This window comes from Chryseobacterium jejuense, from assembly GCF_900100075.1.
Taxonomy (GTDB): domain Bacteria; phylum Bacteroidota; class Bacteroidia; order Flavobacteriales; family Weeksellaceae; genus Chryseobacterium; species Chryseobacterium jejuense.
The window spans coordinates 1-57671 of the sequence record NZ_FNEG01000007.1; the positions used below are offsets into that span (position 1 = coordinate 1).

The following is a 57671-nucleotide window of genomic DNA, read 5'->3' on the forward strand; positions in this document are numbered from 1 at the left end:
TTGTAAGCTCGTGTATAGAATGTTTGCTGTAGTAAAAAGAGAACAACCTTTTGTAAATTTAGTACGATATAATTTGCATATGTCTTAGAATACACAGATCTATCAGTGTGAGAATTAAATTTGCGATACTTGTGAAATTATTAGTGCTCTTTGTGTTTAAAAAAAACTTTCATAGATATGTAAAAGAAAAATCTGCAAGGCTAGCGAGAGCATCAAAAAATATAAAATCTATCTTTTGAAGCCAAAAAAAGCTGCCTCATGAGAGACAGCTTTCTTTTATAGATTCATAAACAACCTCGGATTTACCGGAGTGTTGTTTTTATGTACTTCATAATGAAGATGAGGTCCTGTAGATCGTCCGGAGTTTCCTGATTTAGCAATCACCTGACCTACTTTTACTTTATCATTCACTTTGGAAACAAGTTGTGATAAATGTCCGTAAAGAGTAGCCAGTCCGTTTCCGTGAGAAACAATGACACAATTTCCGTAACCTCCTTTTTGTCCGGAGAAAATAATTGTTCCCGCAGCAGCAGCTCTTACATCAGAACCGAATGCAACAGCAATGTCTAATCCTTTATGGAACTGCATCTGATCTGCTTCAGCTGGAGGGTTATTTTTTTCCATAGGCGAAGCTTTCGAAGTCGAGGTTCCGGCAACGGCTTTAGTAGCAGATGTTGAAGCTGCCGATGCAGAAGCTACAGGAGCAGCTTTTGGAGTTACCATCACTTTAACTTCTCTTTTATTTCCATAGCTGTCTGTAAGTTCAACTATTTTTTCCACAGGTTCAGCTTTAACTTCCGGTTTGGGAGCAGCTGCAGCAACAGGTTTAGATTCTGTAGCAGCGTTTGATTTTACCGAAGCAAAAACAGTTTTAAATGGAATAGGATTTTTTCTGATACCGAAATTAGATGAAATATATCCATCTGTAGGCATACCCAATGGAACCTGCATCAACTTTTTCTGTAGGTCCATCAGATACTGGCTGTATCGGTTGGCTTGCTTGGAAAGATAAATAGAATTGGCAATACTGTCCTGATCAAGCATCATTAGCTTTTCATTGGAGATGTCTTTAGACTTCAGGAAAGAGTTCAGTTGAGAAACTGTTTGATCTACAAGAGTAAGATCAGTTTTCATTTTCAGATAATCTACACTGTCTTTTTCAGTGTTTATTTTTACGAGGTTCACTTCATAGTTTTTGTCATCCTTCTCTGAGAAAAGTTTGGCAATGAAGATACTTTGTGCAAAAACTACTAATAAAAGTCCTCCCAGGAGAATGTTTACGTTCTTCTTGCTGTTTAGAAATTTTTTCATATTTCCTCTCTTAGAATATTTAAAACGGTTTTAAGACTGCAAATTTAATTAAAAATAAGTATTGTTGGTTATTCTTAATTAAAACTCAGTTTTTTCTGTATCAAACGCTGAATTGCATATTTAATTGTGCTGAAGCATTATTTTTTTCAGAAAGTGGTTTTTTATCATGCCTTAAAGTATTCTGTTAAATCTTTGTTTAATATATTTGCAGTTCACATTCCAATTATGGCTAAAAAGAAAATTATTTCAGAATCTTCGAATCCAAAAAAGACTAAAAAGGATGTTTCTGTAGGAGTAGTAGGAAGCGGAAGTTTCGCAACTGCTATTGTAAAAATGCTTGTTGAAAATTGTAAAGTTGTGCACTGGTGTGTAAGAAGTGAGTTTGTAAAAGGAGCAATTGAGCTTCGTGGGCATAACCCGACTTACCTTACAGCTGCCCACTTTAACCTAAAGAGTTTAAAGTTAACCACAGATATTAATGAACTGGTTTCTGCCTGCGATGTTATTGTTTTGGCAACACCTTCCATTTACCTGTCGGATACTTTGGATAAGATGACTTGTGATTATTCAGATAAAATCTTTGTTTCTGCAATTAAAGGAATTATTCCAAAAGTAAATGATGTAGTAGCACATTATCTGCGTGATGAGTTTAAAATTGGTTTCAGAAACCAGGCCGTCATTGCAGGACCTTGTCATGCTGAAGAAGTGGCGATGGAAAGACTTTCTTACCTTACCATTGCTACCGTAGAAGATGAAACTGCAGAAAAACTGAAAGGAGTTTTCAGTTCAGATTTCATTAAGGTACAAACCAGTAAAGATATTCTGGGAAATGAGTATAGTGCTATTCTTAAAAATATTTTTGCCATCGGAGCAGGTATTGCCAGTGGATTAGGATATGGTGATAACTTCACTGCTGTTTTTGTATCCAATGCGATCCGTGAAATGGAAATTTTCCTGGAAGCAATTTATGAAGCACCAAGAGATGTAAACGAAAGTGCTTATCTGGGAGATTTATTGGTAACAGCTTATTCACTCTTCTCAAGAAACAGAAATCTTGGAAACCTTATCGGAAAAGGATATACTGTAAAATCAGCAATCCAATCAATGAACATGGTGGCGGAAGGATATTATGCCGCACAATCCATTTACAAGACATCCAAACAGAAAAATTTGAAATTACCAATTATTGATACTGTATATGCTATTCTTTATGAAGGTAAAAATGCAGAAAAACAATTTAAAAAGTTAACTGCAAAGTTGAATTAATAAAAATAAAAAATAAGGTTCTCAAGTGAGAACCTTATTTTTTTGTAAATAGATCTGTAGAGTTAGAACTGAAGCTCACTATTGACTCATTTTTGTAATAACTAAAGCCAATGACGATCTTACATTCAGATTACTGGCTGTAAATCCGTTGCCTGTATCAAATTCAAATTTTTGTTTGATAGTAGTGGGAGCAGACAATGTTAAAAAGTAACTCCCTTGAAAGAAAGTAAATGAACTTGATAATTGGCACATTCTATTCGTTTCTGTAATGTTGGTACCAGTAACTGCATTAATCATATAGGATTGTGTACAGGTGAAATTTTGAGAAAGGTATTGCGTATTGGAAGTTCCGTTATTGTTATTAGCATTACTTGAATCTACAGAATAGCGCAGAATATATGTTCCGGCTGGTAAAGTAATAGTAGAGGTGTCGGCCCCCAGGGAAGCTCCAGTAATTTTATTAGCTGCTACTGTAAAATTGGTAAGAGTGTTATTGGTACTTCCGGTAGGAATTAAAACCCCTGAACTAATAATTAACGACATAGCCTGAGGTTCAGCACCGGAAATGATGAGACGTTGCCATTGATCTCGAATCCATACATAATATCCTTTAGGAAAAGTAGAAGAACCTCCTTTATTGTAAATCATAAGACCATCTGTAGGGTTTGCAACTGGAATTGATGTACTATTGAGCACTGTTAGATCGTATTGTGGAAAGAGTACCCCCTTATTAGAAGAATTAATGTCTAAAGCGCTGCTTGCATTGGGTGTGATTGTATTAATACCAACTTGCGCATTAACAAATGTCGCAAACAGTATTAAAGGTATACAAACAATATAAATATAGGTTTTCATTGTAATATTGATTATTGGTTAAGGGCTGATCTTTGAATATCTACTTTTGCATTGGTGACAATGACCTCTCCATTATTTGGAGCAGAACCTCCCGCACCCAATTGATAAGTACCTCCTGCATCATGAGCAATGGAAGGGATAAGTGTAATAGGTGTCGCCGAAGTTGTTACAAATGAAAAACTCATATTTAAGGTATGGGTTTTATTACTTGCTATAGACTGGGCGTTAATGCTTATCGTTTTTCCGTATTGAGCTCCGGAAACAGGGTCAACAAGTTTTACAAGATACTGATGGAGATGTACAGTAGTATTTCCAATTCCCGCAGTGGAAGTTTCCAGCGCTGTTCTTATATTAAGACATACATTTACCAGATATCCACTGTTTCCAGGAAGTGTAATAGCTCCTGTTGATGCATTATAAGAAGCTCCAATATCATTGGAGATTACAGTAAAAGCCACATCATTGAAGTTTTTAAACGTGCCATTTGTGAAATTCCCCAATATAGGATAATCGGTGGTGCGTTGAAGCATCATATAACTTACCAGATTATAGGTGTCCGCCATCTGTGTCCATCTGTTATTTTTCCATATATAAATACCAGGACTAATTGAATTCCCTTTGTTATATATGATAAGACCCGGAGTAGGATTAATAACAGGGCTGATATTATTTAGAATGTCTGTAATATCAACTCTAGGAAGAAGAACTCCTTTATTAGTAGACTCCGATACTTCCAACACGGCAGAGCCGTTAATTGTTGTTTTGCCAATTCCTACTTGTGCATATGAAATCTGTGCTATGATAAATAATAGCAGTATATAACTTCTTTTCATTTTTTGTGTTTTTAGAGTTGTGATATTTTAATATAAGATCCTGTAGGAATTACATTCACAAGATCATAAAAAGTACTGTTCTGCATTCTTCCCAGTCGTAATCTTAATCCTCCGATAATGTTGGCATTAGGATTAACAGGAACACTGTAATAATAGGACCATGTTGCTAAATGGTTGGTGTTCAGTTTTGAAACAATTGGGACTTCTTTTCTTGTATTCGTACCTGGTGTAAATGTATTGCTTGTATTAATGTATACGTCATTGGTGAAATCTATAAAATACCCCATCAGATAGTAAGTACTGCCGGTAAGAGGAGCTGTACCACCTTGCCCGGAAGGGCTTTCCGGAGGAGAATTTAAATTAAGGTTCACTTCTACCAGATAATTTCCCTGAGGAAGAACCAGAGAGTATCCTCCTGAGCTTGGATTCTGAACAATTTTAAACCCGTTAATATTGGACACACCGGATATAGTAGGAAGATTTACTAATAGTTGCGTGTTGACACCGGCAGCTGCATTATCCAGAGCGGATAAACTTCCGGTAAAATCAAGATAAGCAACTTTAGGTGTGTTTTCAGCGTCAATAGTACTTTGCCATTGATTTAAAGTGCCATTGAAAACGTGCAGAGCTTTATTGTTGCTATTAGTTCCACCATTAAAGCCTATAAGAGCATTCGCAGGAGAAGCTACCGGAGATGTTGTATTACTGAGACTGGTAATGTTCAGGTTTGGGAATAACATTCCTTTGTTTCCTCCGGAGATGACAACTGTGGGAGTGCTGGTATAGCCGCTTCCTCCATTATTGATGGTAATCCCTGTAAGAACACCATTCGTGATATTGGCAGTTGCACGAGCTTTTGTACCACCGTTTACAATAGATCCACCACCATAAAGGTTTACTGTAGGAGCTGTGAGATATCCACTTCCTCCATTATTAATGGTAATTCCAGTTACCACTCCTCCTGATATTGTAGCAGTGGCAGTTGCTGAAATTCCATTGAAACTTTCAATATGCAAAATTGCACTAGGGTCCGGTTTGGACGTGTTGATTCCTACACTTCCGCTTTGGGCTAATGCCACTGTTGCGAAAAATGTACTTACGAAGTTAACAATTTTCATCTTTACTATGTTTACGAAATAATTTTAATTAAATACACAGGAATATGGTATTAAATCAATTTAAATATACGTATAAAAAATGACTAATTTGTATTTTTAATATAGAATTAAATCTATTTGTTTGAATAATTATCAATAAAAGGTGATTTTTCGTTTTTAAAATTCAATATATAATCACTTATTATTGAAAAAGTAAATTGACGTAAACGGTTATGATTAAAATGTTTTTATACGACAAGTTTAAATGAATTTTTATTAATATAAAACAAATGAAGTGAGCTAACGGGATAATTACTTACATTTTGGTGAATTATGAGCAGATTAAAAATAGATTGTTTTTAATTAAAATTTACTTTTTGTCATTGTTATTATTAATCATTTCAATGTTCCTTTATTGATACTTTCCATTATATAGTGTTGTGTAATTAAGAAGTGTTTTTAGAACAAAAATTAACGTGTTAAAATCGTTAAACGCGTTTCTCTTTTTAAAACTTTTCCCGAAATTTGAACTAAAATTTAAAATTATGTCACAATCGCTTACAAGCAGAACACCGAAACCTAAATACGACGTTGTACTGATAGGGGGCGGAATCATGAGCGCTACTTTAGCCACGCTGCTTCATGAATTTGATCCAACACTTGAAATTGCCATCTTCGAAAGACTAGGAAGGTTTGCCAAAGAAAGTACAGCAGCTTGGAACAACGCCGGAACAGGGCACTCCGCATTTTGTGAGCTAAATTATACACCGGAAAACCCGGATGGTAGTATTGATATCAAGAAAGCTGAAAGTATTGCAGAACAATTTGAAATCTCAAAGCAATTCTGGGCTTACTTATTAACGAAAGGTTATATTCAGGATCCAAAGGACTTCATCAATGCTTGTCCACACATGAGCTTGGTATTTGGAGAAAAAGATGCTGAATATCTTAAAAAACGTCATGATAAAATGTCTGAGTCCGTTCTTTTCTCCGGAATGGAATTTTCAACAGATCATGATAAGCTGAGAGAATGGATTCCATTGGTAATGAGCAAAAGAAATAAGTCTGAAGTCATGGCGGCTACCAAAATGGATATGGGAACAGACGTGAATTTCGGAACCTTGACCAGAAAAATGGGAAGACATCTTTTGGAAGATTCAAAAGTTGAGGTATTCCTATATCACGAAGTGAAGGATATTAGCCCTAAAGAAGATGGTAAGTGGGAGATGAAAGTGAAGGATAGAATCCATAGTCACAAACAGGAGGTGAATGCTGATTTTGTATTTATTGGTGCCGGAGGATATGCGCTTCCATTATTGGATAGCTCTGATATTAAAGAGAGTGAAGGATATGGAGGATTCCCGGTTTCCGGACAATGGCTGGTAACACATAATCAGGAATTGGTAGAAAAACATCATGCTAAAGTATATACACAGGCTACAGTAGATGCTCCGCCAATGTCTGTTCCGCACCTTGACCTTAGAATTATTGATGGGCAGAAAGCACTTCTTTTCGGTCCTTTCGCAGGGTTTTCAACAAAATTCCTGAAAGAAGGAAGTTATCTGGATTTACCGGAAAGTGTAAATACTAAAAATTTAAAATCTTTATTTGGAGCTTGGTGGCACAATCTTCCTTTGACTAAATATCTTATTCAACAGGTAGCGATGACGAAGTCTCAAAGAATGCAGCATTTAAGAGAATTTATCAAGGATGCTAAAGAAGAGGATTGGGAATTGAAAGTAGCCGGACAAAGAGTTCAGATCATTAAGAAAGATGATAAACTGGGAGGTAAACTGGAGTTCGGAACTGAAGTAGTTGTAAATAAAAATGGGACTATTGCATCTTTATTGGGAGCTTCACCGGGAGCATCTACAGCAGTAGAGGCAATGCTTACTGTGATCGAAAAATGTTTCCCTGAAAAATTGAATGGAGAATGGAAAGCTAAGTTGCTGGAAATGGTTCCGTCATATGGACAAAGACTGTCAGAACATCCTGAGCTTACTGAAAAAGTAAGAAAATATACCAAGGAAAAGCTGGAATTAGAATACTAAATATTAATAATGAGCAATGAATAGGCTGTATCAACAACATTATTCATTGCTCATCCCTTATTACTCATAGAAAGGTGGAAGAAATAGTTATAAAGCCGGTTATTGCAAAAGAACTCCTGGAATCTCTTCAGACAAAAATAGAAGAAGAGAAACAGGTGATTGTGCATTGTTGCTTTCCCGCATCACCATTTTTAGGGAATTTAATCAGGATCTGGCATTCAACCTATCTTTTTGATAACCAGTCTGAGCATAGAAGCAAGCTGATTCATGCAGAGAATATTTCAATTTCTCCCTATTGGACGCCCGTTCCCTTTATGCAGGATTTTTGGTTTACTTTAATCTTTTCAGGATTACCGAAAGACTGTAAAAGTTTCGATCTTAAAGAAGTTATTCCTGAAGAAGGAGGTTTCTTTGTAGAATCTATTAAAAGAAATTCATTGGATGTTTATCGCGTAAAAATATCAGAATCTTATTAGCATGAAGATAAGGGAAGAAAAGCTGGAACACATTATTCACTGGGCAGAAAATAATCCGGATATCCGGGCTGTTCTTTTAACCAGCTCATTAGTAAATCCCTATGCTCCTGTGGATAACTTTAGTGATCTTGATGTAGAACTGGTTTTTCAGAGCAGAAAGGCTTATGAGGAGAATAATGAATGGATTAAGCTTTTCGGAGAACCTATTTCTATGATAGAAGAAGATGATACTGCTTTTGATGGAAAACATGCCATGAAAATGGTCTTGTACAGAGATCATATAAAAGTTGATTTTAAGCTTTATCAGGTGTCTGAATTCTGTGAAGAGGTGAAGGAAGAAATACTTCCGGAAGACTGGGATCTAGGATATAAAGTTTTAGTTGATAAAGATGGTCTTACAAAGAATTTGAAGGCTCCCACTTATCAAACTATTATGATTCATCAGCCAACAGAAAAAGAGTTCAAACAGTTACTGAATGATTTCTGGTGGGATACAACCTATGTGGCAAAATGCCTTAAACGTGGCGATATTTTCTATGCTAAATTCATATCTGAAAATATATTGAGATCAGATTATCTGGTTCCTTTAATTGAATGGTATATTGCAAGCTCTCATAACTGGAATAATATAACCACCAACAAACATGGAAGACTCTTTAAAAAATATCTTTCTGCAGAATTATGGAGTAGAGTAGAAGCTACCTTCTCAGGCAGTGATATTGAGGGAAATTGGGCTGCCTTGTTTGCTTTTGCTGATCTTGTTCATGACTTTGGAACTGCTTTGTCAGAAAAACTGAATTTTCAATATCCTCTTCAGCATGAAACTGACATCCGAAATTATCTTACAGAAGTAAAAGTACTGCCTTAAGCAAATTCATTCTGCCTGATCAGATTTTCAATACAATATTCTGCAATGGCTGTAATGGTTACAAACGGATTCACTCCAATGGTTCCGGGGATTAAAGATCCATCCAGTACATACAGGTTTTCATGATCCTTTAGCTTTCCAAACTCATTGGTGGCTTCCCCTAATACACATCCACCCAATGGATGATAACAGATATCTGCTCCAAAACCATTATTAAATAAGAGGTGACTTCTGGTTCCTCCATTTGCATTATTCATTTTTCGGATAAAATATTTGGCATTTTCCCTCATTTTAGCGGTATTGCTTTCATCCCAGTTCAAAGTAATTTTTTGATTGATGGTATCGTAACCTACTTCTCCTTTTTTATCTACCCTGTTGATGAGAAGATATAAAGCAGTGGCAACATCCATTCCCATTGGTAAAGGAGCTATTTCAGTAAAAAATGGATGTTCTTTATCATCCCAGTTATCAATCCCTCCCACCGGAATGGTTGATTGTTTAGAACCTGTTCCGCCTGACAAAGGTTTTACCCAGTTTCTTCCGGTCATAAAGTTTCCGTTATTCCCCCAATTCTTACCTACTTTTTCATGAACAGGAAGATTATTTACAGCATTGGAATGCAACAACAGTTGTAATGTTCCCATCGTTCCTGCGGAGAGAATTAGTTTTTTACAGTTAAAAATCTTTTCTGCAACTACTTTTCCAGAAGTGTTAATCTGTTGAACATTGAGGGTGTAACTTTTATCATCATTGAGCTTGATATGATTTACACAGTGAAGATCCAGTATTTCAAGATTTCCGGTTTCCATGGCCTTTTTCAGATAGGTTTTATCCAAACTGTTTTTTCCATGGTTATTTCCATAGATTACTTCTGTATTGAGGGCAGAACGGGGAACTTCATTTAAATATTCCTTTTCCATGTATTTAAAATCATATACATTGGGAACCCGCATGGTTTTAAAACCGGCTTTATGGGCTTCTGCTTCACCTACTCTTGTGAACTTATAATAAGGACATTCTTTTAGAAACTGCTCATCAATAACATTTACTTTGAGTTCTTCCCGAACCAGTGGAAAGTAATGATTAAAAAACTTTTCAGCATCAAGGTTGGGGAAAATTTCTTTAAAGTAGCTTTCTTTGGGAGTTACTGCCATCCCGCCATTAACCAAGGAACCTCCGCCAACACCTCTTCCTACCCAAATATTTAAATGTTCAAATTCCAGACGATCCAGTATTCCGGTAAAAGGAGTAAGAGAGAATAAATTCATGAAAGGAGCAATACTTTTCTTCTTCAGCCATGCAGAACTTTTTCCAGGTTTCAGAAGATTGGAGAATGGAATTCCTGCTTTTTCCCAATTAAGACCCATTTCAAGTAAAACAACTTTTTTTCCGGCTTCACACAGACGCAGGGCAGAAACAGCACCTCCATATCCGCTTCCAATGATAATAATAGGAGCGTCAATGGTTTCTATTACCGTATTGGCTCTTCTTTCAGCTGCCTGAAGAAGATCTGATTGTAGAAAATAAAAACCTGATATAGCAAGTATGCTCGTTTTGATGAATTTCTTTCTGTCCATGGGCTTTCCTGCTCAAAAAGTATGCTACATTAACGGGAACTTATTTTATTTAAAACAGATTATACTTTTTATTAAAATTTTAACTTTTCATTTGCAGGAAATTCATAGTTTTACTTATAATTTAAAACTCATGAAAAAATATATATTGATATTTTTACTTCTTCCTTTATTGGCTTTTTCTCAGAAAATGGTTTCAAAAGAAGTAATGGAAATCAAAAAATTTCAAAAAAATCTTGATGCAGAATATCTGAATCCTAAGGAAACTCCTTTACGTGGAGATAATTTAAAAAATTTTAAAGGGCATCCGTTTTTTCCTTTTGATCTGAAATATCGGGTGACAGCAAAATTTGTTAAAACTGAAAACGCACAACCTTTTGAATTACCAACCTCTTCTGGTAAAACAAAGTCTTATAAAGAATATGGAAAAGCTACCTTTGAATTGGATGGAAAGCCTTATACATTAACGTTGTACCAAAGTCTGGCCCTTATTAAACAGGAAAAATATAAAAATGATCTCTTTTTACCATTCCGAGATGCTACCAATGAGAAAGAAACTTATGGTGGCGGGAAATATATGGATCTGAAAATACCGAAAGGAAATACTATTGTTCTGGATTTTAACCAGTCTTATCATCCGTTTTGTGCTTATAATGCCTACGATTATAATTGCCCGATTGTTCCTGAAGAAAATAAACTTCCTGTGGAAATACGTGCAGGGGTAATGTATGAAGATATTTATCATCATTAATTATGGTAAGCTTAGAATTCTTTAACTCAAATGAGCACCTTTCAGGGGTTAGCTATAGTTTAGATGAAAATCAGTTGCGTTTCACTGCATCTGCCAATCAGGCCTTACAAAATATTGAGAAAAGAGATGATAATGATGCCTTTCCCATTACAATTCTGGAAAATAATGTTCCGGCAGGATTTTTTGTTCTTGATTTTGGAAAAGATAAATTCGAGCTTACGGATAATCAAAATTCTGTTCTGGTAAGATCTTTATCTGTAAACCCTGAGATGCAAGGTAAGGGAATTGGGAAAATAGCCATGATGATAGTAGATGATTTCGTAAAGGAGAACTTTAAACATTGTGATGAAATTGTTTTAGCAGTGAATCAGAAAAATGATTCCGCTTATCACATCTATCTGAAAGCAGGGTATATTTATGATGGTAAAACAAGACTCGGAAGGAGCGGTCCGCAATATCTGATGTATAAAAAACTTTAATAAAATTTTAAAATTATAATCCTTTTACTGCTGATTTCTTTCCATAACTTTGAGTAACATCAATTTACAACTATGGAAATATCACTTCACAATCAGGTAGCAGTAGTTACAGGAGCCTCCAGCGGTATTGGTTCCGGTATTGCAAAATCATTGGCTTCAGCAGGTGCAATTGTTATTGTCAACCATTCTTCACCAAGATCTCAGGATGAAGCAAAATCGGTATTGAAAGAAATTACGGATGCCGGAGGGAAAGGAATTATTTATCAATGTGATGTTTCACAGGAAGACCAAGTCGTAAAGATGTTTCAGGATGTAGTTTTTGAATTTGGTACTGTAGATATTCTGATTAATAATGCCGGAATTCAAAAAGATGCGAAATTCACTGAAATGACTTTAGATCAGTGGAATGCCGTAATAGGTGTTAATCTTACAGGACAGTTTCTTTGCGCAAGGGAAGCTGTCAAAGAATTCCTTCGCCGGGGAATAGATACATCCCGCTCCATAGCTTGTGGAAAGATTATTCATATCAGTTCTGTGCATGAAATTATTCCATGGGCTGGACATGCTAATTATGCCTCCAGTAAAGGGGCTATTAGAATGCTTATGCAAACGTTAGCTCAGGAATATGGTGCTGATAAGATCCGCGTTAATTCTATTTGTCCGGGAGCCATTCAAACACCCATCAATAAAAATGCATGGAGTACATCAGAAGCCCTCAATTCACTGCTCACCCTTATTCCTTATAACAGAATCGGACAACCACAGGATATAGGAAACCTTGCTGCATTTCTGGCAAGTGACCTTGCTGATTACATTACCGGAACCAGTATTTTCGTTGATGGTGGAATGACCACCTTTGAGAGTTTCTCTACAGGTGGGTAAATGCCTTTGATTTAAAGCTCAAGGTTTAAAGTTTGGATTTGTTGTCATAAAAAGCAGTTATATTTTACATTACTTATTGCTCATTATTCATTACTCATAATTAATGCTTATGTCAGAAAAACACAGAGTTTCAGATATTTCATGGAAAAAATGGGGTCCTTATGTAAGTAACCGTGAATGGGGACTTGTTCGTGAAGATTATAGTGAAAATGGAGATGCCTGGAATTATACCAGTCATGACACAGCAGAAGCCAAAACTTACCGTTGGGGTGAGGAAGGCATCTGTGGAATATGTGATGATCTCCAAAAGTTGATATTCTCCGTTGGTTTCTGGAATAAAAAGGATAAAATGGTAAAGGAACGATTCTTTGGACTTACCAATGGCCAGGGAAATCATGGGGAAGACGTAAAAGAGTATTTTTATTATCTGGATTCCACACCTACCCATTCCTATATGAAGATGTTGTATAAATATCCTCAAAATGCCTTCCCTTACGATGATCTGATAAAAAACAATGCAGAAAGAGGTAAGAACGAACCCGAGTATGAGTTAATTGATACCGGAATCTTTGATAGCAATGAATACTTCGATATTTTTATTGAATATGCCAAGGAGAGCCAAAATGATATTCTTGTCCGGCTAACAATAATTAATAAAGCAGAAAAAGATACAGCCCTTGTAATTTTACCAACTGTCTGGTTCAGGAATACCTGGAACTGGGGATATGATGATTACAAACCTCAATTGTCTGCTGAAGAAGCGAATCATATCAGAATAAACCATAAGGATCTTGAAACTAAGAATTTCTACGCAAAACAATCTTCAAAAATGCTATTTTGTAATAATGAGACTAACAATCAAAGACTGTATCAGTCTTCCAACGAGTCAAGATATTGCAAGAATGGGATTAATGATTTTGTACTGACAGGAAATTCTCAAGCAGTTAATCCTAAAAATACCGGTACAAAAGCATCATTTTTTATTGATGAATATTTTAAAGCTAAAGAATCCAAAGTATATGAGTTCAGAATTTCTGATAAGGAACTAAAAGATCCGTTCAGTGATTTTGACTCTATTTTTGAAACACGATATAAGGAGGCAGATGAATTTTATGCTGATATTCAGAAAGGAATTCAGTCAGAGGATGAAAAATTGGTTCAAAGGCAGGCATTTGCCGGTATGCTTTGGAACAAAATGTTTTACCATTACAATGTTGAGAAATGGCTGAAAGGTGATCCTGCAGAAATACCACCGCCCAAATCCCGGGAAAGGATAAGAAATTATGAATGGAAGCATCTTAATAATGAACATATTATTTCTATGCCTGATAAATGGGAATATCCTTGGTATGCCACCTGGGATCTGGCTTTTCATACGATCAGTTTTTCATTAATTGATCCGGATTTTGCCAAACACCAACTGAAACTCTTTTTATTTGAATGGTATATGCATCCTAACGGGCAGCTCCCTGCTTATGAATGGAATTTAAGTGATGTAAACCCTCCGGTACATGCCTGGGCAGTGTTCCGAGTTTTTAAGATTGATGAATATTTAAGAGAAAAACCTGATCTGGAATTTTTAGAAAGTGCTTTTCAGAAGTTACTGATGAACTTTACCTGGTGGGTAAATAAAAAAGATATCAATGGCAATAATATTTTTGAAGGCGGCTTTTTAGGCCTTGATAATATTGGGGTCTTTGATCGGAATTCGGTTCTTCCGAATGGAGAGCAGTTGGAACAATCCGATGGAACAAGTTGGATGGCCATGTTTGCACTGAATATGATGCGTATTGCCCTTGAACTTGCATTGTACAATCCTGTTTATGAAGAAATGGCTATGAAGTTTTTTGAACATTTTCTGGCTATTGCTCATTCATTAGATAATATGGGGGATGAAAATTTCAGCCTTTGGGATGAAGAGGATGAGTTTTTCTATGATGCTATTGCCTCCAGTGACGGAACTCATATGTATTTACGACTAAGAACTATCGTAGGGCTAATTCCTATGTTTGCCGTTGAGGTGATAGATGATGAAATGATTGAAAACCTACCTAACTTCAAGAAAAGAATGAAATGGGTATTAGAAAATAAACCAGAATTAGCAGCCTTGGTTTCAAGATGGGAAGTGAAAGGACAGGATTCGAAACATCTTTTGTCTTTGCTTCGGGGGCATAGATTAAAAAGATTGTTGGCAAGAATGCTGAATCCTGATGAATTCCTAAGCGAATATGGAGTGAGGGCCCTTTCTAAGGAATATGAAGAAAATCCTTATACCCTGAACCTCAATGAAACCGATTATTCTGTAAAATATGCTCCCGCAGAAAGTGACAGTGGATTATTTGGTGGGAATAGCAACTGGCGCGGGCCGATTTGGTTTCCTATCAATTTTTTGATTATTGATAGTCTCCAACGTTTTTTCTTCTATTACAGTCCTGACTTTTTAATTGAATTCCCCACTGGAAGCGGAAGTTATTCAAATCTGGATCAGATAGCAGACTCTTTAAATAAACGGCTTGCAAAGATATTTTTAAAGGATGATAACGGGAAGCGTCCTGTAAATGGGCAATATGAAAGATTTCAAACTGATCCTGATTTTAAAGATTATATTCTATTTTACGAATATTTTCACGGAGATAATGGGCGTGGAGTAGGAGCCTCTCATCAAACAGGCTGGACAGGGCTTATTGCAAAAATACTACAACCAAGGTTTACTAAAAAAGAAATGGCCGAATCTGAAACGGAAATGCCTGAAGATGTTGAAGAAGTAAAAGGGAAAGAAAATGAATAAGATGAGATAGAGAAAGACCACTCATATTCTGCTCTGACTATCAATACTTTTTGCTTTTAAAAACTATTCAAATATCTGTTGTATTACTTCCAGTGATGCAGGGGTTTTAAAATCGGTAATATGATAATGGTAATATACCAAAAGACTGTCTAGGAAATTTTTTCTTAGAGAGGAATGTATTTTTACACTATAGAGATTCTCAGCAGTGAGGATATTTTTCCAAATCATGGAAATCTCTTCACTGAATAACTGATGGGCGGAGATTGTAGAAAAAGTTCCTGTTTCCGGATCCAAAAAATTTCCTTCTCCTATTAGAGGAGCAACTCCCTGTACTTTTAGTATAACGAGTAGAAATAGCAAGTGACACTGATAGTTTTGTTGTTCCAGTTCAGCAATAAACCTTTCAATACTGAAGAATATAGTAAGGTTTTTATTTTCTAGTTTGAGGACCTGATTAAGAAAGTCTGAAATAAAGAATATGACAGTACCTGCCTTAATATCCGCATAAGCATCATTTCCTTTTATCAGCTCAAATTTTGAAATTGTGGGTATTCCATTACCTCTTACAGGACTAATGGAGAAGTTCAGTTTATTCAAGGGTTGCAGGAAGGCTTTCTTTTTATTTTTTCGGGAATAAATTCCTTTCAGAAAATAAGACTGAAAACCATCCTCCTCAGTAAAACAATGCAATACAGCATCATTTTCCCCGTATTTGATGAATGAAAGTAAAAAACCGTTTTGTGTATTCATTAATTGACTACGCCTATTTTGGCTGTCGCTTTATCAGAACCATCTTCATTGGTCATAAGTACAAAGTAAATTCCCGATGCCACTCTGGCTCCTCGTTGGTTGTTAAGATCCCATTCATAAGTTCCTCCTCGTGCTATTGCAGAATGTACAACATTTCCTGCAGCATCAACGATTCTTATGTTGGTTTTTTCTGCTAGTCCCTTAATGGTAACTTTTCCTTTGAAATTAGAATAAACCACAGGGTTAGGATAGACCATTACTTCTCCAAAATTGGATGTTACATCTGTGATATCGCCCTGATAAGTTACAATCCCGTTATAAGTTACAAAATATACTTTTCCTGTTTTTCTGTCTACTTTTATATCGGTAACAGTATTGGTAGGAAGAGGAGAATTTTCCATGGTAAAATGCTTGATGGTTCTTTGACCGTCTGCAGAAAGGTAATATACACCTCCTCCTTCTACAGAAACCCATTTATAATTTCCTCCGTCTGGTTCTATCTGAAGAATGCTTGAATCTCTGAATAGCTCTTCACCAATCCCGTTTTGTTCTATAATTATAGGACTAACCTTAGGTTCGGGAGCTTTTATTGCAGTAGCAGCATTAGATAAGACTCTTACTCCTTTATCTGTACTAATCCATACATCACCAGATTTGTCAGCGGCTACAGATAATGTTCCGGAAGCAGTAGATGGAAAGCCATTTTTTTCATCTAATATATAGTCGGTATCATCAGAAAAGTTGAGTGGATCTTTATAGTCATACACCCAAAAAGCATTTGTCCTTGATAAAGGTATCCATAACATATTTTCATAAATGATAGGTTTTTGTACGGATGCACTTTTAAAATTAGATACTTTTAGATTGAAATCATCTTTAGCCTTGTCATAAACTGCCACTGCGGGACCTCCATCATTATATGAAAATACAGCGAAAATATTGTTTTGAGTATCAGTTGTAAAGCCTACAGCTCGTCTTTCGTTAGAAGTAGCTTTTACTGGATAGTATTTTACAAAATCAAAGTCTTTATTTGTAGCATTATATTTTAGCTTATAGATTCCCTGGGAACTCATTGTATAGTTTGCAAAGAGAACTTCACTATTATCAAGAGGATTAAGGATAGCGTCTAATACATTGATAGCTCCGGTGAAAGTTTTAAAGTAAGAAGGATAAATCCATTCTGTCCCATTAAAATAATAAAATCCAGGTCTTTTAGGGTTATTTATTGGACCATTGTATCTTCCCACTCTTGCTCCAGTGGAAACCAATAACTGATTGTTATCGTGTATACCTATCTTATAAGCAAAATTAAATTCTGGGCCTGAAGGTCTATAGGTATGATTACTTTCATCCTTTATTCCTGATAATACAGTTCCTCCAAATAATCTTCCGCCAGCCATCGTAGCAGTATTACACTGCTCTCCAAAGTCTGTCGCATTCGAATTGGTTCCGTTTAGCCCAAATGTATATACTCTGCTGTCTGTAACTACAATATTATTCTCAGTTACAACAACATCCTGAATATTTCCAAGATTAATAGGCAACTGAATAGGGGCTCCATTATTATAAATGAATGCAGCGGTAGCAGAAGAAAATGCTAATTCAGATTCGGAATCAATGTGTTTGAAGGCTCCGGGAACCTCAGTAACCCATGTAGAGAATGCTGGGAATGTATTATTTATTTCATGACTCTTCAAACCTGAATTGGTAACAGAGTATACTTTATTTCCGAATATGGTAGCTTCATTACTGGCTTCAAATGTTCCTCCGTTAAGGAAAAATGCAGAATCAATGAATTCTTTCTTTTTTAGGTTAAATATTGAGACTCCATACCCTACAGAAATGGTGGCTCTATCTCCAGTGATAGAAATATGATTGATTTTTTTATTTCCGTTATACCCAGTGGCAATAGGAATATCAACAATGTATTTAACTTCATTGGGAGTAACCACATCTATGGCTCCGTTTTCATAACCAATAACTCCTGTTTTGCTTTTAGGATCATAATCGAAAGCCGTTATGCCTATATTATGAAGACCATTTGCTTTAGACAATTTCGTAATTTCTCCTGTTGATATGGTATAATAGAATATCCCGTTTTCTGTGGCAGCTACTATTCGTCCATTGTCTTCCTTCATAGTTAAGACATTATTATAGGAAAAGAGATCTGCCCATTTTTTTGATGAAATGACCTGAGCTTTTGTAAACTGCAGGGAGGCTAAAATACCAAGAGAAATTAGAGAGAGTTTTTTCATGTTATGCTATTATGCTGCTGTCTATTGCCTGGTTGTTCCAGGAAATATGCTGTACGTTTTTGTTTGAATCAAAATAAAAATCTATTCTACCTAAAAGAAGTCCTGCCCATCCCACCTGGTTAACAAGAACGTTTTTTCCTTGTCTGTTAGTGAATGTCTGAGGTTCCGGTAAAAATGTATGGGTGTGACCACCAAGGATGATATCTATATTTTCCGTATTGGCGGCTAAAAGTTTATCGCTAACCTTATTGGGTTCATCTTTATAATCGTATCCAATATGCGAAAGGCAAATGACAAGATCACATTTCTGGTCTTTTTTCAAGAGGTTTGAATAGTGTTGGGCTACATCAATCGGATTAGAATATACGGTTTCGGCATACTGCTTTTTACCTACAAGGCCATCCAACTGAATTCCTACTCCAAAGATTCCCACTTTGATTCCGTTCTTATTGAAGATTTTATAAGGAGATGTTTTCCCATCAAGAATTGTATTCTTAAAATCATAATTGGAACAGATGAAAGGGAACTTCGCATTCGGAAGAACCTTTAGAAATCCTTCAAGCCCGTTATCAAAATCATGATTTCCCATAGTAGAAGCATCATACTTCATCATGGACATTAATTTGAATTCCAGCTCACCACCAAAAAAGTTAAAATAAGGGGTTCCCTGAAAAATATCTCCGGAATCAAGAAGAAGTACATTGCTTTCCTGATTTCTGATGTGCTGAATTAAGCTGGCCCTTCTTGCAAAGCCTCCCTGGTTAGGATTCTTTGTATAGCTTGCATCAAAAGGTTCTATTCTGCTATGCTGATCGTTAGTATGAAGAATGGTTAGTTTATTCGCGGATTTTAAGTTGAGAATTTTTAATTCTTCCGCCATCATCATATTGGGAGCTAAAGCCATTGCTAAAGATCCGCCACCTATTGCTTTTAAAAAACTTTTTCTATCCATTACTTTTTACCGATAAAATTTAAACGAACATCTGTAGGAGTAACAATTTCAGGATTCCTCTTGAAATAATCTATGTATAAATCTCTAAGTTTTACTCCTGTAGGAATAGATTCTCCTTTTGAAAAGAATTTCATATTATCACCACCTAAAGCCAGATAGTCTGAAGTTGCAATATAGTAATCCTTATTAGGATCTACTTCTTTTCCGTTAATTAAAGATTTGGTTAATTGTCCGTTTTTTGTTTCAATATATAAATGAGAAACCGGATTGTTTACCTGTGTTTTAGCATAGTATTCAAAAAGTCCGGGTAAATCTGTCCCTTTCATTTTTACAATGATGAGTTCATTTTCGAAAGGCATTACTTCAAAGAGATTTTTAAGCATGATATCACCTTGTCCAATCGTAGTACGAATTCCTCCAATATTGATTAATGCGGCATCTACATTTTGTTTAAGGTGGGTTTTCGTCCATTCATCACCGCCTTCAAGGGTATAATCTGCTAAAAGATTTCCAAGATTACTGTTATCTCCCTGCTTGGTAAGGTCTGTATTGGTATGCGAGATTTTTTGATTCATCTCTTTATCCAATTTCTGTTTATAAGGTTCAATAAATTTTACAAACTCCTCATCATTTTTTAGCTCATTATTAATAGAAATGTTTTTCTGGGTCTTTACATTCGCAAGCTGCAGTGTAGAAGCCGTTTTGCATGCGGTAAGAGATGCCAGAGCAATTCCTAATAACAAGAATTTATTTTTCATATGCTGTAAATTATTTTTATAAAGGTCATATGCAATCGCCGTTATTTCGGTGTTTTTATAAACAATTTCGATTATAGCGATTTCATAATATCTTTTAGTATATGCAAATATAACTATATGTATAATAAAACATTATTATTTATTACAAATTCTTATTGTAAATGATTAAATTTGGCAAAAATAATTCGAACAGATGAGCATTTTAAAAGGAGTAGGTGTTGCATTGGTAACACCCTTTAATGAAGATTTATCCGTTGACTTCGACAGTTTAACAAAACTGATTGATTATAACATTGATAACGGAACCAATTATTTGGTAGTATTAGGAACTACAGCTGAGGCTGCAACGCTTTCTGATGATGAGAAGAAACAGGTAATTGAGCATATCATTAAGGTAAATAATAAACGTCTTCCTTTGGTTTTAGGAATTGGCGGGAACAATACTCTTGAAGTCAAGAAACAGATTGAAGAAGCAGATCTTTCTGCATTTGAAGCAGTACTTTCTGTATCTCCGTATTATAATAAACCTAACCAGGAAGGTCTTTACCAACATTATAAGGCTTTAGCTTCTACAGGGAAAAATATCATTATTTATAATGTTCCGTCCAGAACTGGGCAGAATGTTGATGCAGATACTACACTTCGTCTGGCAACAGAATTCCCAAATCTATTTATGATTAAAGAGGCGTCTCCAAATATCTTACAGTATTTTGATATCCTTAGAAAGAAACCGGAAGGTTTTTCTGTAGTTTCCGGAGATGATGAATATACCCTTCCTGTAACGTTAGCTGGAGGTGATGGAGTAATTTCTGTAATCGGACAGGGGTATCCAAAAGAGTTCTCTACAATGGTACAATTGGCTTTTGAAGGAAAGGTAAAAGAGGCTTATGAGATTCACAATAAATTGGTTGATATTACACGCCTTATTTTTGCAGAAGGTAACCCTTGCGGTATTAAAGTAGTATTAGCTGAAAAAGGAATCATTAAGAATTATCTGAGACTTCCTTTAGTTCAGGCATCAGAAGGACTTTATGGTAAAATTAAAGCTGAAATGGCTAAGATTTAATAATTTGTCTATTAAACATCATACTATACAACAAAGTGAAAAGTTCAGGCTTTTCACTTTTTTTAATCATAATCCATAAAATATGAAATTAATTAAAGCAACAGGGAAAGATATTCCCCTGATTCAGGATCTGGCAAGAAGATCGTGGGAAAACGCTTATGCAGAGATCCTTTCGGAAGAACAAATGGAGTATATGCTCTCTGAAATGTATTCAGAAGTGGAAATTCAAAATCACCTTCAGAATCCCAATTATCATTATTATCTGATTGAAGATGAAAGTAATCATTCTTATGAAGGGTTTATTGGATACGAACACAATTATGAAGACCAAACTACAAAGCTTCATCGCATTTATCTTGTTCCGGAAAGTAAAGGAAAAGGATTTGGAAAAGGTGCACTTCAGTTTTTAAATGAGAAAGTTTCTGAGAACGGAAATAAAAGAATTATCCTTAATGTGAATAAAAATAATGCAGCCCGAAACTTTTATGAATCCCAAGGCTACAGGGTTTATGGAGAGGGAGTCTTTGATATCGGAAACGGATTTGTGATGGATGATTTTTTAATGGAGTTTCTAATTCACTGATATTTGACTTAAAATTTTGTAACTTTATCCCGTAATTCTATAACAAGTGATTTCTTTTTTTGAATCATCTTTGTTTCAGAACCAAATCACTTATAATAATACATTCATATGCTTGGTTTTGAGCTGACATAGCTTTTTATCAGTATATTTTTTTCATCCTTAGTGTTTAAATTCCTGTATTTTCGGATACAGGAGTTTTTGCGTATATATATTATGTTAAAAAAATATTTTCTATTTCACATTTAATTGAAATAAATTATTATATTTACTAAAAAAATAGGCTTACTTATACCAGGATGAAAATGTACGTTAAATTTGATTTCAATGCTCTTTGTAAAAAGGTATTGGACGAAAAACTGAAGGAGCACGGGCTGAAATACCGGTTGCTGAACTTCGGTGAGGTGGAGTTCTATGAACCCTTTACGCAAGAGCAACATAATCTTTTCAAGAAGAATCTTGAGGATTATGGTATTGAGATCATAGAAAGCCAGAAAACGGCTTTGGTACAGAAAATAAAAGATGCAATTGTAGAACTTGTTTTTTCTGAAGAGATTATTCCTGTAAAAGCATCCATTTATATTTCTGAAAAACTGAATCACAGCTATGGATATCTTTCCAATCTGTTTTCAGAGGTTGCTTATACTTCCATTGAGAATTTTATTATTCTCCAGAAAATAGAGCACGCAAAAGCTTTGATTATAAGGAATAAGCAAAGTCTTACCGAAATTGCCCATAAGCTGAATTATTCCAGCGTGGCGCATTTAAGTACTCAGTTTAAAAATACGACAGGAATTACACCCTCACAGTTTCAAAAGATCATAGGAAAAAGAAGAAGAGCCCAAAGCATGGTAATAAACCCTAAAATGCAGTATGAATAAAGAATTTCTGAACGTAATTGTAGCAGATAATGATGAAAACACCTTAATTTTTTTTAAAAATATATTTAAAGAGCTTAAGATCTCTATAAAAGTTCAATGTTTCAACAATGGAAAAAATTTGATGGAGTATCTTAACAACAATGATGCTGTAGTTCCCGAAATCGTTTTTATTAATTACACTATTCCCGGAAAAGACAGTATGGAATGTATTGATGAACTAAAAGCCAATCCAAAGTTCAGTAATATGGTGACAGCCATTTATAGTGAAGAGATCTCTGAGAATGAAATTGAAGAAACTTTTGTAAAAGGAAACAATATTTGTATGAGAAAACCTTCTGATTTTGGAACTTTAAAAAAGGTCCTTACAGAGATTATTACAATAAACTGGCAATATTATACCTCAGGATTAAATAAAGATAATTTTATTCTAAAAGTATGATGTATAGGTAGTTTCTGATTTCCATTTTAGAAGAATGGAATGTTATTTGTTGTATAATATTCACATTGAAGTGAAAATTTTATAACTAATAACTGAAATAATATAAAAAAGAATACAGTTAATATTCAGACATTTGTAAATGTAAACTTAGTGACACAAATTAGATTATATACATGAAGATATAGATGAATGAAAAGTAATTGTTTCTACAGTAAAAATATATAAATCACGATGTAAACAAAATGAGTTATATTCATTTCCAATTTTAAAGCATAGAAGATCTTTAAACAAAACGGTACAATCATGAAAACTCGAAATAGTTGGAGATATTTTTTATTCGTTTCATTCCCTCATCTCCACTAGACACAGTTAGTTTTTATAATAAGCAAGTTGGAAAAATAATTCATTTTGTTTTTTTTATAATTTATTTTAATAGTGATGACTTATCTTCAAATAATATATAGATATTTTCACACCACATCACAAAATATTAAGTTTAAGCTATTAAAATAAATTTTTAAGCAGACCAAAAAAGTAATTTCTTCTAAATAACAGTTTTATAAGGGGACCGCAGGAAAGTTTTTCTGCGGTTTTTTTTATGAAATTTTACTCCATTTATTTTTTCCTTTATAGTACTTTATATAATAATTTTTAATAATCAGATTGTCTTGTCTTGCCAGCATAGGATCAGCTTCAAGGATTTTGTCAACAGTATTTTTGGTAGTCTTAATAATGGCAGAATCGTTGACCAGATCCAGTCTTTTAAAATCAACCACGCCACTTTGCTGGGTTCCTAAAATATCACCGGGACCACGAAGCTGCATATCAACCTCAGAAATTTTAAAACCATCATTGGTTTCAGTCATTGTCTTGATACGGGTTCTGCTTTCCTTTGATAATTTATCGGAAGTCATCAAAATACAATAACTCTGTTCAGCACCTCTTCCTACACGTCCTCTAAGCTGATGAAGCTGTGAAAGACCAAACCTCTCAGAACTTTCAATAACCATTACGGAAGCATTCGGAACATTTACTCCTACTTCAATAACAGTAGTAGCTACCATAATTTCAGCTTTTCCTGAAGCAAAATAAGTCATAGCAGCATCCTTTTCATCCGGTTTCATTTTCCCGTGAAGCATGGTAACATTGTAATCCGAGAAGAAATCCATGACATGTTCCAGACCTTCCATTAGGTTTTTATAATCTAACGTTTCAGACTCCTCAATCAACGGATAAACAAAATAGACCTGTCTTCCTTTTTTAATTTCATCCCTACAGAAATTATACACATATAATCTGTCTTTCTCCCTTCTGTGAGCAGTGATAATTGGTTTTCTTCCCACAGGCATTTCATCAATCACAGAAACATCCAGATCAGAATAAAAACTCATCGCCAATGTCCTTGGAATAGGGGTGGCAGTCATCACCAAAATATGAGGTGGGATTTTATTTTTAGCCCAAAGTTTAGCCCGTTGTGCCACTCCGAATCTATGCTGTTCATCAATAATGGATAATCCAAGATTTTTGAATTTAACTTTATCTTCCAAAACAGCATGAGTTCCCACAAGAATAGAAAGAGTACCATTTTCCAGCTCTTCATGAATAATTCTCCTTTCTTTTACTTTGGTGGAACCTGTCAACAATCGGACATTGATTCCCGTTTTTTCTAGTAAATCTTTTATTCCATTATAATGCTGCTGGGCAAGAATTTCAGTAGGAGCCATCATACAGCTTTGAAAACCATTATCCATGGCAATAAGCATGGTTAATAAAGCAACCATTGTTTTTCCGGAACCTACATCTCCCTGTAAAAGCCTGTTCATCTGAATCGGCCTTTTCATATCCATCCGGATTTCTTTTAAAACCCTTTTTTGAGCACCGGTAAGTTCAAAAGGAAGGTGGTTCTCATAGAAATCGTTAAAGTGGTCCCCAATAATAGGAAACGGATTGCCATAAGACTGTGTTTTATGATGAAGCTTTTTTAAACCATATCCTAATTGAAAAAAGAAAGACTCTTCAAATTTTAGTCTGAAATCTGCTTTATCAAAATGTTCTTGATCTTTAGGAAAATGTACATTCAGGAAAGCGTGTTGGCGTGACATAAACTTGAAGGTTTTCATCAGATATTCCGGAAAGTTTTCCTCAATAAGGTTCGGGATTTCCCTGCAGATATTTCTTAAAGCATTTTGAAAAAACCTCTGGTTAAGCCCTCTTTTTGTCAGTTTTTCAGAACTTGGATAAATGGGTTTTAAACGAGTTTCGCCTTCTTTCTTTTCCTCGGCCTCAATTTCAGGATGCGGCATCGAAAATTGGCGGTTAAAAACATTGATCTTCCCAAAAATATAAACCTCACGGTTAATAGGAAGTTGCTCTTTCAGCCATTTTGAGTACTGAAACCATACAAGATCCATACTTCCCGTATCATCATTAAATTTAGCTGTTAATCTCTTGGTTTTTCCGGTCTGAATTTCCTGAACCTGGGTAATTCTTCCTTTAAACTGAACTTCCTGACTGGTTTCTTCATGAAGCTGAGAGATTTTATAGAGTTTACTTTTATCCAGGTAACGGATAGGGTAGAAGTTCAGCATATCTTCTACGGTGGATAGGCCCAACACACTTTTGATGAGTTTGGCTCTTTCCGGACCTATTCCTTTTACATATTCTATGGAAGTTTCTAAAGTCATTTCTTATTTGAGATTCGGGAACCGAATATGGTATGAAAATAAAGTTTCGAATTTCGGTAAAATAAAAAAGACTTCCAAAAAAAATTGAAAGTCTTAGTTTATATAAAGTAATTTAAGCCTGAAAATTTAATTACTCTTTGATTTTAGATTTGAATTTCTTCTGATAATCTTCCCATTGTTCTCTGGTACGGATCTTTTTAAAGAGATCCTTTGAAATCAGTTCCAGGTAAGGTTCCAGTTCTTTTGCAGATAATTCTCCCTGAAGGATAGTGATTGGATCACCATGTTCATCCAGAAATACAGTACTTGGAACAGCTCCTACATTCATGTATTGAGTAAATTCATGTAAAGAATTTCGTCCTTTTTTCTGTTCTGTATTAGGATTGGAAAATGTTCTTCCAAAAATTTCAATACTTTTTTTCTCTTCAGCATTAAATTTTACAGGATAGAAATTCTCATTTAAAATCTGCGACAGGACCGGATGTCCGTAAGTTTTTTTATCCATAATCTTACAGGGGCCACACCAGTCTGCATAAAAATCAATAAGAATTTTTTTAGGATTTTCTTTCTGAGCTTTTAAAGCCTCTTCAATAGTCATCCATTTAGTCTGTGCAAAACTAAAATTTAATAATAATAAGAGAACTATGCTTAAAATTTTCTTCATAATTTGATATTTACGTAAAAATAAGCATAATTACTTATTTTTTTATTTTACATCCTGCATTAATTTTTTCACGAGTGAAGATAGCAATATTAATACCACTCCTGCAATTAAAGCATAAATACCCAGTGTTTTATATCCATCTGTATAAGCTAATAGTTTACTCATATTGGTATTCCCAGTGTTGGCCTCAGATAAGCTAGCTCCAATTTTTCCGGCAGCAAACTGTCCGAATGCACTTGCTAAGAACCATAGCCCCATCATCATTCCAAACATTTTTTTAGGAGATAGTTTGGTGATAATAGACATACCGATTGGACCTAAACATAGTTCACCGAAAGTAATGACAAGCCATGTGAACGTAAATAGATTAAGTGAAGATTTTCCATCTGCACCTGCAAAATATCTTAAACTATAGAATAAGAAGAATCCTGCTGCCAGGAATAAAAATCCAATTCCGAATTTATTAATAGTATTAGGTTCAAGTTTCTTTTTGTTTAAACCAACCCATGCTAAACCAATCAGCGGGCTAAAAATTATGATAAAGAAGGAATTAGCACTGTTGTTAATTACGTTAGGATCCATACCAAATCCTAGTAAACTGTGTACAAGGTTATCTTTTGCAAATAAAGACAGAGACCCACCACTTTGTTCATAAATGGAATTGAACAAAAAGTACATAAATATAAATACGAATGCTGCAATCAGTTTCTTTTGATAAGAAGAAGTCTGTTTTAAAGTTTCCATGATGAAATAGCCTACAGCAGCAATACCAATCAGATACATGAAATAATCTGTAAAGCTTGTGTTTTTAACCATGATGAAAATAAGTGGCATACTTAATAATGCCCCAATATATACCAATACTTCACGTAAAGTTCTCTTTGATTTAGGAATAAACTGTAGTGGAGAATCACCAATAGGTCCTAATGTTTTTCTGGTAGCAAAAAAAGTAATCAGACCTAAAATCATTACAATAGCCGCTGCCAGGAAACACCATGACCAAGAGTGATATTTTCCAAGATAAACACACAAAGCTCCACCTAGAAGACCTCCAATATTGATTCCGGCATAGAAAAGACCATACCCGGCATCTCTTCTTGGATCATCCTCTTTATAAAGCTCACCAACCATCGATGAGATATTAGGTTTAAAAAATCCGGTACCTATAATAGAACAGGTAATCCCGAAATAAAAGAAGTCATGGGGAGAAAGGGCTATAATAAGATTTCCAATGGACATAATGATTCCACCGAAAACCAAAGATTTTTTAAAGCCTAAGATTTTATCAGCAAAAATACCTCCTATAAAAGTAAAAGCATAAATAAAAGCCTGTATTGCTCCATATTGTAAATTCGCTTTGTCTTCTAACAAACCTAATTGATCTACCATGAAAATGGTAAGGACGCCTCGCATTCCATAAAAACAGAAACGTTCCCACATTTCTACGGTGAATAAGGTCCAAAGCTGCTTTGGATACTTTCCTTTAAAGTCTTGTATTTCTTCTAGAGTTAAGCTCATAACGATATATGATTGTTTTAATTAAGGGTTTTTATTATCCTGATCCAGTTCAAAACGAATTCTGTCCTGATCGATGATTTGTTTTAATTCTTCTTCTTTTGGGAGGTACAGCAGGTATTTGCTGGCAAATAAATTGTTTTTATCATTGAGTACCGAATACTTTACAATGGTTTCATCTTTTTCGGAACACAATAAAATACCAATAGTTGGGTTGTCTCCTTCGCCTCGTTTCAGGTCATCATACATTCTTACATACATATCGATTTGCCCAATATCCTGATGAGAAAGTTCTCCCGTTTTCAGGTCAATGATGACAAAGCATTTTAGGATGTAATTGTAGAAAACCAGATCAATATAAAAATCTGAGGTATCTGTGGAGATATGTTGTTGTCTGGCCACAAAAGCGAATCCTTTTCCAAATTCCAGTAAAAACTTTTGGATATGGTCAATAATGGCGGTCTCCATTTCTTTTTCAGAAAATTGTTCGTCTGCCTTTATGCCAAGAAACTCAAAAATGTAAGGATCTTTTAAAACACTGTGGATGCTTTCGGGTGAAGATTTTTTATGTTTTAAAACTCTTTCGTAGGCTAGTGAGCTAATTTGTCTTTTTAGATCTCTTACATTCCAATTGTTTTGTACGGCTTCATTCAGATAATATTGTCTTTTATTCTTATCATCCTGACTGGAAAGCAATCGGTAATGAGACCAACTCAATTGTTGAGACAATGTGTCAACAATTGGAAAAGCCATGTAAAACTTACGCATATTGGAAAGATTTGTATAGTCAAAACCTTTTCCAAACTCTAAAGTAAGCTTCTGAGAAAGATTCTTTAAAGTGTATTTTCCGTATTCAGCGCGTTCTTTTCCTTTTTGTTCATCTTCAACAATAAGTTTTCCAATCTGCCAGTAAGTAAGCAGTAACGTAGAATTCGCTATTCGAAAAACCTTTTCGCGCGACAGTCTAATGATCTCCTTTACGGATTGGAATAAAGAATCTTCGGAAATTTCCATCATACGAAAATAAAAAAAACCTCTGACTTAGCAGAGGTTTTATTCATATTTTGTTAATGCAATTAGTTTACACCGTGCATCATTTTCTTTAAGATAGGTGAAAGTAGACCTAATATTACAGAAGCAATACCACAAAGTACAACGAATACCATGAAGAATTCAAATAAATTATGAATCTCAAATCCTACGAAAGTAGGGTTGTGTAATGGTAATTGAGCCTTTTCAAATGCAGCAGCCTGCTCTGCAGTTAAGGTTACTTTTTTATCTAAGACATCCTGTAAGTTAACTCCAATTTCCTGAGCTTTCTTAAACTTATCACCTGTTGCAGGGATAAGAGCTCCTAATGAACCTGCTAAAGCATATCCGGCAGCATTAGAGATAAAGAAAACACCATATAATAATGAAGCAAATCTTTTTGGCGCTAATTTACCTACCAAAGAAAGTCCGATTGGAGATAAACAAAGCTCACCACAAGTTTGGATGAAGTATAGAAGCATTAACCATTTGATAGCTAATAAACCTGAACTTCCAAGATCTTTTACGTTGTGTGCAATGATGAAATAAGAAAGAGCAATTAATGCTAGTCCCATTGCCTGTTTGAATGGAGATACCGGCTCTTTTCCTTTTGCTCTTAATTTATCCCAACATAAACTGAAAGGAACAGCTAATAGAACTACGAAAATTCCGTTGAAGATCTGAACCATTGAAGGTGGCATATTCCATCCGAAAATGTTTCTGTCTGTCTGGTTATCTGCAATAAATGTTAATGAAGAACCTGCCTGTTCAAAAGCAGCCCAGAAGAAGATAATGAAGAATGAAACAATATAAATTACCCAGATTCTCTGTCTTTCTACTTTATTTTCAGCAGAAGTCATAATCAGGAATGCAAGGGAAATACCTGCTGCATAGATGAATGGATAAATAATTCCCTTAATCATCTGCCCCATTTCCACTGAGTTAAACCCAAGTTCTCCTACCAGTAAATATCTGAATACAAAGAAAAGAACAGCAAAGATTCCTACAGTGATCCCTAAAGACATCCCTGAGAATTTAGCGGTCTGAGATTCTCCTTCTTCAAAATCTGCTGTACTGTTATTTTTTGGTAATCCTCCGATAGGTCTTCCTTCTGGAGTTACAACGTATTTGTTTTTAAGGATAAAGAATGTTACAGTTCCTATTAACATTGCTATTGAAGCGGCTAAGAATCCCCATTTGAAAGCGAAAATATCTCTTACTCCGGTTGTAGCATCTTTTACGTCTCCTACGTAAGGGCAGATAAACTGTCCTAAAAATGCTCCAATGTTAATCCCCATATAGAAGATGGTGAATGCAGAATCCAGTTTAGATTTCTCTTGTTTTGGATAAAGACTTCCTACCATTGAGGAAATGTTCGGTTTGAAGAATCCATTACCAAAAATGATAACAAATAATGCCAACCACATAATCATTTTAGCACTTCCAATATCCGCAGAGAACGTTGAAGCACTAATGAATAATAAAAACTGACCAATGGCCATAAGAGATCCACCTACAATAATGGCAAATCTGTTTCCGATATATTTATCAGCAATAAACCCTCCCAAAAGTGGAGTTAAATAACATAAAGCTAAAAATCCACCATAGATAATTGCTGCATCAGCTTCTTTTATCAATAAGGAATTTACCATAAAGAGCGTCAAAAGTGCTCTCATTCCGTAAAAGTTGAAACGCTCCCACATTTCCGTTCCGAATAGAACCCATAATCCTTTCGGATGTCTGGAGCCCTTATTCTCTACCAATTCATCCGGTTTCGGACTTATTGCTTCAATATTATCCATTTTCTATTGTTAATTTTTGTTAAGACTGACAAATATAGTTTATTTTGGGTTTTTGGCAAGGTTTTAATTTTATTTTTAAATAAAAAAGCTGCGGACCTAGTCCGCAGCTTGCTATTCTTTATAAGATCAAGGTTTAATGCCCTTTTTCCTTCATAATTTTATTTAATCTTTTTAACATGGAAAGGCCTAAAAGTGTAGCAAATATTAACAAAGCGAAATTCACAAGGAAATAATTCGTCTTGTTTTCATAGCTGTACCACGTACTGGCCAGAATTCCTGAAAGTTTGTTTCCTACAGAGTTGGCAAGGAAGAATCCACCCATCATTAAAGCCGTAATCCTTGCAGGAGAAAGCTTGGAAACGAATGAAAGTCCCATTGGTGAAAGGCATAATTCCCCAATAGTAATCACTCCGTAACTCGCTACCAGCCATAAAGGGGAAACTTTTACAGAACCATTATCTCCCGCCATTACCGCTAAAACCATTACCAGACACGATAATCCGGAAATGAATAATCCTAAAACAATTTTAGTAGGTGTTAAAGGTTCTTTTCCTTTTCTTCTTAACAAAGCCCAGAATCCTACCACAACCGGAGTTAATGCAATTACCCAGAATGGATTGATGGATTGGAATAGCTCTGTATTGTATAAGTAAACTTTATTTTCAGGATTTTTCTCTAGAGCAGCACGCTGTTCCGGAGAGATATTTTTAAAGTAAACATCCTTTCCAGTTTCTTTTTTAGTCTCTCCATTATCATCTTTCTGAGAACGGAACTGGTTGTCATAAACAGGAACCTCTTTGTTTTCGTAGCTTTTTCCGTCCACCATATAGATTCCTTCCAAAGGTTTTTCTAAAGAGACAGGAACGCTTCTATCTGTATAGTAGTTAGCCCATCTCGTTAAAGCAGTACCATTTTGCTTGAAAACCGCCCAGAAGAACATACTGATAAGGAATACAGAAAGTAATGCTCCAATGGATGCTTTTTCATCAGGCTTAGCTTTAAAGTAAAGAGAAGCATAGAAGTAAATAACAGGGACACATGCAAAAATAAAGGCATCTGTACTATCACTTCCAAAAATATTGTTAGGAATAAACCAACCGATCGCTCCAGCAGCAATAGCAGGAACAAATACTTTAAGCATGATTTCAGAAAGCTTGGTATCACCTTCCTGTACAGGTTTCATTTGTGCAGCATGGATATAATGTTTTCTTCCGATGGTAAAAATAACCATACCAATCAACATCCCAACTCCAGCAGTGATGAAGGCTTCCCCCCAACCGAATTTATTACGCATAAATGCCGCAATAATGTTACAGATAAATGCTCCGATATTGATTCCCATGTAGAAAATATTGTATCCGGAATCTTTATTGGCTTTATAAGGCTCTTCAGAATAAAGATTTCCTAGAAGAGTAGAGATCGTAGGTTTAAAGAAACCGTTTCCGATGATAATTAATGCCAGAGAGGCATAAAATAAAGGTAAATCCTTGAAAACACCCATTCCAATATATCCTGCAGCCATCAAAATACCTCCAAGATAAATAGATTTAATATATCCTAAAACTCTATCAGCTAAGAACCCCCCAATAAAAGGAGTAAGATAAGTTAATGCGATATAAGTTCCGAAAATGTCATCAGCAGTTTTGTCCGGCAGTCCCAGACCTCCTTTCATACCAGTAGGTTCAATGACATACAGAACAAAGATTCCAAGAATCAGGTAGTACCCGAAACGCTCCCACATTTCTGTAAAGAAAAGGTAAGGCAGCCCTTTAGGATGTTTTGTCTTCATATATTCAAATTTCAATTGCCCCAAAAATAGGTTTTTAATTCCAATTGATAAAATAAATAATATAGCCCCAAATGATTAATGAAATAAATATAAAAATCCCTTTCAAAATATTGAAAGGGATGTATAATTCGGAATATTATAAGTTATTTAAAATAAAATCTGTCATTTTCTGATACAGCTGTGGTCTTGTTTGGCCACCATAAATTCCGTGATTTTTGTCCGGATATGCCATAAAGTCGAACTGCTTTTTATTTTGAATCAAAGCTTCAGATAATTCCATAGAGTTTTGGAAATGTACATTATCATCAGCTGTTCCGTGGATTAAAAGGAATTTACCTTTCAATAGTTTTGCATATTCAGTAGGAGAGTTCTTATCATATCCATCAGGATTTTCTTGAGGAGTTCTCATGAATCTTTCTGTGTATACAGAATCATAATATCTCCAGTTGGTTACTGGTGCTACGGCAATACCCATTTTGAAAACATCCGCTCCTTTTGTCATTGCTAAGCTTGTCATATAACCTCCAAAGCTCCATCCGAACATTCCGATTCTACTCTTATCAACATAAGATTGGTTTCCAAACCATTTTGCTGCCGTAATCTGGTCTTCAATTTCATATTTTCCAAGGTTCATATAAGTTACTTTCTTATATTTTGTTCCTTTATAACCCGTTCCACGTCCGTCTACGCAAGCAACAATATATCCTTTTTGTACAAGGTGATTGAACCACATGGCATTTCCATTGTCCCAAGAGTTTGCAACCTGCTGAGATCCAGGCCCGGAATACTGGAACATGAACAATGGGTATTTTTTATTAGGATCAAAGTTTTTAGGCTTCATTACCCAGGCATTCATTTGATCACCTACTGCATTAGGAATAGTAATGAATTCTTTTTCAACAAAATTATCTGCTTTTAATTTCTGAAGCTGATCATTATTGTTTTGAAGCTCTTTCACTGTTTTACCATTTCCATCTTTCAAAACATACGTTTGAGGTTTTGCTGCTGTAGAAGAAGTTTCAATAAAATAGCTGTAGTTTTTGCTGAAATTTGCAGCGTTATTTCCTTCTGCATTAGAGATCAGCTGAGACTTTCCGTTTTCGATATTTACTTTAGAAACTACCTTATTGATACTTCCTTTTTCTGTAGTCTGGATGTAGATTTCCTTAGATTTTGGGTTGAAACCATAATAATCTGTTACCTCCCAGTTTCCTTTAGTAATCTGTTTCTTAAGTTTTCCATCTTTATCGTACCAGTATAAATGACGGTTTCCATCTCTTTCAGAAGCCCAAAGGAAAGAATCATCATCAAGGAATTCAATAGTTGGGCTGTCTGTTTCAATCCACTTATCATCAGTTTCCGTGAATAATTTCTGTACAGCTCCTGTTTTTGTATTTACTTTTAAAACATCTGAAGCATTTTGAATTCTCTCAGAAGTAATCAGAACCATTTCATCTGCTTTTGCAGTCTGAAAAACATTCTGGATATAATAATTTTTGAAAGAACCTAAGTTCAACGGCATTACTTTTTCAGTATCAAGACGGTATAGCTGTGCAGAAACTACAGAATTTTTTTCTCCTGCTTTAGGATATTTGTAACGCATCTCTGCCGGATAAAGATTCTTTCCATAAATAGGAATGTAAATTTCCGGTACCTGGCTTTCATCAGATTTTACAAATACAAGAGCATCAGAATTCTTCGTCCACTCATATTGTTTTGCATGTCCGAATTCTTCCTCATAAACCCAGTCTGCCAAACCATTAAGAATGGCATTTTTCTTACCGTCAGTTGTGATCTGAGTAATTTTTCCCGATGATAAATCCTGGTAATATAAATTGTTATCAGCAATGAAAGCTACTTTTGTGGCATCAGGAGAGAAAGAAGGTTCCTGAATTGGCTTTCCTTCATTTAAACTGATTACTTTTCCTGATTTTAAATCTTTTACTTCAAACTTTCCAAGGAAAGAATGTCTATAGATAGGTTGGCTTTCTTTCAGTAAAAGAATTTTAGACTCGTCATCAGAAAATACATAGCTTTCAAAATTTCCATCTACGATATTTCCTTCTTTTTGAGAAGTTTTATAAGAATATTTTGCAATTCCTGACGGTTCAATAACAAGATAGTTTTCCCCGTTTTTCATAGAAGTGATCCCGGCAATGCCTTTACCGCGGTAGTATCCTGAATATATTTTGTCTAAAGTGATTTCCTGTGCAGACACATTGTGAAATGCCGCTGCTATAGTAAGAGTTAAGAGTAGTTTTTTCATTTCTAATTTTAATGCTTCCAAATTTAATAAATCTTACTTACATAACCATATAAAACAAAAATCAGGACGCAGTGTCCTGATTTCTTATACTAATTGGCAACATGAATAGTACCCGGATCTCCATTGTCCGGCGGATAATATCCTTCGGGAGCGCAGACAGGATAGGGAGAATTACATGGAACCTCTTCCAGTCCTCCAATCCACCAGATTCTGAGTTTACATGTTTGCCCGTCTACACATCTTCTCATTCCCGGTAAAACTCCTCCTTGTACTTCTCTGAGTTGCACTCTTGTAATTTTTTTTAAATTTTTCATGGTATATATTTTTGTTTGAGGAACTAAGGTAGTTAAAAAAATCATCTGTTGGTGAAATTTTAAAAAAAAGACAATTTGGCAAAAGAATTGAATGTATATAACTACCAATCAAATCAAAAAGAATAATTATGGAAACGAATGCATACAACCAGAAACTGAACCGTTATGTATTAAACGACCGAATTGTTTATACAGGTTTTTCCAGTTTTGAAGACGCTCAGCAATGCGCCAGCAAAAAAGGCGGAATATTAGTGGAAGTGGGATTTAAAGACGGAAACGATAATCCCGAAATTACAGATGAAGCCGGTTTGATAGAGAAAAAACTTCATTACTATGTGTATGCAGGCGATGAGTATAAATTTATCCATTCATCTGATCCCGGATTTAGAAAATATGCGGACGAGCTGCAGAAAATTAAAGCAAAAGAACAGCAATTTCCGCCAGATGAAAGATATTTTGCCAATTTTGAAATCGAAAATGCTGAAGACCCGATTATTGTGATCAAAAATGATCATTTTCAGTCGGTAACATCAAGAGAACGTTCAAAGTATTTGAAACATGCCAGAGTTTATGAACTAGGGGTATCCCTGCCAAAATCTTAAAAATTCTTATCATGAGCAAAACCAAATATTCAGATAAAGCTCAAGACAAAGTAGGAAAAGTAATGCACGAATTCAAGGAAGGTAAACTGAAGTCTTCTTCCGGAAAAAAAGTAACAAACAGAAAACAAGCTATAGCTATTGGTATTTCTGAAGCAAGAGAAGAAGGGTTAAAAGTACCACCTAAAAAGAAAAGTAAATAATTTCAATACAAAATGCCCGGAAATTTCCGGGCATTTTTTTATAAGCTACAGCAAATAATGACTAGCTATTTGTTTGATTGTAAAGTATTCTGTAATATTCATCTGCCATTCTATCACTGTTGAACTGATCTTTTACATCATTCATGGCGTTTTGCTGGATTTTTCTCCATTGATCCGGATGATCGTAATACATTGGAAGAATTTCGTTTTCAAGGATTTCATATAATGTATTTAAATCATAATTATCCTGTTCGTAGATGCTCATATTCAGATAATCTGCTTTTGGAACGACGAAAGAATTTTCTCCATGCTTGGCAAATTCGGGAATCCAGCCGTCATCTGTGGATAAGTTGACAGATCCGTTCATGGCAGCTGTCATTCCTGAAGTTCCGGATGCTTCTCTTGGAACTCTAGGGTTGTTTAGCCAAAGATCAGAACCTTGTTTTAATGATTTGCTTAAAGAAAGTTCATAGCCTGTAAGAACAGCCATATTTTTATGATTCTTGCTTTCTTCCACCAAAGTATTGAAGGTAGAAATTGCAGAATAATCCATTGGATAAGGCTTTCCAGCCCAAATGATCTGTACCGGGTATTTCGGGTTGTTCAGAAGTCTGTAGAATCTGTCTTTATCATGTAAAAGAAGATCAGCACGCTTATATCCTGCAAATCTTCTGGCCCATACAATAGTGAAAACATTAGGATTGAAAAGATTTCCGGTTTGGTCTGCTACAATACTGAACAGTTTTTTCTTTAAATGCTTTTTACGGTAATCGAAAACGGTCTCATCATTTTCATCTTTCGCATTGTAAAGCGGTTTGTCTGCCCAATATTTGAATTCCTGTGCGTTGGTAATAGACGTAATTTCACAGATTCCCGGATATTTATTCCACATGGTGCGGGAAACTACTCCGTGAAGCTGAGAGACACCATTGGCAATTCTTGCCATTTTCAGAGCGTAAAGAGAATGATTGAAACGCTCATCATCTGTCCCTTCAATAGCTTTTACTTCTTCCATGCTATAGCCGGAGAAATAGGTCATATCATAGCATAATTTGAAATTATGTTTTTCATTTCCTGCCTCTTCGGGAGTATGAGTAGTAAAGACCAGTTTTTCTTTAACTTTATTCAGGTCTCCATTGTATTTTCTTAATAAATAGAATGCTGCCGGAAGTCCGTGAGCTTCATTTAAATGGTAAACATCTCTTTCGATGTTCAGTTCATCCAGTAACTTAGCACCACCTTTTCCCAGTAAGATATACTGTGCCAGTTTAGTAGATTCATTAGCATCATAAAGCTTGTGACAGATGGTTTTTGAAACATGATCGTTTTCAGGAACATCTGTGGACAGGAAAAACATAGGTGCCGTATTGAAAACTTCAGGATCAAGATACCATACCTTTACCCAAACAGGAGCACTGTGAATTTCAATTTGGAATTTTATTCCTGTATCCTCAAGAAAGCTGTACATCTTTCTGGTCCATACGGGCTGAAGAGTCTGATCGTGGTTTCTTGCCTGATCATAATATCCGAATTTCCAAAGAATACCGATTCCGATAAGGTCCTGCTTCAGGTTATAAGCACTTCTCATATGAGATCCTGCCAAGAATCCAAGTCCTCCGGAATATATTTTCAATACCTGCTCAAGGGCAAATTCCATCGAGAAATAGGCGGTTTTTTTTGAATATTGGGGATTGATGCTATAAGGTACTTTGAAATTCCTAAAATCCATAGAATGCGGGTTTGTGTTTGAAAAGGCAAAGGTATTAATAATGAAAATAAACTCTATGTTAAATAATGGATAAATTAATTTTAAAAGTAAGCGTTGAATAGTTTTTTTACCTATCTTTAAGAGTGTAAATTTTTGATTATCAAAAACTTTTAACGGTGAAAGCCAATAACTGCATGTGTTTAATTCAATAAAAAAAATCACACATGAAAAAGACGTTTTCTGATGAAGATCTGATAAAGAATCTGAGTTTATATTACCTGAATCGGCATTTGAAAAAAAAGCCCATAGAAAAGTATCACCGTACCATAGATGAGTCTCCGCTTCATGATCGTGAAAAATACCGAAAAAAATCTGAGATTCTTCTTCTCAACTCTTTTATGCACCATTTTCCTGATGTTAAATTTGAAAACTTCACCTGCGAAAGTCCAGACTTTATCGCAAAACTAAACGACAAAAAAATTGGAATAGAACTTACCGAAGTTATCAATCATCTGGAAATGAAAAAAGTGGAAAGCACTTTGAATAAAATGTTCCGCCAGGCAGAAATATTATTAGAACAGGAAGACACTACGAAATATCGTGGTGTTTATTTTTTAGAATTCCACCCTAATATAAAGTTTGATAACCTTGAAGAGCAGGAGGAAAATATTATTAATATCTATAAAAGCATTAAAAAAAATAAAGGAATTGGCTGTGTAAAAAGTGTGAGAAAATCTTTTCACCGCAGAAATGTTTTCATTACCCATGAATATAGTATGAACCTTTTTGATGAGCTCTGCTCCGATAAAATCCTTGATCTTATTGAAAAGAAGAATGAAAAATTTCCTTATTATGATACATCAGTGGATGAATGCTGGCTGGTTATTGTTTCTGATATGAATTCTATTGCCTCAAGATATACATTTATTCAGGATAAAGATCATCTGAAAGAAGTGAAAAGTCCTTTCCATAAAATTTTTCATCTGGAAAACCTCTGTGGAAACATTACAAGTATAAAATAACAGTTTTAAATATGTATTTTATAATTAAATAGGATATTTATTTTAAATGTCATAAAAAATATTGCTTTTTATTATTTGTAATTAAATAATAGGTATATTTGGTGTGAGTTGGATATTGATCTGACTCAAAACGACTTAACCACAAAAACAAATATATCTATGAGAAAAATTCTACTATTTACTTTCTTATACATTTCCCATTTCTTATACTCTCAGCAAGATTGTGCTACGGCACTGGCTGTTTGCGGAAATTCAAATCTTACTTACAGCCCATCAGGGTATGGTAATATCAAAGAAATGGTAAATTCCGGAACATGTATAGATCTATCAGGAGAACATAATTCGATCTGGTATAAAATTACGATTGCTACAGGAGGGACTTTAACATTTAATTTGGTGCCTAATAATCAGGATGCGGATTATGACTGGGCTATTTTCGGACCTAATGTGAATTGCGGAAGTCTGGGATCTGCCATACGCTGCAATGCTGCAACAGTTGTTGGAGTGGGGGCAGCAACTGGATTAAATATGACGAGCACAATTACAAATGCGATAGGTGGATCAACAACTCCTTATTGCAGATATTTGGATGTGTTACCGGGGCAGACCTATTATCTGTTTATTGACAACTGGGTGAGCAGTACGAGCAGTACAACAGCACCTTTCTCTTTAACATGGGGCGGAACAGCTACCTTGGCATCTCCGTTTACAGATCCGGCTATCCAGCCTAATCCTTTTATGCCACCGGGAATTCCTGCTGCTAATCCGGCAGATCCAAGAGAAGTTATAATCTGTGGAAATCCTGTACTATTTGATTTTGCAACATTATCAGCAGGTATTGTTAATGGAAATCCTGGCTTTAGCGTAAGTTATCATACCAGCGCTAACGATGCATTAACAGTGAATAACCCTATTACAACTCCTTTATCAGTAAATACTACAACTGTTTATTATTATAGTATAAGTTACACTGACCCAACTAATCCGAACAGCCCACTTAATAAATGTAAACAGACAGGTACATTTAAATTTAAGAATGGGACTATTGCTGTAAAAGACGCCACATTGATAGGATGTAACAATAACAATGCAGGGACAGCTCTTTTTGATCTTACGACAGCTGACGTTACAGCAGCAGCAAATGTTTCTAAAAGATACTATAACAGTATGTTTGATCTTAATGCTGGAATTAATGAGATTACAAATCCTACAGCATTTATTTCTGCAGAAGGAACTATTTATGTAAAAGTGACTTCCGAATATGGATGTAGTGGAATAGCAAAGATTACTTTAGCATTTCATCCCATCGTTGTTGCTTATGAAGCCAGACTTACAGAATGCTTTATAGAATCCAATCCGAGTACCGGATCTTTTAATCTTGCAAACGCACCGGTAACCACTCCAGACAATACTAAAAAATACTATCCATCTGAAGCAGATGCCATTAATCAGACCAATGAAATTCTGAATCCAATGACTTATATTGCTCCTAACGGAGTTGTATATGTTAGAGTTACCAATGGTAGAGGGTGTTATGCTGTTGTTAAAGTTACTTTAGTAGTAACCCCGCCAAAATATTCTGCTATACTTAAAGATAAAACGATATGTATGGAAAGTAAAATCACTTTGGATGCCGGGCCTGGATTCAAAAGCTATCAGTGGAGTACTGGGGCAACTACTCAAACTGTTACGGTAGGGGTTGGTGTGTATTGGGTGAAACTTAAAACCGGAGATTGTTATACAACGCAGACGGTAAAGGTAATACCATCTGAACTGCCGGTTATTTCTGATATTGAGGTGGGCAGTAATACCATAACAGTATCTGTAATAGGTGGTACACCGCCATATAAATACTCATTGGACAATATTACCTGGCAGGATTCCAATGTTTTCACCAATCTTCCAAGAGGAGAGTATAAGATCTATGTGAAAGATGATTATAATTGTACTCCTATAACAGTTGAAATTGTTGTTCCCAATTTGGTTAATGTTATCACTCCGAATGCTGATGGCATAAATGATGTGATTGATTATTCGGCATTGTCTGGTAAACAAAATCTTGTGATTAATATTTTTGACAGATATGGAACCAAGATTCATCAGGCTGATAAACTTAATGGCTATAAGTGGGACGGAACGGTGAGCGGAAGAAGAGTGCCGACAGGAACCTATTGGTATTCTGTTTTGTGGAATGAGAATAATAACAAAAATACACCCGTTAAGTTTACCGGTTGGGTGTTAGTTAAAAACCGGGAATAAAGATATTCCGTAAATAAAATACATAGATAAAACCACTTCGGAAGAGGTGGTTTTTCTATTTGAATTTTTTACATTAGTTATCAAAATAGAAAGAATGGTAGACCTGTTTGTAAAACGTTTTGAATATTATAAATCCTTAGGAGATAAATCATTTAGTCAGTTGTCGGATGAACAGATTTTCTGGCAGTATAATGAAGAAAGTAATTCTATTGCTGTTATAGTACACCATATTGCAGGAAATATGCTTTCGAGATGGACTAATTTTCTTACTGAAGATGGAGAAAAATCCTGGCGCCATCGGGATGAAGAATTTGTGAATACTTTTAAGTCCAAAGATGAGGTTCTTGAATTTTGGGAAAAAGGATGGAAATGTTTTTTTGAAGCTTTAGAACAAATCAATGAAGAAAATCTTTACTCTACCATTTATATAAGGGGAGAAGCACATCTTGTTATTGATGCTGTTTTAAGACAACTTGCTCATTATCCATATCATATCGGACAGATTGTTTACATCGCTAAAATGATTAAAAATGAAGATTGGAAAACACTTTCTATTGCCAGAAACAAATCTCAGGAGTTCAATATTGAAATGAAAAACAAATTTTCCAGAGAAGAACCGGATGGGAATTCATCACCTGTTTGCTTTCAAAACAGCCCGGAAGTAAGGGCCGAATATAAACAATAGACTGAATCAATCTTGGATTATTATTAAAATTACTATCTTTGCACCCATAAAATTCAGAAGTAACACATGTCTACTTTTCAAAGAACTGCCGCGTATCACACACTTGGCTGCAAATTAAATTTTGCAGAAACATCTACTATTGCCCGTCAATTAACAGATGCAGGTTATGATAAGGTGAGCTTTGATGAGAAGGCCAACGTTTATGTAATCAATACATGTTCTGTTACTGAAAATGCTGATCGTGAATGCAAACTTCACGTGAAAAGAGCAATGAAAGCTAATCCTGACGGGTTGGTTGTTATTGTTGGATGCTATGCACAGTTGAAGCCTGAAGAAATTTCACAAATTGAAGGAGTAGACCTTGTCTTAGGAGCGAAAGAAAAATTTAATATTCTAAGCTACCTTGATGATTTGGAAAAATCAGACAATGAGGGAATCGTTCATTCATGTGAGATTGAAGAGACTGATTTCTTTATCGGAAGTTATTCTATTGGCGACAGAACAAGAGCATTTCTAAAAGTTCAGGACGGATGTGATTACAAATGTACTTACTGTACTATTCCATTGGCAAGAGGAATCTCTCGTTCAGATACCATCGAAAATGTTCTTAAAAATGCTTCAGAAATTGCGGCAAAAGACATTAAAGAAATTGTTCTTACCGGAGTAAACATCGGTGATTACGGGAAAGGTGAGTTTGGAAACAAGAGACATGAACATACTTTCCTGGATCTTATTTCAGAGTTAGATAAAGTAGAAGGAATCGAAAGAATTCGTATTTCTTCCATTGAACCTAACCTTTTAAAGGATGAAAGTATTGAACTGGTTTCTAAAAGCAAAAGCTTTGTTCCTCATTTTCATATTCCGTTACAATCCGGAAGCGATGATTTATTGAAAAAAATGAAACGTCGTTATCTGACAAAACTGTACAATGACAGAGTAAACAAAATCCGTGAGGTAATGCCTGACGCTGCTATTGGTGTAGACGTTATTGTCGGATTCCCTGGAGAAACAGAAGATACATTCATGGAAACTTATAATTTCCTTAATGAACTTCCTATCACTTACCTTCATGTATTTACTTATTCTGAAAGAGAAAATACAGAGGCTGTTGCAATGGAAGGAGTAGTTCCGGTAGCGGAAAGAAAAAAACGTAATAAAATGCTGAGAATTCTTTCTGAAAAGAAAAAAATGGCATTTTATCAGACTCAACTTGGAAAAACGCTTCCTGTACTTTGGGAGCATGAAAATAAAGACGGGAAAATGTTTGGCTTCACAGAAAACTATGTGAGAGTCCAGAAAGACTTTGATCCTGCATTCGTAAATCAAATCGAATTTCTAAATTTAGAAAAAATCCTGTCAGATGGCACGGTTTCTGTGCAATCTTCCTACCAAAATTTTTTAGCAAAAGCATAGGCTCTTTGCAAAATTTCCACTAAATTTATTTTTAAACTTTAAATACTACATTCATGAGAGATAAGTTTTTATCTTGGGGAATTGTATTAGTAGCTGCTACCTGGATTGTAGCACTGCTGATAAAAGCGCATTACTGGATACCGACGCTGCTATCCGCTATTTATGCATTGGGAGTTTATAATGCTTACCAATCGAAACATGCTATTCTGAGGAACTTCCCGGTGCTGGGATACTTCAGGTACTTTTTCGAAAGTATTTCACCCGAAATGCAACAGTATTTCATTGAAAGGGAGACAGACGGGAAGCCGTTCCCAAGAAATCAGCGTTCTGCAGTATATAGAAGAGCTAAAAATATTAGTGATACGGTAGCTTTTGGAACTCAGTTGGAAGTAAATCATAGAAAATATGAGGGTATCAAACATTCTATTTACGCAAAGTCTCCATCAGAAGAACTTCCGAGAGTTTGGGTAGGAGGAGAACAGTGTACACAGCCTTATCATGCTTCTCTATTTAATATTTCAGCAATGAGTTTTGGAGCATTAAGTGACAGAGCTCAGATTTCATTGAACAGAGGTGCTAAAAAAGGAAATTTCTTCCATAATACAGGAGAAGGTGGAATTTCACCTTATCACCTTGAAGGGGGAGATTTATGCTGGCAGATTGGTACAGGATATTTTGGTTGCCGTGATGATGAAGGAAAGTTCAATGCAGAATTATTTACAAAATATGCAACACTTCCTAACGTGAAAATGATTGAGATCAAATTGTCACAAGGAGCAAAACCAGGGCACGGTGGAGTGCTTCCAGGAGTTAAGAATACACCGGAAATTGCAGCCATTCGTCACGTAACACCTGGAATGACTGTTATTTCACCACCATCCCACACTTCATTCTCTGATGCTGCCGGATTGTTGAGGTTTGTACAGGAATTAAGAGAGCTTTCAGGAGGAAAACCTGTTGGATTTAAGCTTTGTATAGGAGATACTAAGGAATTTGAGGATGTTTGCGTACAAATGAATGTATTGAAAATCTATCCTGACTTTATAACGATTGACGGAGCAGAAGGAGGAACAGGAGCTGCACCACCTGAATTCTCAGATGGAGTAGGGATGCCTTTGGAACCAGCCTTAATATTTGTCAACAGAACCCTTAATAATTATAATCTGAGAAATAAACTGAGAGTCATTGCCAGTGGTAAAGTCCTTACAAGTTTAGATATCTTAAGGGCCGTAGCAATGGGAGCCGATATGTGTAACAATGCAAGAGGATTTATGTTTTCTCTAGGATGTATTCAGGCTTTAAGATGTAACTCAAATAACTGTCCTACGGGAGTTGCTACTCAGGATAAAATGTTAATCAAAGGATTGGATGTTACCGATAAAAGTGAAAGAGTATATCATTTCCATAAAAATACTCTTCATACCTGTAATGAACTGATTGCAGCAGCAGGAAGAAGTTCTTATGAAGAAGTGGATGCTACCATGTTTATGAGAGGAGATGAATTTGACCACCTTGCAGATCTTTATTTCCCTGATATTTTAGGAAATGTAAAGCAGAAGGCAAGATCTTAATAATAGAGGAAAATAAGCACTTTAAAAAGCTGCTTAATAAATAAAAAATCAGATTAGAATAGATCTCTAATCTGATTTTTTTATATCTAAGATTTGGTAGACTTTGAAAGCGATACTATTTGCTTTGATGAGTTTCTCTGATCTTCCAAATGAGGAGATCTTTACCTTCAAAAGGCTTTTGCAGATGATCGTCAGCTTTCAAGATTATTTAGCAAATAAAAAGCCGTCTGTTATAGACGGCTTGTTTTTATTTATCTTTATCAGGTCTTACTTCAGTTCCATATATCTGGAAATTGAAAACAAATGACTTGTTTCTATAAGAATATCCAAAGTAAGGATAGTGAGGGTTTCTTGCAAATGCAGCTCTTGACGGAACAATAATTACACCCTGTAGATTATAAGGGGTTGAATTTGGTAAATCTTTAAAAGCTGTAAACTTTTGTAATGCCTCTCTGAAACCAGCTATTTCAAAATAAGGTCTTTCTTGTTTGTTGTCTGTTCTTACGGATGATTTTGCATAATAATATGCTGGGTCAACAAATGGAATGGTAACACCATCTATAGTGTTTAAGAATGGTGATTTGGCTGAAAATACAGGAGTTCCATTGTTATCAATAGCCTGGTAAGCATCAGCTTTACCCATTATTTTAATAATATCATCACTACCAATTACCTTACCTTCACCCACAGCTGGTTGTGCACCCTCTCTCATAATATAGATTGTTCCGGAAGGAAGCTTTGTATACTTTAAATCTGATAATTTTGTTTCTTTATCATCAGAAGTGTCCGTAGCACTGAAAGGTTTTATATTTCCCTGAGCATCCAGATAGTTCTCATTCATGAACTTCGTAATAGCCTGATCGTCATAGGTGTTTTGAACATTGATGTCTTCCGGCTCCTGATACGTAGGTACTTCATCATCTTTTTTACATGCAGTAAAACACAAAGATCCGGCAAGGATATATAAAAATATTTTTTTCATTTCAAAAAACTTTAATTACTTTACAAATAATATAACGGCAAAAGTATAAAAAAATATGAGAATAGATAAATTTTTATGGAGCATTCGCTTTTATAAGACAAGAAGTATTGCAACTGAGGAGATTAAAAAGAATAGGGTTTCTATGGGAACGTCTGCCGTAAAATCATCTAAGGAGGTAAAAGAAGGGGATATTATTAAAATCCGAAAGAATCAGATTGATTATAAAATAAAGGTTTTACAGATTCCTAAAAGTAGAATGGGAGCCAAATTAGTTCCTCTCCACATACAGGATGTAACAGATAAGGAACAATATGAACTTCTGAAACTTCGTAAAATGACCCAGGATTATTACAGAAACAAAGGAGAGGGAAGACCTACGAAGAAAGACAGAAGGGATATGGATGATTATGTAGGCAACGATATTGATGCTGATTTTACAGATTGGGATGACTTCTTCGGGGAAACAGGTAATGAAACCGAAGACGAAGGTTAAAATAAAAAAGCTCTAGAGATAGAGCTTTTCTATTATTTCTTTAACAATATCTTCAGGTTCTCTGCCATCAGTTCCTACATTAAACTGAGCTTTACTGTAAAACTGATTTCTTTCAAATAAATGCTTGGCAATAAATTCTGGAAGGTCTTCATCCGAAATATTGGCAATTAATGGTCTTTTTTCCTTTTGTTTAGAAAGCCTCTCAACCAATGTTCCTACAGAAGTTCTTAAAAAGACACTTCTGGAATTATGATTGATGATCTCCATATTGTTATAATAAACAGGAGTTCCACCCCCAAGGCTTAATATTACATTCTCTTCTGATGCTAATATTTCTTCAAGTACTTCTCTTTCCAGTTTTCTAAAATAAATTTCTCCTTTTTTTTCAAAAATCTCAGGAATGGTTAATTTATTTCTTCTGGAAATCTCTTTATCGAGATCAATGAGTTTGAAATCTATTTTATCGCTTAATATTTTGGAAATGTGAGATTTGCCACTTCCCATGTAACCAATTAGTGAAATTATCATGAATTTTTTTTAAACAAATTTGCGAAAAAGTTTTGAGATAAAGAAAAAAGTCATATCTTTGCACCACTTAAAACAAGGGACATTGCTTAAATGAAAACTTGTTGAACAAGTGGCCGACTCGGTAGCTCAGCTGGTAGAGCAATACACTTTTAATGTATGGGTCCTGGGTTCGAATCCCAGCCGGGTCACTAGCAATAAATATTACAAATCTTGTAATTTTATTGCCTGCGTGGTGAAATTGGTAGACACGCCATCTTGAGGGGGTGGTTTCCTAAGGATGTGCTGGTTCGAGTCCAGTCGCAGGCACTGCAAAGAAAATTTTTATAATTAAGAATATTTACTTATTTTTAATTGTGGCCGACTCGGTAGCTCAGCTGGTAGAGCAATACACTTTTAATGTATGGGTCCTGGGTTCGAATCCCAGCCGGGTCACAAGTTTACTGAAAAGTAAATTTTTTTCATATTAATATTTTGTGATTTGGTGTTTCAAAGGCTTCCTTCCGGAGGCCTTTGATTTTTTTGTGTCAATAAATAATAAATCAAAAAAAACTCTGACGTTACTATCAGAGTTCTTGTTTTGTAAAGAATATATATTAATCCAAATGCATATTGTCAATTAATCTGACTCCATCCACAACTACTACAATAAATGCTCTGAACTTTCTATCTTTATAGAAGAAGTCCGTTTCCTGCAGGGTATTTTCATCAGCAATTAAGAAATATTCCAATTGCATCCCTTGCTGATTGTCAAAAATATCAGTTACTCTTTCTTTGATTTCAGGAATACTAACTGTTCTGAACCAATCATTTACTTTCTGTAAGGTTTCATAAATGATTTTAGAAGCTTCTTTTCTATCCTCATGAAGCCTTTGGTTTCTTGAACTTAGTGCCAGTCCGTTGTCTGCTCTGTAGATAGAAACTCCTTTTATTTTAACTGGAAGATGTTTTTTATCAACCATTTTCCTGATGATGGCTAGCTGTTGGAAATCTTTTTCTCCAAAATAGGCATTGTCAGGTTTTATCTGTCGGAATAATTCCTCTACAACAGTTCCTACACCGTCAAAGTGTCCTGGTCTGGATTTTCCCTCCATTTCATTTTCCAATCCATCAAAATCGTAGGATTGGCTTTCTGCTTTTTCAGGATAAATATCAGCAACTTCAGGTATATAAACAGCATCTACCAATCCGGACTTTTCCAGAATCAGGATATCCCTGTTAACATCTCTCGGATATTTTTCCAGATCCTCAGGATTGTTAAATTGAGTTGGATTTACAAAAATTGAAGAAATAACAAGGTCATTCTCCTTTTTTGCTTCTTCATACAGAGAAAGATGTCCCTTGTGCAGAGCTCCCATCGTAGGGGCAAAGCCAATTCTTTTTCCCATTTCCTTCTGTCTTTCAATGAAATCCTGAAGGGTTTTCCTGTTTTTTATAACTTCCATAGTTTATTTTAATACTTATTCAAAAATACTAAAAATATCATATAATAAAATGTGTTTTTACCAATTTGGTAAAGGGAATTTTCGTAAAATAATGTTAATTAAAATAATGTTGGATGTTTTTTTGTAATTTTGCACATTAAAGCATTTTTACAAAAATTAGATAGAAAGTTTATGCCGAATCAAAAAATACTGTACATTACTACAGAGATGTATCCGTACCAGGAAGATACAAATATGGCCGCTGTGGTAAACAAAATGGCGCTTAAGATGCACAATGAAGGCAATGATGTAAGAGTTTTTATGCCAAGATTTGGACAAATAAGTGAAAGGAAATTCCAACTTCATGAGGTAATCCGTCTTTCAGGGATGAATATTATTATCAATGACCTGGATCAGCCGCTTATCATTAAAGTAGCGTCTCTTCCGGGGGAAAGACTGCAGGTTTACTTTATAGACAATGAAGAATACTTCAAAAGAAAACAATATTATTTCGATGACGAAGGAACCCCTTTCGATGATAATGACGAAAGAGCGATTTTCTTCGCAAGAGGAGTAATTGAAACCATCAAGAAACTAAACTGGGTGCCGGATGTTATTCATTTGAATGGATGGATGTCTTCATTTGTTCCAATTTATCTTAAGACTTACTACGAATCAGATACTTACTTCAAGGATGCGAAAATTGTTCTTTCTCTGTACAATGAGAAAGAAGCGGAACTTGATAAAAAGATCGATGAAAAGCTGAAGTTTGATAATATTTCAGGATTAAAAGCGTTAGATAATCCAACAATCAAAAGTTTCGTTATCGAAAGTATGAACTATGTAGATACTGTTGTAAAGGGAGATGAATTCCTGGATGAAGACCTTGATAAGGCTTTCAATGAAACAGCGACTCAAAAGTCGGAGTATCTTGACGTAGATTCAATAAATCAACTTTATTAAAAACACATTTTTAATGACTCATACTCTTAAAAGGACTTTCGCCATGCTTCTATTGGCGGTTTTCGGAAGTGCAATTCTTTATAACTGTGAACCGGATCCGGATTCTCTTGGGCAGCAACTCTTTGATAAAGATGCAGCAACAGGTGCTGAAAAGGCATATGATGTTATAGCCTATAATATTAATAATAATGATTCTATCAAAAGTGATTGGGGACAGCTTGTCTCAACATCAGGAACTCGTGTAGCGGTTCTGGGGGCATTTAAAGAAGGGCAGTTTGGGATGCAGAAAGCATCTTATATTACCCAGCTGAGATTACCGGATGGTTATCAAATTGGCGAGAAACCAGTGGTAGATTCTGTAGTTTTGGTGGTAAGAACTCCAGCGAATACAGCAGATGATACTTATTACATGGCTGATAAGGTAGTAGCACCGGGTGCTTATGATAAAAATGATTTTATGATTGATGGTGAGAAGGTAGCTGTTTCACTAGAAAAGAAAACTTATCCTGTTCGTAAATATGGGAATGCTGAGACCATTAAATCTATGAAAATTAATGTACATAGAGTTAATGAGTTCTTAGACTCTGGTAAACCAGAATTTACTTATTCTAATAAGAACGTAACGGTAGGAGATTTACTTGGATCTGCTACTTTTGATGGAAATGTAAGTACTATAACGGCTACTAGAAAATCAGACAATACAGTTGTATTTGATGGTAAACTAGGCTTCAGAATGAATCTGGATAAAGATTATTTCCAACAAAATATCCTTAATAAAAGAGGAGATAATGTGCTTAAGGATGCTGCTAACTTTACAAGATATTTCAACGGGATTAAGCTATCAGTAGAAGGAGATGATGGTTATCTTTTCCAGTTTTCACCTGATGATATGGAACTTCGCTTGTATTACAAAGCTGATAAAACAGAAAATGCTACTGTAACAAGACCACAGCAAGTACTTGCATTTGATCTTGGAAATAGAAATACCCGTTTGGGACGTTATGAGTATGACAGATCAGGTTCTGAATTTGACAAAGCTATAAAATACAATAATGTAACAGGTGATGGGTTGCTTTTTTCACAAGGAATGGGGGGGTCTTATGTAGGATTGAAAATTGACAAAGCAACCATTGAAAATTTGAAAGAAAAATTTAATACAAATAAAGCTGGAATTGTAGGAGCTAAAATCAGAATATTCATAGATAAAGATAAAACATTTGCTAATCCTCAGTCTGTAGTTGCAGATCGTAAATTTATCCTTCTGCCTAATGAAATTTCTAATAAAGACATAAAACCTGCTTTTACACCGGATATGCTAAAAGGGTTTCCAACGTATTATTATGGTAAGACAACTATTAAAAACGAGGAAGCAAAAGGAGAATTTGAATTTTATGATTTTGTAGTAACACAAACTCTTAAAGATATTGTTGAAAATAGTAGCGTTGCAGCAGCAGATAAGATACTCTATCTTTATGTAGGAGCATTTATGAAAGGTCAAAACGGTAACCCTATTGGAGCAAATTATACGACCCGAGGTACTGATATGAATAGAATTGTTCTGATAGGATCAGATAAGACTGAGAAGAGAGTTCAGCTTAAGGTTACTTATTCAACAGCCAATAATAAATAAAACACAATAAACACAAGACAAAATAAATATGTGCGGAATAGTAGGATATACAGGTTTTCAGGATGCTTATGAGATCGTAATTAACGGTCTTAGAAGACTTGAATACAGAGGATATGATAGTGCCGGAATTGTTTTAGAAGGTTCAAACAACAAACTTGAAGTAGAAAAAACAAAAGGTAAAGTAGAGGATTTGGTGAATATTTCGAAGCAATTAAAAGGAACAGCCAAAATTGGTATGGGGCACACACGTTGGGCTACCCATGGAGTTCCGAGTGATAGAAACTCTCACCCGCATTTGTCAAATAACGGAAAAATAGCACTAGTGCATAATGGTATTATTGAGAATTATGATACCATTAAAACTATGCTTACTGAAAAAGGATTTACTTTCAAGTCAGAAACAGATACTGAAGTATTGGTAAACCTTATTCAATATTTTATGGATCTTAACCCGGAGATTGATTTCCCGGCAGCGGTAAGATATGCTTTAAATGAAGTATATGGAGCTTATGCTATAACAGTACTTCATGAAGATTATCCTGGAGTATTGGTTGTAGGAAGATTAGGGTCTCCTTTAGCTATCGGACTTGGTGATAAAGAATATTTCATTGCTTCTGATGCTTCTCCTTTCGTAGAATTTACAAAAGAAGCTATTTATCTTGAAGAAGGTCATATGGCTACCATTTCTTTAGAAAATGGTGTAGATATCAGAACTATTAATGATAACTCTAAGATTGAACCTGAAGTTCAGGAGCTTAAACTAAGTTTAGAGCAAATTGAAAAAGGAGGATATGAACACTTCATGCTGAAAGAAATCTTTGAACAACCTAAGTCTATTCATGATACCATGAGAGGAAGACTTATTGTTGATGAAGGAGTTATCAAAATGGCAGGGATTTGGGATCATGTAGAAAAGTTTAAAAATGCTAATAGAATTATTATCATTGCTTGTGGAACTTCATGGCATGCAGGTCTTATCGGAGAATATCTTATCGAAGAATATGCAAGAATTCCGGTAGAGGTAGAATATGCTTCAGAATTCAGATACAGAAATCCTATCATTACTGATAAAGATGTTGTAATTGCGATTTCTCAATCAGGAGAAACTGCAGACACAATGGCTGCTTTAAAACTTGCTAAAGAAAAAGGTGCATTTATCTATGGTATTTGTAATGTAGTAGATTCATCTATTGCAAGAATTACAGATGCTGGTTCATATACTCATGCAGGTCCGGAAATCGGGGTTGCTTCTACAAAAGCATTTACAGCACAACTTACTATCCTTACTTTAATTGCATTTAAATTAGGTAAGCATAACGGAAATTTAGGAAATGCTGAATTTATGAGCTTAATTTCAGAACTTGATGCTCTTCCTAAGAAGATTGAAGAAGTGTTGAGTACTACTCATGAGCTGACTCAGAATATTGCAAAAGACTTTGTGAAAGCTACCAACTTCCTTTACTTAGGAAGAGGGTACAATTATCCTGCAGCTTTAGAAGGAGCGTTGAAGCTTAAAGAAATTTCTTATATCCACGCAGAAGGTTATCCGGCAGCAGAAATGAAGCATGGACCAATTGCTCTGATTGATGAAAATATGCCAATTGTTATTATAGCACCTAAAAAAGGACACTATGATAAAATTGTAAGCAACGTTCAGGAAATCAAAGCTAGAAAAGGGAAAATTATAGCTGTTGTTAACAAAGGTGACCGTCAGGTTAGCGAAATGGCAGATTATGTTATTGAAATTCCTGAAACCTCAGAATGTTTCTCTCCAATTGTGGCTTCAGTGCCGTTACAGTTGCTTTCTTATTACATTGCAGTATATAGAGGAGCCAACGTAGATCAGCCAAGAAACTTGGCAAAATCTGTAACTGTAGAATAAAAAATAGTTGTAAATAAAATAAATTTAGATTTCTTCCGTTATTTCAAAATAAATCTTAAAAGTTTCTTAAAAAAATTATATATTTACGGCTTAATTATAAAAATTAACATGAAAAGGATATTTCTTTTATTATTGTCTGCATCGGTAGCATCGGTATCTTGTTCAGGTGGTGGCAGCTCTTCTGTAGGGAAGCCAGGAACAAAAGGTGAATTGATACCAAGAGAAAAAACGAAATCATTTGTTGCGGAACGACCATACGGAATGGTTGCAATTCCTGCAGGTTCATTTGTTGCTGGTTTAGCAGACCAGGACCCAACAAATACACCTGAAAAAGCATCATTGAAGACAGTTACTGTTTCTTCTTTCTTCATGGATGAAGCAGAAACTACCAATGCAGAATACAGGGTATTTATCAACTATGTAAGAGATTCTATCGCAAGAACTCTACTCGCTGAAGCTGCCGGAGAAGGTGGTGACGAAGGCGGTCGTAGAGGAGCAAGCATAGGAGATTATGCATACCTTGCTAAAAAAGAAGAAAATTTAACACCTTATCAGGAATATATGGAAGGGCAGGGTGGCCGTGAAGACGGTACCTATGATGCAAGCAAAAGATTAGACTGGAAAATTCCTTTACACTGGAGCACTACTAAGTATCCGGATGTAGAATACGCAGAAGTTCTGGAATCTATGTATCTGCCTGCTTCTTCAAGAATTGGAAACGAAAGAATTTTAGATGTTAGTAAGCTGAAGTATACGTACCGTTGGGGAGATATGGATGCTGCACTTGCAGATAACGAAAGAGGAGCGAATTACCTTAAAAGCCAGAGTATCGCGATTTATCCCGATACTACGGTTTGGGTAAAAGATTTCCACTTTGCTTACAATGAGCCATTATTTGAACAATATTTTTGGCACAAAGCTTACAAAAACTACCCTGTAGTTGGTGTTACCTGGGATCAGGCAAGAGCTTATTGTAACTTCAGATCTAAATTGAAAACTGACTATAACGAAAGTTTAAAAAGAAAAAAACAAAGACCATTGCAGTTCCGTCTTCCAACAGAAATCGAATGGGAATATGCTGCAAGAGGAGGTATGCAAAATGCCACTTACCCTTGGGGTGGTCCATATTTAATGGATGACAGAGGTTGCTACTTAGCTAACTTTAAACCTAAGAGAGGTAACTACATGGAAGACGAGAAAAAAGGTACTTATACATATACAGCTCCAGTTAAGAAATTTAAGAAAAATGGATTTGGGTTATTTGATATGGCTGGAAACGTTTCTGAGTGGACAGAATCTGCGTATAACAACTCTTCTTATGGATTCTCTTCTACATTAAATCCTTCTACTAAAGATAAAAAGGATACTAAGAAATCTGTAAGAGGTGGATCTTGGAAAGATATAGGATATGCGTTAATGACGGGTGCAAGAGATTGGGAGAGAAAAGATTCAGCAAGAAGCTATATCGGATTTAGAACTGTACAGGACATTCCTGAAGCAGCTGTTAAGCCAAGAAGAGTTAACAGATAACAAAACCAAAACAATTATTTTTCAATACAATTTTATTTAACATTAAAAAAACTAACTCAATATGTTTAAGACGAAAGATGCTTGGATGAATTTCTTCTATTCATTCGGTGCTGCAATTGTAATTCTTGGAGCTTGGCTTAAAATTACTCACATTACTTTGGGACCAATTAACGGTAATATTGCTCTTACTGTAGGGCTTATTACAGAGGCGATTATCTTTATTATCTTCGCTTTCGACCCTCCAAAAACTGAAGAGTCTTATGCTTGGGAAAATGTTTACCCTGAATTATTAGATAAACATGCTAACCCAAACCCGTTACACTCAAATGTAACAACTAGAAATACAGGTAACCACTTTGCAGAATTAGAAAATTCTCTTTCTACTAAATTGGATAAAATGCTTGAAGATGCAAGATTAGATGTTCAACTATTCGAAAGACTAAGAACAGGAATCGATAAATTTTCAAGTTCTGTAGATCAAATCAACCAAACTGTTGATGTTTCTGCTTCTACACACAAATATAACGATCAGTTGAACAAGGCTGCTCAGCATATGGAAAGTATGAATGCATTATATGCGATGCAGTTGGAAAGCGGTAAGAAACAAGCAGAATTTGCTACTAAATATGTTTCTGACATGCAGAAATCTGTTGAACATTCTGAAAAATTCAATCAAGAGCTACAAGGTTTAACCTCTAATCTTAATAACTTAAATAGAGTTTATGGTGGTATGCTAACTGCTATGAAGTCCTAATTCCTAACCATTACTTAAACTATTTAATCAAAAAACAAAGAAAAGAGAATGGCACAAGGAAAACAGACCCCTCGTCAGAAGATGATCAACCTAATGTATCTGGTGTTCATCGCGATGATGGCCCTAAACATCGATGCAGAAATCATCAGGTCATATTATGACTCAACTAAAGCCTTAAACGAAACAAGACGTTTAACGGAAAACAAAAACGAAAAGATTTTCGAAAAAACACTGGAAGCCAAAGCACAACAGGTTCCAGATACTTATGCACAGCCTTGGGAACAATACAAAACATTGAAAACTAAGATTGATGTATTGGTGAAATCTGCTCAAGATATCAAAGACTTGTTGAAAAAACAATCTGAGTTTCATGAAAAAGATAAAGAGGGAAAAGATATTGATGTAAGTGAAAACTTTGCTGCACTTAACAACAACGAAGCTACTACTGAATATTTTTTCAAAGAAGGAGATGAAAATACACCTTCTGCCAATGCAATGGAACTGAAAAAGAAAATTGATGATGTAAGAAATTATATCAATGCAACTTTTGGTTCTAACGGACAGCTTAAAGATTTAATTGAAAGAGCAAACAAGTCCTTAATTGCGGAATATCCTAAAGGAACATCTCCAAACGAGAAGACTTGGTTTCAAAATAAGTTTTATCATCAGCCATTAATCGCTGCAATATCTAACTTGGAGATTATCCAAAATGATGCCAGAAACGTTCAGTCTGATGCATTAGCATTATTACTTCAGGAAAAAGTAGATGCTAGTATCAAGTTTTCAAGCTATGAACCTATCGTTTCAGGTCCTGTAGATATCCAGGCTGGTAAGCAGGCAGAAATAAAAGTAATGTTAGGAAATTACTCAAACAGTAATAAAATTAGTATTTCTGGAGTAAGTAAAGTTGAGAACGGAAAAGGTATTTCTTCTATTTCAGGTTCAGGTATTGGTGAGCATAAATTAGGAGGTACAATTACTTTAACAGATGCTACAGGTAAAGTTCAAAACTATCCTTGGACACATACTTATAATGTAATTGCAGGACCTAGAGAAGTAAAACTTGAAAAAGGATTATTGCTTTCTGCTGATAAAATGAATGTAATGTATAGAGGATTGGAGAACCCTGTATCAGGATCTATCTTAGGTGCAGATAACTCTAAACTTTCATTATCAGCTCCGGGAGCTTCTGTAAGAAATACAGGTCCTGGTAAGTGGATTGTAAAACCTTCTACAGGTACTACAGTGAAATTAACATTATCTGGAGTAGACCCTCATGGAAAATCTGTATCGCAGGTATTTGAATATAGAATCAAGAATGTTCCGCCACCTCAAGGTCAGATGAGAGGACAGAATGTATTGTCGATGCCGGCAACTTCTATTCCTAACCAATCTGTACAGGCTGCAATTCCTGACTTCGACTTCCCTGTTTCGTTTAACGTAACACAATTCATGGTAAGAGTGCCAGGTAGAGCTGCACTATTGATCCATGGAAATACATTAGGCGATGCTGCTGGATTAATCAAGAATCTGAGAACAGGAGATGTAGTATCTATCTTCGATATCAAAGCAACAGCTCAAGGATTAGAAGGTCAACAGATTAAAAACATTACTCCTATAATTATTAATGTTCAATAGGACTAAAATTGTAATTTATTATGAAAAAATATATTAGCACCCTTTTAGTATTAGTCTCGGGATTTGCATTTTCCCAGACTATTCTGAACGCTTCTTCTCCAGAAGAGTTTAGACAGATGAGAGCGGAGAACAAACAAAAAGTTGGTGATACTATTATTGATAAAACAGTAAAGCCTCTTGAATATGGATTTGTGGAAGACAAAGACATCCTTAAGAGTATGTTTGTTTGGGAAATCATCGATATGAATGATAAGATCAATCAGCCATTTTACTATGATAACCCGGATGGTCTTCTTTCTACCCCTACAAGATCTCTATACCAGTTATTGTTAGATGCAGCTTTAAGTGGTAAAATTGAGCAAGTATATGACGATGAAAACTTTACTGTAAAGCTTTCACCGGAAGGAATCCAGAAAAGATTGGAGAATGTTAGAATCAACGATGCAGCTATCGATATTCTAAACTCTGGAAGACAATTAACTGAACAGGAGAAAAAAGAATATACCGACGTATTTAAGACTACTACTGAGAAAGTAAAAGTTCTGAAAATTATGGGTATGTGGTTCATCGATAAGAGAGACGGACAAATGAAATACAGACCTCTAGGTATTGCAGCAATGGGACCAGATCCAGCAGTACAAGGAGTTATAGGACCAGATGGGAAGCCAATTGCAAGCAATGATGACCTTATCGACCTATTCTGGATTTTCTATCCGAATGCAAGAGATATCTTAGCAAACAATTATGTTTACAACAGAAAAAATACTTCTGCAGATCTATCTTTTGATGATATCATCAATGCAAGAAGATTCTCTTCTGTAATCTACAAATCTTCAAGCGGTTTAGGAGACGGTACTATTAAGGACTATATCCCTAAAGATGCTGACGATCAGTTAGAAGAAAGTGACAGAATTAAGTCGCAGATCCTGGAAATGGAAAATGATATGTGGAATTACTAAATTTCACTTGATATTTATAGAAAACCTGAGTATTTTTACTCAGGTTTTTTTTATTATGAGAAATGTAGATTATATTATTGTAGGAGATGGATATGCCGGGCTTTTTTTAGCCCATCAGCTAATTAAAAACAACAAATCCTTTGTCATTTTTTCCGAGGGAAGAAAAAGCGCTTCGCAGGTTTCTGCAGGGATTATCAATCCTGTGGTTCTTAAAAAGTTTACCACATTTTGGAAGGCTCAGGAGCAAATTGATTTTCTGAAGAACAGCTTGAAGGAGATAGAAGGTTATACTGGAGAAAATTATTTGATTGACGCATCTATTCACAGAATTTTTCATGATGAAAATGAACAGAAGCTTTGGCTTAAAAAATCCGGAAACGAAGAATTATCTAACTTTTTGGAAGAAAAATTTGAGTCTTTAAATGTAGTAAAAAACGATTTTCTCACAGGAAAGGT

General features: G+C 35.3%; 49 protein-coding genes and 3 tRNA genes (1 of these 52 running past the window's edge). 31 read left to right on the forward strand and 21 right to left on the reverse strand.

What is annotated here, in order from left to right; genetic code table 11:
• Window positions 1–276: 276 nt before the first annotated feature.
• The gene (locus tag BLS98_RS19280) at window positions 277–1311 is read right to left on the reverse strand and encodes a M23 family metallopeptidase (protein ID WP_089738538.1); all 1035 of its coding nucleotides are present in this window, start codon (window positions 1309–1311) and stop codon (window positions 277–279) included.
• A gap of 225 nt (window positions 1312–1536) precedes the next feature.
• Here BLS98_RS19280 and BLS98_RS19285 point away from each other — a divergent pair, with 225 nt between their 5' ends.
• On the forward strand, window positions 1537–2577 hold the full coding sequence (locus BLS98_RS19285; protein ID WP_089738539.1) for an NAD(P)H-dependent glycerol-3-phosphate dehydrogenase: 1041 nt from the start codon (window positions 1537–1539) through the stop codon (window positions 2575–2577).
• Window positions 2578–2655: 78 nt separating this feature from the next.
• On the opposite strand, the gene BLS98_RS19290 is transcribed toward BLS98_RS19285, so the two are convergent.
• From BLS98_RS19290 to BLS98_RS19300, 3 genes are read right to left on the reverse strand one after another with little or no spacing between them, the layout of a single operon-like run.
• Window positions 2656–3432 carry a hypothetical protein gene (locus BLS98_RS19290; protein ID WP_089738541.1) on the reverse strand — a complete coding sequence of 259 codons (777 nt, stop codon included), beginning with the start codon at window positions 3430–3432 and terminating at the stop codon, window positions 2656–2658.
• A gap of 11 nt (window positions 3433–3443) precedes the next feature.
• Window positions 3444–4265 carry a hypothetical protein gene (locus tag BLS98_RS19295; RefSeq protein ID WP_089738543.1) on the reverse strand — a complete coding sequence of 274 codons (822 nt, stop codon included), beginning with the start codon at window positions 4263–4265 and terminating at the stop codon, window positions 3444–3446.
• Window positions 4266–4276: 11 nt separating this feature from the next.
• Window positions 4277–5383 (reverse strand): hypothetical protein, encoded by a 1107-nt coding sequence (locus BLS98_RS19300; protein WP_089738545.1) that lies wholly within the window; start codon window positions 5381–5383, stop codon window positions 4277–4279.
• A gap of 524 nt (window positions 5384–5907) precedes the next feature.
• On the opposite strand from BLS98_RS19300, the gene mqo reads away from it, so the two are divergent.
• From mqo to BLS98_RS19315, 3 genes are all read left to right on the forward strand, one after another.
• Window positions 5908–7413, forward strand: a complete 1506-nt coding sequence (gene mqo, locus BLS98_RS19305) for a malate dehydrogenase (quinone) (RefSeq protein WP_089738548.1) — start codon at window positions 5908–5910, stop codon at window positions 7411–7413.
• A gap of 74 nt (window positions 7414–7487) precedes the next feature.
• On the forward strand, window positions 7488–7889 hold the full coding sequence (locus tag BLS98_RS19310; protein ID WP_089738549.1) for a hypothetical protein: 402 nt from the start codon (window positions 7488–7490) through the stop codon (window positions 7887–7889).
• Window position 7890: 1 nt separating this feature from the next.
• Entirely contained in the window at window positions 7891–8757 is an 867-nt protein-coding gene (locus BLS98_RS19315) for an AadS family aminoglycoside 6-adenylyltransferase (protein ID WP_089738551.1), read from the forward strand.
• Here the strand turns inward: BLS98_RS19315 and BLS98_RS19320 are convergent.
• Window positions 8754–10334 carry a GMC family oxidoreductase N-terminal domain-containing protein gene (locus BLS98_RS19320; protein ID WP_089738552.1) on the reverse strand — a complete coding sequence of 527 codons (1581 nt, stop codon included), beginning with the start codon at window positions 10332–10334 and terminating at the stop codon, window positions 8754–8756. The two genes, BLS98_RS19315 and BLS98_RS19320, sit on opposite strands and share 4 nt — an antisense overlap.
• 130 nt (window positions 10335–10464) lie before the next feature.
• Here BLS98_RS19320 and BLS98_RS19325 point away from each other — a divergent pair, with 130 nt between their 5' ends.
• The 4 genes from BLS98_RS19325 to BLS98_RS19340 all read left to right on the forward strand — a co-directional run bounded on the left by BLS98_RS19325 (window position 10465) and on the right by BLS98_RS19340 (window position 15231).
• Window positions 10465–11082: a DUF1684 domain-containing protein gene (locus tag BLS98_RS19325; protein ID WP_089738858.1), complete on the forward strand. Its 618-nt coding sequence runs from the start codon at window positions 10465–10467 to the stop codon at window positions 11080–11082.
• Window positions 11083–11084: 2 nt separating this feature from the next.
• Entirely contained in the window at window positions 11085–11561 is a 477-nt protein-coding gene (locus BLS98_RS19330) for a GNAT family N-acetyltransferase (protein ID WP_089738554.1), read from the forward strand.
• 72 nt (window positions 11562–11633) lie between these two features.
• On the forward strand, window positions 11634–12443 hold the full coding sequence (locus BLS98_RS19335; RefSeq protein WP_089738556.1) for a glucose 1-dehydrogenase: 810 nt from the start codon (window positions 11634–11636) through the stop codon (window positions 12441–12443).
• Between the two features lie 109 nt (window positions 12444–12552).
• Window positions 12553–15231: an MGH1-like glycoside hydrolase domain-containing protein gene (locus BLS98_RS19340; RefSeq protein WP_089738860.1), complete on the forward strand. Its 2679-nt coding sequence runs from the start codon at window positions 12553–12555 to the stop codon at window positions 15229–15231.
• 63 nt (window positions 15232–15294) lie between these two features.
• On the opposite strand, the gene recO is transcribed toward BLS98_RS19340, so the two are convergent.
• Genes recO through BLS98_RS19360 form a run of 4 tightly spaced genes read right to left on the reverse strand, consistent with a single transcriptional unit; the run spans window position 15295 to window position 19946 of the window.
• Window positions 15295–15981, reverse strand: coding sequence for a DNA repair protein RecO (recO, locus tag BLS98_RS19345; protein WP_089738558.1), 687 nt, complete (start codon window positions 15979–15981; stop codon window positions 15295–15297).
• Window positions 15981–18236 carry a type IX secretion system anionic LPS delivery protein PorZ gene (gene porZ / locus BLS98_RS19350; RefSeq protein WP_181575101.1) on the reverse strand — a complete coding sequence of 752 codons (2256 nt, stop codon included), beginning with the start codon at window positions 18234–18236 and terminating at the stop codon, window positions 15981–15983. The genes recO and porZ overlap by 1 nt, the downstream gene beginning before the upstream one ends.
• A gap of 1 nt (window position 18237) precedes the next feature.
• Window positions 18238–19188, reverse strand: coding sequence for a bifunctional metallophosphatase/5'-nucleotidase (locus BLS98_RS19355; RefSeq protein ID WP_089738560.1), 951 nt, complete (start codon window positions 19186–19188; stop codon window positions 18238–18240).
• Complete coding sequence (locus BLS98_RS19360) at window positions 19188–19946, reverse strand: 5'-nucleotidase C-terminal domain-containing protein (RefSeq protein ID WP_089738562.1); 759 nt, start codon at window positions 19944–19946, stop codon at window positions 19188–19190. Before BLS98_RS19360 ends, BLS98_RS19355 begins: the two co-directional genes overlap by 1 nt.
• A 193-nt stretch (window positions 19947–20139) precedes the next feature.
• Between BLS98_RS19360 and dapA the strand changes: the two genes are divergently transcribed.
• The 4 genes from dapA to BLS98_RS19380 all read left to right on the forward strand — a co-directional run bounded on the left by dapA (window position 20140) and on the right by BLS98_RS19380 (window position 22912).
• Window positions 20140–21012 carry a 4-hydroxy-tetrahydrodipicolinate synthase gene (gene dapA / locus BLS98_RS19365; protein WP_089738564.1) on the forward strand — a complete coding sequence of 291 codons (873 nt, stop codon included), beginning with the start codon at window positions 20140–20142 and terminating at the stop codon, window positions 21010–21012.
• Between the two features lie 82 nt (window positions 21013–21094).
• Entirely contained in the window at window positions 21095–21595 is a 501-nt protein-coding gene (locus BLS98_RS19370) for a GNAT family N-acetyltransferase (protein WP_089738565.1), read from the forward strand.
• A gap of 296 nt (window positions 21596–21891) precedes the next feature.
• Window positions 21892–22473, forward strand: a complete 582-nt coding sequence (locus tag BLS98_RS19375; protein ID WP_089738567.1) for a helix-turn-helix domain-containing protein — start codon at window positions 21892–21894, stop codon at window positions 22471–22473.
• A complete protein-coding gene (locus BLS98_RS19380) occupies window positions 22466–22912 on the forward strand; it encodes a response regulator (RefSeq protein WP_089738569.1) in 447 nt (148 codons plus the stop codon). Before BLS98_RS19375 ends, BLS98_RS19380 begins: the two co-directional genes overlap by 8 nt.
• 596 nt (window positions 22913–23508) lie before the next feature.
• Here BLS98_RS19380 and recG read toward each other — a convergent pair.
• The 8 genes from recG to BLS98_RS19420 form a co-directional block, all read right to left on the reverse strand.
• Window positions 23509–25596, reverse strand: a complete 2088-nt coding sequence (gene recG, locus BLS98_RS19385) for an ATP-dependent DNA helicase RecG (protein WP_089738571.1) — start codon at window positions 25594–25596, stop codon at window positions 23509–23511.
• A gap of 130 nt (window positions 25597–25726) precedes the next feature.
• The gene (locus tag BLS98_RS19390; protein ID WP_089738573.1) at window positions 25727–26260 is read right to left on the reverse strand and encodes a thioredoxin family protein; all 534 of its coding nucleotides are present in this window, start codon (window positions 26258–26260) and stop codon (window positions 25727–25729) included.
• Window positions 26261–26302: 42 nt separating this feature from the next.
• Complete coding sequence (locus BLS98_RS19395; protein ID WP_089738574.1) at window positions 26303–27778, reverse strand: peptide MFS transporter; 1476 nt, start codon at window positions 27776–27778, stop codon at window positions 26303–26305.
• A gap of 21 nt (window positions 27779–27799) precedes the next feature.
• Window positions 27800–28792, reverse strand: a complete 993-nt coding sequence (locus BLS98_RS19400) for a PDDEXK nuclease domain-containing protein (RefSeq protein WP_089738576.1) — start codon at window positions 28790–28792, stop codon at window positions 27800–27802.
• Between the two features lie 59 nt (window positions 28793–28851).
• Window positions 28852–30606: a peptide MFS transporter gene (locus tag BLS98_RS19405; RefSeq protein ID WP_089738578.1), complete on the reverse strand. Its 1755-nt coding sequence runs from the start codon at window positions 30604–30606 to the stop codon at window positions 28852–28854.
• Window positions 30607–30739: 133 nt separating this feature from the next.
• Window positions 30740–32395: a peptide MFS transporter gene (locus BLS98_RS19410; protein ID WP_089738580.1), complete on the reverse strand. Its 1656-nt coding sequence runs from the start codon at window positions 32393–32395 to the stop codon at window positions 30740–30742.
• A 136-nt stretch (window positions 32396–32531) separates the two neighbouring features.
• The gene (locus BLS98_RS19415; RefSeq protein WP_089738864.1) at window positions 32532–34661 is read right to left on the reverse strand and encodes a S9 family peptidase; all 2130 of its coding nucleotides are present in this window, start codon (window positions 34659–34661) and stop codon (window positions 32532–32534) included.
• An 89-nt stretch (window positions 34662–34750) separates the two neighbouring features.
• Window positions 34751–34975 carry a bacteriocin-like protein gene (locus BLS98_RS19420; protein ID WP_139166163.1) on the reverse strand — a complete coding sequence of 75 codons (225 nt, stop codon included), beginning with the start codon at window positions 34973–34975 and terminating at the stop codon, window positions 34751–34753.
• A 128-nt stretch (window positions 34976–35103) separates the two neighbouring features.
• On the opposite strand from BLS98_RS19420, the gene BLS98_RS19425 reads away from it, so the two are divergent.
• Together BLS98_RS19425 and BLS98_RS19430 are read left to right on the forward strand one after the other, a co-directional pair.
• A complete protein-coding gene (locus BLS98_RS19425) occupies window positions 35104–35577 on the forward strand; it encodes a hypothetical protein (RefSeq protein WP_089738584.1) in 474 nt (157 codons plus the stop codon).
• Window positions 35578–35588: 11 nt separating this feature from the next.
• Window positions 35589–35777, forward strand: a complete 189-nt coding sequence (locus BLS98_RS19430; RefSeq protein WP_089738586.1) for a DUF6496 domain-containing protein — start codon at window positions 35589–35591, stop codon at window positions 35775–35777.
• A gap of 61 nt (window positions 35778–35838) precedes the next feature.
• Here the strand turns inward: BLS98_RS19430 and glgP are convergent, their stop codons facing one another.
• Complete coding sequence (gene glgP, locus BLS98_RS19435; RefSeq protein WP_089738588.1) at window positions 35839–37506, reverse strand: alpha-glucan family phosphorylase; 1668 nt, start codon at window positions 37504–37506, stop codon at window positions 35839–35841.
• Window positions 37507–37709: 203 nt separating this feature from the next.
• Between glgP and BLS98_RS19440 the strand changes: the two genes are divergently transcribed.
• The 5 genes from BLS98_RS19440 (at window position 37710) to BLS98_RS19460 (ending at window position 44435) form a co-directional block, all read left to right on the forward strand.
• Entirely contained in the window at window positions 37710–38507 is a 798-nt protein-coding gene (locus tag BLS98_RS19440) for a hypothetical protein (protein ID WP_089738592.1), read from the forward strand.
• Window positions 38508–38666: 159 nt separating this feature from the next.
• Window positions 38667–40766 (forward strand): T9SS type B sorting domain-containing protein, encoded by a 2100-nt coding sequence (locus tag BLS98_RS19445; RefSeq protein ID WP_089738866.1) that lies wholly within the window; start codon window positions 38667–38669, stop codon window positions 40764–40766.
• Window positions 40767–40860: 94 nt separating this feature from the next.
• Window positions 40861–41451, forward strand: coding sequence for a DUF1572 family protein (locus BLS98_RS19450; RefSeq protein ID WP_089738594.1), 591 nt, complete (start codon window positions 40861–40863; stop codon window positions 41449–41451).
• Between the two features lie 66 nt (window positions 41452–41517).
• Window positions 41518–42864 (forward strand): tRNA (N(6)-L-threonylcarbamoyladenosine(37)-C(2))-methylthiotransferase MtaB, encoded by a 1347-nt coding sequence (gene mtaB, locus BLS98_RS19455; protein WP_089738596.1) that lies wholly within the window; start codon window positions 41518–41520, stop codon window positions 42862–42864.
• 53 nt (window positions 42865–42917) lie between these two features.
• A complete protein-coding gene (locus BLS98_RS19460; RefSeq protein WP_089738598.1) occupies window positions 42918–44435 on the forward strand; it encodes an FMN-binding glutamate synthase family protein in 1518 nt (505 codons plus the stop codon).
• 247 nt (window positions 44436–44682) lie between these two features.
• On the opposite strand, the gene BLS98_RS19465 is transcribed toward BLS98_RS19460, so the two are convergent.
• Entirely contained in the window at window positions 44683–45417 is a 735-nt protein-coding gene (locus BLS98_RS19465; protein ID WP_089738600.1) for a hypothetical protein, read from the reverse strand.
• Between the two features lie 55 nt (window positions 45418–45472).
• Here BLS98_RS19465 and BLS98_RS19470 point away from each other — a divergent pair, with 55 nt between their 5' ends.
• Complete coding sequence (locus BLS98_RS19470; RefSeq protein ID WP_089738603.1) at window positions 45473–45910, forward strand: RNA-binding S4 domain-containing protein; 438 nt, start codon at window positions 45473–45475, stop codon at window positions 45908–45910.
• 12 nt (window positions 45911–45922) lie between these two features.
• On the opposite strand, the gene BLS98_RS19475 is transcribed toward BLS98_RS19470, so the two are convergent.
• Window positions 45923–46438, reverse strand: a complete 516-nt coding sequence (locus BLS98_RS19475; RefSeq protein WP_089738604.1) for a shikimate kinase — start codon at window positions 46436–46438, stop codon at window positions 45923–45925.
• 115 nt (window positions 46439–46553) lie between these two features.
• On the opposite strand from BLS98_RS19475, the gene BLS98_RS19480 reads away from it, so the two are divergent.
• The 3 genes from BLS98_RS19480 (at window position 46554) to BLS98_RS19490 (ending at window position 46870) form a co-directional block, all read left to right on the forward strand.
• Window positions 46554–46626, forward strand: a tRNA-Lys gene (locus BLS98_RS19480).
• Window positions 46627–46661: 35 nt separating this feature from the next.
• A tRNA-Leu gene (locus BLS98_RS19485) sits at window positions 46662–46744 on the forward strand.
• A 53-nt stretch (window positions 46745–46797) separates the two neighbouring features.
• A tRNA-Lys gene (locus tag BLS98_RS19490) sits at window positions 46798–46870 on the forward strand.
• 161 nt (window positions 46871–47031) lie between these two features.
• On the opposite strand, the gene panC is transcribed toward BLS98_RS19490, so the two are convergent.
• Window positions 47032–47880 (reverse strand): pantoate--beta-alanine ligase, encoded by an 849-nt coding sequence (gene panC / locus BLS98_RS19495; protein ID WP_089738606.1) that lies wholly within the window; start codon window positions 47878–47880, stop codon window positions 47032–47034.
• Window positions 47881–48051: 171 nt separating this feature from the next.
• On the opposite strand from panC, the gene BLS98_RS19500 reads away from it, so the two are divergent.
• From BLS98_RS19500 to BLS98_RS19535, 8 genes are all read left to right on the forward strand, one after another.
• Window positions 48052–48822, forward strand: a complete 771-nt coding sequence (locus BLS98_RS19500) for a glycogen/starch synthase (RefSeq protein ID WP_089738608.1) — start codon at window positions 48052–48054, stop codon at window positions 48820–48822.
• A gap of 13 nt (window positions 48823–48835) precedes the next feature.
• A complete protein-coding gene (locus tag BLS98_RS19505) occupies window positions 48836–50452 on the forward strand; it encodes a DUF4270 family protein (RefSeq protein ID WP_089738610.1) in 1617 nt (538 codons plus the stop codon).
• A 28-nt stretch (window positions 50453–50480) separates the two neighbouring features.
• The gene (glmS, locus tag BLS98_RS19510; protein WP_089738612.1) at window positions 50481–52334 is read left to right on the forward strand and encodes a glutamine--fructose-6-phosphate transaminase (isomerizing); all 1854 of its coding nucleotides are present in this window, start codon (window positions 50481–50483) and stop codon (window positions 52332–52334) included.
• 108 nt (window positions 52335–52442) lie between these two features.
• On the forward strand, window positions 52443–53864 hold the full coding sequence (gene porK, locus BLS98_RS19515) for a T9SS ring complex lipoprotein PorK/GldK (protein ID WP_045493226.1): 1422 nt from the start codon (window positions 52443–52445) through the stop codon (window positions 53862–53864).
• Window positions 53865–53925: 61 nt separating this feature from the next.
• Window positions 53926–54618 carry a type IX secretion system motor protein PorL/GldL gene (porL, locus tag BLS98_RS19520; RefSeq protein ID WP_045493229.1) on the forward strand — a complete coding sequence of 231 codons (693 nt, stop codon included), beginning with the start codon at window positions 53926–53928 and terminating at the stop codon, window positions 54616–54618.
• Between the two features lie 48 nt (window positions 54619–54666).
• The gene (gene porM, locus BLS98_RS19525; protein WP_089738614.1) at window positions 54667–56256 is read left to right on the forward strand and encodes a type IX secretion system motor protein PorM/GldM; all 1590 of its coding nucleotides are present in this window, start codon (window positions 54667–54669) and stop codon (window positions 56254–56256) included.
• 20 nt (window positions 56257–56276) lie between these two features.
• A complete protein-coding gene (porN, locus tag BLS98_RS19530) occupies window positions 56277–57215 on the forward strand; it encodes a type IX secretion system ring subunit PorN/GldN (RefSeq protein ID WP_089738616.1) in 939 nt (312 codons plus the stop codon).
• A 55-nt stretch (window positions 57216–57270) separates the two neighbouring features.
• A protein-coding gene (locus BLS98_RS19535) for an NAD(P)/FAD-dependent oxidoreductase (protein WP_089738868.1) crosses the window boundary here: on the forward strand, window positions 57271–57671 show its start. The gene runs 634 nt beyond the window's last position; the window shows 401 of its 1035 coding nt (coding positions 1–401); it begins with the start codon at window positions 57271–57273; the stop codon falls past the right edge of the window.

Coding starts and splice junctions, on each gene's coding strand:
- BLS98_RS19280 (WP_089738538.1), bottom strand. CDS start 1,311: ATGAAAAAATTTCTAAACAGCAAGAAGAACGTAAACATTCTCCTGGGA.
- BLS98_RS19285 (WP_089738539.1), top strand. CDS start 1,537: ATGGCTAAAAAGAAAATTATTTCAGAATCTTCGAATCCAAAAAAGACT.
- BLS98_RS19290 (WP_089738541.1), bottom strand. CDS start 3,432: ATGAAAACCTATATTTATATTGTTTGTATACCTTTAATACTGTTTGCG.
- BLS98_RS19295 (WP_089738543.1), bottom strand. CDS start 4,265: ATGAAAAGAAGTTATATACTGCTATTATTTATCATAGCACAGATTTCA.
- BLS98_RS19300 (WP_089738545.1), bottom strand. CDS start 5,383: ATGAAAATTGTTAACTTCGTAAGTACATTTTTCGCAACAGTGGCATTA.
- mqo (WP_089738548.1), top strand. CDS start 5,908: ATGTCACAATCGCTTACAAGCAGAACACCGAAACCTAAATACGACGTT.
- BLS98_RS19315 (WP_089738551.1), top strand. CDS start 7,891: ATGAAGATAAGGGAAGAAAAGCTGGAACACATTATTCACTGGGCAGAA.
- BLS98_RS19320 (WP_089738552.1), bottom strand. CDS start 10,334: ATGGACAGAAAGAAATTCATCAAAACGAGCATACTTGCTATATCAGGT.
- BLS98_RS19325 (WP_089738858.1), top strand. CDS start 10,465: ATGAAAAAATATATATTGATATTTTTACTTCTTCCTTTATTGGCTTTT.
- BLS98_RS19330 (WP_089738554.1), top strand. CDS start 11,085: ATGGTAAGCTTAGAATTCTTTAACTCAAATGAGCACCTTTCAGGGGTT.
- BLS98_RS19335 (WP_089738556.1), top strand. CDS start 11,634: ATGGAAATATCACTTCACAATCAGGTAGCAGTAGTTACAGGAGCCTCC.
- BLS98_RS19340 (WP_089738860.1), top strand. CDS start 12,553: ATGTCAGAAAAACACAGAGTTTCAGATATTTCATGGAAAAAATGGGGT.
- recO (WP_089738558.1), bottom strand. CDS start 15,981: ATGAATACACAAAACGGTTTTTTACTTTCATTCATCAAATACGGGGAA.
- porZ (WP_181575101.1), bottom strand. CDS start 18,236: ATGAAAAAACTCTCTCTAATTTCTCTTGGTATTTTAGCCTCCCTGCAG.
- BLS98_RS19355 (WP_089738560.1), bottom strand. CDS start 19,188: ATGGATAGAAAAAGTTTTTTAAAAGCAATAGGTGGCGGATCTTTAGCA.
- BLS98_RS19360 (WP_089738562.1), bottom strand. CDS start 19,946: ATGAAAAATAAATTCTTGTTATTAGGAATTGCTCTGGCATCTCTTACC.
- dapA (WP_089738564.1), top strand. CDS start 20,140: ATGAGCATTTTAAAAGGAGTAGGTGTTGCATTGGTAACACCCTTTAAT.
- BLS98_RS19370 (WP_089738565.1), top strand. CDS start 21,095: ATGAAATTAATTAAAGCAACAGGGAAAGATATTCCCCTGATTCAGGAT.
- BLS98_RS19375 (WP_089738567.1), top strand. CDS start 21,892: ATGAAAATGTACGTTAAATTTGATTTCAATGCTCTTTGTAAAAAGGTA.
- BLS98_RS19380 (WP_089738569.1), top strand. CDS start 22,466: ATGAATAAAGAATTTCTGAACGTAATTGTAGCAGATAATGATGAAAAC.
- recG (WP_089738571.1), bottom strand. CDS start 25,596: ATGACTTTAGAAACTTCCATAGAATATGTAAAAGGAATAGGTCCGGAA.
- BLS98_RS19390 (WP_089738573.1), bottom strand. CDS start 26,260: ATGAAGAAAATTTTAAGCATAGTTCTCTTATTATTATTAAATTTTAGT.
- BLS98_RS19395 (WP_089738574.1), bottom strand. CDS start 27,778: ATGAGCTTAACTCTAGAAGAAATACAAGACTTTAAAGGAAAGTATCCA.
- BLS98_RS19400 (WP_089738576.1), bottom strand. CDS start 28,792: ATGATGGAAATTTCCGAAGATTCTTTATTCCAATCCGTAAAGGAGATC.
- BLS98_RS19405 (WP_089738578.1), bottom strand. CDS start 30,606: ATGGATAATATTGAAGCAATAAGTCCGAAACCGGATGAATTGGTAGAG.
- BLS98_RS19410 (WP_089738580.1), bottom strand. CDS start 32,395: ATGAAGACAAAACATCCTAAAGGGCTGCCTTACCTTTTCTTTACAGAA.
- BLS98_RS19415 (WP_089738864.1), bottom strand. CDS start 34,661: ATGAAAAAACTACTCTTAACTCTTACTATAGCAGCGGCATTTCACAAT.
- BLS98_RS19420 (WP_139166163.1), bottom strand. CDS start 34,975: ATGAAAAATTTAAAAAAAATTACAAGAGTGCAACTCAGAGAAGTACAA.
- BLS98_RS19425 (WP_089738584.1), top strand. CDS start 35,104: ATGGAAACGAATGCATACAACCAGAAACTGAACCGTTATGTATTAAAC.
- BLS98_RS19430 (WP_089738586.1), top strand. CDS start 35,589: ATGAGCAAAACCAAATATTCAGATAAAGCTCAAGACAAAGTAGGAAAA.
- glgP (WP_089738588.1), bottom strand. CDS start 37,506: ATGGATTTTAGGAATTTCAAAGTACCTTATAGCATCAATCCCCAATAT.
- BLS98_RS19440 (WP_089738592.1), top strand. CDS start 37,710: ATGAAAAAGACGTTTTCTGATGAAGATCTGATAAAGAATCTGAGTTTA.
- BLS98_RS19445 (WP_089738866.1), top strand. CDS start 38,667: ATGAGAAAAATTCTACTATTTACTTTCTTATACATTTCCCATTTCTTA.
- BLS98_RS19450 (WP_089738594.1), top strand. CDS start 40,861: ATGGTAGACCTGTTTGTAAAACGTTTTGAATATTATAAATCCTTAGGA.
- mtaB (WP_089738596.1), top strand. CDS start 41,518: ATGTCTACTTTTCAAAGAACTGCCGCGTATCACACACTTGGCTGCAAA.
- BLS98_RS19460 (WP_089738598.1), top strand. CDS start 42,918: ATGAGAGATAAGTTTTTATCTTGGGGAATTGTATTAGTAGCTGCTACC.
- BLS98_RS19465 (WP_089738600.1), bottom strand. CDS start 45,417: ATGAAAAAAATATTTTTATATATCCTTGCCGGATCTTTGTGTTTTACT.
- BLS98_RS19470 (WP_089738603.1), top strand. CDS start 45,473: ATGAGAATAGATAAATTTTTATGGAGCATTCGCTTTTATAAGACAAGA.
- BLS98_RS19475 (WP_089738604.1), bottom strand. CDS start 46,438: ATGATAATTTCACTAATTGGTTACATGGGAAGTGGCAAATCTCACATT.
- panC (WP_089738606.1), bottom strand. CDS start 47,880: ATGGAAGTTATAAAAAACAGGAAAACCCTTCAGGATTTCATTGAAAGA.
- BLS98_RS19500 (WP_089738608.1), top strand. CDS start 48,052: ATGCCGAATCAAAAAATACTGTACATTACTACAGAGATGTATCCGTAC.
- BLS98_RS19505 (WP_089738610.1), top strand. CDS start 48,836: ATGACTCATACTCTTAAAAGGACTTTCGCCATGCTTCTATTGGCGGTT.
- glmS (WP_089738612.1), top strand. CDS start 50,481: ATGTGCGGAATAGTAGGATATACAGGTTTTCAGGATGCTTATGAGATC.
- porK (WP_045493226.1), top strand. CDS start 52,443: ATGAAAAGGATATTTCTTTTATTATTGTCTGCATCGGTAGCATCGGTA.
- porL (WP_045493229.1), top strand. CDS start 53,926: ATGTTTAAGACGAAAGATGCTTGGATGAATTTCTTCTATTCATTCGGT.
- porM (WP_089738614.1), top strand. CDS start 54,667: ATGGCACAAGGAAAACAGACCCCTCGTCAGAAGATGATCAACCTAATG.
- porN (WP_089738616.1), top strand. CDS start 56,277: ATGAAAAAATATATTAGCACCCTTTTAGTATTAGTCTCGGGATTTGCA.